We start from the raw sequence: 56,839 nt of genomic DNA, 5'->3' as shown, positions 1-56,839 counted from the left end.
GTCACCCTGTTCTGGCTGGGCTGGGTGGCCCAGGCCCAGCTGTCGGTGGTCAACGTGCTCACGTTCGCGAGCTCGTTGCGGGAGGGCTTCAACTGGTCGTCGTTCCTGGTCGACCCGCTGATCTTCATCCTGTGGTGCTCGGTGGCCGTGGCGCTGATCTTCTGGGGCCGCGGCGCGTTCTGCGGCTGGCTGTGCCCGTTCGGTGCGCTGCAGGAGCTGACCAACCGGGTCGCCAAGGCGCTGAAGGTACCGCAGCTGAAGATTCCGTGGGGCGTGCACGAGCGCCTGTGGCCGATCAAGTACATCATTTTCCTGGCCCTGTTCGCCGTCTCACTGGGCTCGCTCGCCTTCGCCGAGCAGCTGGCCGAGGTCGAGCCCTTCAAGACCGCCATCATCCTGCGCTTCATGCGCGAGTGGTGGTTCGTGCTGTTTGCGGTGGCCCTGATCGTGGCCGGCCTGTTCGTCGAACGCTTCTTCTGCCGCTACCTGTGCCCGCTCGGGGCCGCGCTTGCGATCCCGGGGCGCCTGCGGATGTTCGACTGGCTCAAGCGCTACCGCGAGTGCGGCAACCCGTGCATGCGCTGCTACAAGGAATGCCCGGTGGAGGCGATCCACCCCGAGGGCCACATCAACCCGAACGAGTGCATCTCGTGCCTGCATTGCCAGGTGCTGTACCACCACGACAAGAAGTGCCCGGTCAAGATCCAGCAGCGGCTCAAGCGTGAGCGGCGCGCGGCGGCCGGAAAGCAGATCCCGCTGGCGGTGTCCACCGCCAGCGGCCCCCCGGCCGCAGCCGATGCCAGCCAGTAACCCCAGCTGCATGGATTCATATCCCAATGAGAGGACGCAAGCATGAGTGACGACAAGAGCAAATCGATCGAGCAGGTGGCCGACACGTCGGCCATGCCGAACTCCGGCAGAAGGGCGGTACTGAGGGGCAGCATGGCGCTGGCCGCCGGCGCGGCAACGACCGGCCTGCTGGCCGGCTGCGGCAACGGCAGCGGCAACGGGGCGGCCCCGGCAGGCGGTTCTGCCGCGGGCGGCGCCACCGCGGCTTCGGACGCGGCGGCCAAGGTCCACATCGCACCGGGCGAACTGGACGAGTACTACGGCTTCCTGTCCGGCGGCCAGAGCGGCGAGCTGCGCATCCTGGGCATGCCATCGATGCGCGTGCTGATGCGCATCCCGGTCTTCAACCGCTGCAGCGCCACCGGCTGGGGCCAGACCAACGAGAGTCTCAAGGTCCTCACCGAAGGGCTCACCCCGGAGACGAGGAAGTTCCTGGAAAACCGCGGCGGCACGCACTTCAACGGCGACCTGCACCATCCGCACATGTCGTTCACGGAAGGCAACCATGACGGCCGCTACGTGTACGTGAACGACAAGGCCAACACCCGGGTGGCGCGCGTGCGCTGCGACGTCATGAAGTGCGACAAGATCCTGGAGCTGCCGAACCAGCACACGGTCCACGGCATGCGCCTGCAGAAGTACCCGAAGACCGGATACCTGTTCTGCAACGGCGAAGACAGCGTGCCGCTGCAGAACGACGGCACCAACGTGAACGACCTGGAGCAGTACCGCTACATCTTCACCGCGGTCGACGGCGAGACGATGCAGGTCGCCTGGCAGGTGATGGTCAGCGGCAACCTGGACAACGTCGACGCCGATTACGACGGCCTGTACGCCTTCGCGACGAGCTACAACTCCGAGGAAGGCATGACGCTGGCGGAGATGTCCGCCTCCGAACAGGACCACGTCGTCATCTTCGACATCAAGGCGATCGAGGCCGCGGTCGCCAACGGCGAGGCCCAGATGATCAACGGCGCGCCGGTCCTGGACGGCCGCAAGGAGGCGAACTCGGCGTTCACCCGCTACGTCCCGGTGTCCAACAGCCCGCACGGCATGAACATGGCGCCCGATCGCATCCACGCCGTTGCCAACGGCAAGCTGTCGCCGACCGTCACCGTGTTCGACGTGCGCAAGTTCCCCGAGCTGTTCGCCGGCACCATCCAGCCGCGTGACACGGTGGTGGCGGAGCCCGAGCTTGGCCTGGGCCCGCTGCACACGGCGTTCGACGGCCGTGGCAACGCCTACACCACGCTGTTCATCGACAGCCAGATCGCCAAGTGGAACATCGCCGACGCCGTGAGGGCGTTCAACGGCGAGGACGTCGACCCGATCATCCAGAAGCTCGACGTGCATTACCAGCCGGGCCACAACCACACCTCCATGGGCGAGAGCCTGGAGGCCGACGGCAAGTGGCTGATGTCGCTCAACAAGTTCTCCAAGGACCGGTTCCTCAACGTGGGACCGCTCAAGCCCGAAAACGACCAGCTGATCGACATCTCCGGCGACGAGATGGTCCTGGTGCACGACGGCCCCTCGTTCGCCGAGCCGCATGACATCGAGATCATCCATCGCTCGAAGGTCAACCCGGTCAACGTCTGGGACCGCAACGACCCCATGTGGGAGGACGCGCGCAGGCAGGCCGAAGCCGATGGCGTGACCCTGGAGGCCGCCGCCAACGTGATCCGCGACGGCAACAAGGTGCGCGTCTACATGACCTCGGTCGCGCCGGCGTTCAGCCTGAACGACTTCACCGTCAAGCAGGGCGACGAGGTGACGGTCTACGTGACCAACAACGACACCGTGGACGACCTGTCCCACGGCTTCACCATCGTCAACTACGGCATCGCGATGGAAGTCGCGCCGCAGGCGACGGCATCGGTCACCTTCACCGCCGACCGGCCTGGCGTGTACTGGTACTACTGCCAGTGGTTCTGCCACGCCATGCACATGGAAATGAAGGGACGGATGCTGGTTGAGGCTTAAGGAAATGCCGGGCAGGCCATTGGCCTGGCTCTGGAAGCATGCCGCCGCGTGGGCCGTCGTTTCGGCCTGCGCGGCGGTTCCGGTTCAGGGCTTTGCTGCCGAGCTGCGGGTGGCTCCGGGCACCCTGCTGCAGCCGGTGCTCGATGCCGCGGCGCCGGGCGACACCGTTCGCCTGGCCGCCGGACGCCACGCCGGCCCGGTCGTCATCGACAGGCCGCTCTCGCTCGCCGGCGAGCCCGGCGCCGTGCTCACCGGGCCCGGCAGCGGCAGCGTGGTCACCGTCGCGGCCCCGGATGTCCGCATCCACGGGCTGGAGATCACCGGCTCGGGCACCAACCTGCTGGAAATGGACTCGGCGATCCTGGTGCAGGAGTCCGCGCCGCGGGCGGACGTGCGCGACAACCACCTGGTCGACAACCTGTTCGGCGTCTACCTGCACGGCGCGGCCGGCTCGGTGGTGCAGGACAATGTCATCACCGGCTTCAAGGGCATGCGCCTGGCGGAGGCCGGCAACGGCGTCTCGATCTGGAACGCCCCCGGCGCCCAGGTGATCGGCAACACGATCAGCCACGGGCGCGACGGCATCTACGTCAGGGTCAGCAATCAGAACACCTTCCAGGACAACACCTTCTCCAACCTGCGTTTCGCGATCCACTACATGTATACCCACGACAGCCGGATCATCGGCAACGCGTCCCGCGGCAACCACGTCGGCTGGGCGATCATGTTTTCCAAGGGCCTGGAGATCCGCAACAACGTGTCCATCAACGACAGGGACCATGGCCTCATGCTCAACGCCACCAATGATTCGCAGGTGGTCGGCAATACCGTGCGCAACGGCGGAGAGAAGTGCGTGTTCATCTACAACGCCAACCAGAACCGGTTTTCCGACAACTGGTTCGAAGGCTGCCCGATCGGCGTCCACTTCACCGCCGGATCGGAAGGCAACGCCCTGAGCGGCAACGCGTTCGTGGCCAACCGGATGCAGATCAAGTACGTGGGCACCCGCGACATGGACTGGGCGTCGGAAGGCCGCGGCAACTACTGGAGCGACAACCCGGCCTACGACCTGGATGGCGACGGCATCGGCGACCGGCCGTACCGGCCCAACGACGTCATGGACGAGATCCTGTGGACGCTGCCGCAGGCCAAGGCGCTGGTGAGCAGCCCGGCGGTGCAGATGGTGCGCTGGGCACAGTCGCGCTTCCCCGCCCTGTCCACGGGCGGCGTGGTGGACAGCGCGCCGCTGATGCGCCCGCCGCAGATGCCGGAGGATCACGCGCAGTGAGCATCATTGCCCAGTGGAGCGGCGTGACCCGGCGCTATGGCGACGTGGTGGCCGTCAACGACGTCAGCCTCGCCCTGCGCGCCGGCGAAGCCACCGCCCTGGTCGGCCACAACGGCGCCGGCAAGACCACCCTGATCAAGCTCCTGCTCGGGCTCGTGCGCCCCAACGAGGGCACGGTGCGCGTGTCCGGCGTCGACCCCGCCGGCTCGCAGGGCGCCGAAGCCCGGCGCACGCTCGGCTTCCTGCCCGAAAACGTCGCCTTCCACGGCGCGATGACCGGCAACGAGCTGATGAAGTTCTACGCTGGGCTCAAGCGCCACTCCACGCGCCGCAACGACGAACTGCTGTCGCTGGTCGGCATCGCGCACGCCGCCAACCGCCGGGTGTCCACCTATTCCAAGGGCATGCGCCAGCGGCTGGGGATCGCCCAGGCGCTGATCGGCGAGCCGCGGCTGCTGCTGTTCGACGAGCCCACCAGCGGCCTGGATCCGGCCTCCAGGGTCGAGGTGTTCAACACCATCGACATGCTGCGTGGCAGCGGCGCCACGGTGCTGGTCTGCACCCACGCCCTGGCCGAGGTCGAGAACCGGGTCGACCGGGTGGCGGTGATGCACCGGGGCAGCCTGCTGGCGTCCGGCACCCTGGACGAACTGCGCGCAGGCGCGGTTCCCGAGGTGCGGCTGCGGCTGCGCATGCGCGACGGCCAGGCCGACCCGGCCCAGCTGCTTGCAGGGCTGCCTGCGGGCAGCCGGCACACGGCAAGCAGCGGTGACGCACTCACGCTCAGCGTGCCGGCCGCGGACAAGATGGCCGCGCTGCGAACCCTGGCGGCCATGGACGCCGTCGAGGACATCAACACCGCCACGCCGGGGCTGGAGGATCTTTACCGGCAGCTGGTCGAACAGGAGGCAAGCGCGGCATGAACGTATTGAAGCTTGCCATGCAGGAGATCCGGGCGGGACTGCGCAACCGCTGGGTGGTCGCGACCACGCTGCTGCTGGCCGCGCTGTCGCTGTCGCTGGTGCTGCTCGGCAGCGCTCCCACCGGCGAGGTCAGGGCCGATCCGCTGGCCGTCGTCGTGGTGAGCCTGGCCAGCCTCACCATCTTCCTGGTTCCGCTGATCGCCCTGCTGCTGTCGTTCGACGCGATCGTGGGCGAGCAGGAGCGCGGCACGCTGATGCTGCTGCTGTCCTACCCGGTATCGCGGTGGCAGGTGGTTGCCGGCAAGGCCCTGGGCCACGTGTGCATCCTGGCCATCGCCACCCTGCTCGGCTACGGCGTCGCGGCGGGCGCGCTGGCCATGGGCAATGAAGCCGGCACGCTCGCCTGGGGCGCCTTCGCGATGATGGTGCTCACCTCGATCATGCTGGGCGCGGCGTTCGTGTCGATGGGCGTGCTGGCCAGCAGCCTGGTGCGCGAGCGCGCAACCGCGGCCGGCCTGGCCGTCGGGGTCTGGCTGGTGTTCGTGCTGCTTTACGATACGGCCCTGCTCGGGATCCTGGTGGCCGACCAGGGCCGCTACGTGACCCAGAACGTGCTGGACGTGCTGCTGCTGCTCAATCCGGCGGACGTGTACCGGATCTTCAACATGACCGCCCACGACAGCGTGGCCGTCTACAGTGGCCTGGCCGGCCCCGGCAACGCGGCGCCGCTGCCCGCCGGCGTCCTGCTCGCGGTGCTCGCCGCCTGGGTGGTGGCCCCGCTGGTGCTGGCGGTATTCGCATTCAGGAGGAGACCGATATGAGGATTGGACGCAAGACATGGGCCGCGATCGGCCTGGCAATGCTGCTGGCCGCGGGCTGCGACAGGAGCGGCCCTGCTGCGCCACCGCCGGTCGCCACCGAAGCCCCGGACGACGCGACCGGCCACTACTGCGGCATGCTGCTCTCCACCCACGAGGGCCCCAAGGGCCAGATCCACCTGGAGAGCCGGGACGCCCCGATCTGGTTTACCTCGGTGCGCGACACCATTGCCTTCCTGCGCCTGCCCGAGGAAGCCAGGGACGTGTCGGCGGTCTACGTCAACGACATGGGCCTGGCCGGGAACTGGGCGCACCCGGAGGCAGGCACCTGGGTGGACGCGCGCAACGCCTGGTACGTGGTGGAAAGCGCGATGATCGGCGGCATGGGCGCGCCGGAGGCGGTACCCTTCTCCACGGAACCGGCGGCGGAGGCATTCCGCGCCGAGCACGGCGGCAGGATCGTCCGCCTGGACGACATTCCGGACGATTACGTGCTCGGCCCGGTGGATCTGCCATCCTCCATGCCCGGACACCACGACGACCACTGAGGAGGCGGCCATGCTCAATCGCCGACGCTTTCTTTCCATCGCCGCCACCGGCGCGGCCGTGGGCGCGATGCCGGCCGGGCTTGCCCTGGCCACGTCGGCGGCAGCGCCTGCCCCGACGGTCTGGAAGGGCATGGCGATGGGCGCGCTGGCGTCGATGACGCTGGTTCACCCCGACCGCCCGCATGCGCAGGCGATGATCGCCCGTTGCCTGGCCGAGGTCGAGCGGCTCGAATCCGTCTTCAGCCTGTACCGGCCGGACTCGGCCCTGTCCCGCCTCAACGCCGCGGGCGCGCTGGACGATCCGCCCACCGAGCTGGTCGAGCTGCTGTCGTTCAGCCTGTCGCTGGCGCAGCGCAGCGCAGGCGCGTTCGACCCCACCGTGCAGCCGCTGCTGCGCCTGTATTTCGACCATTTCTCCGCGCCGGGCGCATCGGCGCAGGGCCCGTCGGCCCGGGCCATTGCCCGGGCGCGGCAGCAGGTGGGCTTCGCCGACGTGGAAGTGGACGCAGGCCGGATTCGCCTGGGGCGCCCGGGCGCGGCGATCACCCTCAATGGCGTGGCCCAGGGCTTCATCACCGACCGGGTCTCCGAGCTGCTGCTGGCCAACGGATTCAGCGACGTGCTGGTCAACCTGGGCGAAGGGCGGGCTCTGGGCCACCGGCCCGATGGCGGCAGCTGGCGCGCGGCGGTCACCGATCCGGCCGAGCCAGGCCGCACGCTGTTCGAGCTGCCGCTCGGCAGCGGGCGCGGCCAGCGGCCAGCGCTGGCGACGTCCGGCGGCTACGGCACGCGTTTCGGGCCGGATCCGGACATCCATCACCTGCTTGATCCGCGAACCGGCCGCAGCGCGAACCACCACGCCTCGGTCTCGGTGGCCGCCCCGCGGGCCACCCTGGCCGACGGCCTGTCCACCACCCTGTCGGTACTGGCGCCGGAACAGCGCGCGCCGCTGCTCGCCGACTACCCGTCCGTGCGCGCCTGGTTCGTCGATGGCGCGGGCCGGGTGACCGGTCCCGACGGCAGGCCTGCAGGCCAGGCGTAACCGCCGGCCGCGCGCGGCTCCGGCTTTTCCACCAGGCACAAAAAAGGCGGGGGTCGATGACCCCCGCCTTCGTGTTGCACGCCGCTGATTATTCGACGGTGATGGTGCCGTTCATCAGGGCCGAGTGGCCGGGGAAGCTGCAGAAGAACTTGTAGTCCCCGCCCTGGATATCGCTGACGGCAAAGGTGACCGAAGTCGTCTCCCCGCCACCGATCATGTCGGTCGCGGCAACCACGCGGTCGTCGTCCGCCTTGAGGAAGCCCGACTCCAGGCCGGCGGCCATGCCGTCGGCCGCGACGCCGGCCATGTCGGCCGAGGACGTGATCACCACGTTGTGGCCCATGGCCGCGACCGGCATGCTGCCGACGTGGTTCATGGTGATCGTGAAGTCGGTGCAGGAAGCCGGAACGGTGATCGCCTTGGTATTGAACTGCATCGCATCGTTGCTTTCGATCGTGATCTCACAGCCGCTTGCGACCGGCTCGCTGCTGTCCGCGGGGGCGGCGCTGTCGGCGTCGGCCGGGGCGGCGTCGGGCGTTTCAGCCGGGGCCGGCGCAGCAGCCGGTTCCGTGGTGGCGGGCTCGACCGGGGCGGCAGGCGCGGCAGCCGGCTCGGCCGGCGAGGTGTCGGCCGGAGGCGTGGAGCTGTCGCCACAGGCGGACAGGGCCAGCGCGCATGCGGCGCTCAACAGGGCAATCTTGATGTTCATGTGGAACTCCTGAAAGGATCGGGAACATGTCGTGATGAATCCGGGCCGCACCAGCTGGTGGGCGCGTGCCGATGCATATGATACTCCGGAGGATGTCTGCGCCGTGTTCAGGAACCCTGATCCGGCTTCCCGTAGAGGGCCTTGCGCGGGGCCCCGGTGATTTCGGCCGCCAGCTTTGCCGCCGCTGAAGGCGGCAGGTGGGCGCTGAGCAGGGCGTGGACGCGCCGGCCTTCGGCCAGGACTGCATCGGCGTCGTCACCGGCGCCCTCCACCACCAGCACGAACTCGCCCTTGCGCTGATCCGCATCGTCGCGGACACGGTCGCGCAGCGCCGCCAGGGTGCCGTCGAGCACCGTTTCGAACAGCTTCGTCATTTCGCGCGCCAGCACCACCCGGCGCTGCCCGCCCAGGGCGGCGGCGGCGTCGGAAAGCGTGTCGGCGATCCGGTGCGATGACTCGTAGAACAGCAGGGTGCGCGTTTCGCCGGCCAGGCGCTGCAGGCGCTCGCGGCGGGCGGCGGGCTTGGCCGGCAGGAAGCCTTCAAAGGCGAAGCGGTCGCTGGGCAGGCCGGCGACGCTGAGCGCGGCGATCAGCGCGCTCGGGCCAGGTATCGGGCTGACCCGCAGCCCGGCCTCGCGCGCGGCGCACACCAGGCGGAAGCCGGGGTCGCTGACCAGCGGGGTGCCGGCATCGCTGACCAGGGCCAGCGATTCACCCGCCTGCAGGCGCTCCACCAGCCGCGCCGCCTGCGCCGCCTCGTTGTGCTCGTGCAGGGCGACCAGATGGGCCTCGATGCCGAAGTGCGCCAGCAGCCGGCGGGTGTGGCGGGTGTCCTCGGCACAGATCGCGGACACGCCCCTCAGCGTGTCCTGCGCGCGCGGCGACAGGTCGCCCAGGTTGCCGATCGGGGTGGCGACGACGTACAGGGTGCCGGGCTGGGGGGCGTGGTCGGGCGGGTCGGTCATGGCGCGGCCATGATAGTGCGCCCGGGCGGTCTTCATGGGCCGGCGGGCGCGGGATGGGTAGAATCGCCCGGACTCTCCTGTGGACGTGAAACGATGCGCTTGAAGGCGATAGGGATGGCATTCGCGCTGGGACTGCTGGTGCTGACGGGCTGCGGCCAGGTGCAGATCACCCGACCGGCCGCTCCGGCACAGCCGGCGAACCCCGAGCTGGCACAGGCCAGCGAATTGGCCCAGCGCCTGGGCGCGCTGACCGGCCAGGAGCGCGGCGACACCGTGCGCCGGATCGAACAGCTGCTGGCCGGGCTCGACGACCAGACCCTGGCCCAGGCCGCCGCAGCGATGCCGGAAGGCGACCCGCTGTACAGCTTCGCCGGTCGCGCCCTGATCGCCCGCGGGCTGCCGCTGCCGCGCCCGTTCGACCTGGGCATGCTGTGGAACGCGCATGCCGGCAGCCGCCCGCCCGCTGACCACGACGGCTACCGCCCGCCGCTGAAGCTGGCGGTGCTGCTGCCGCTGTCCGGCCGCCTGGCCACGGCCGCCTCGCCGGTGCGCGACGGCCTGCTGGCCGGCTATTACGGCGAGCGCCGCCAGCGCCCGGAGATGATCTTCCACGACACCGCCGGCACGCCAGGCGGCGCAATGGCCGCCTACGAGCGCGCGATCGCCGAAGGCGCCGACTACGTACTCGGCCCGCTCGGCCGCGACGAGGTGGCCGCGGTGCTGGCCGACCCGGCGCGGCTGCCGGTGCCCGTGCTCGCGCTCAACCGCGCGGACGAAGACACCCCTGCCGGCAGCCTCAGCTTCGCCATGGCGCCGGAGGACGACGGCATCGCCGCCGCCAACCACCTGCTCTCGCAGAACGTGCAGCGGGTGCTGGTGCTCACCGGCGGCGACGACACCACCCGCCGCAGCACCGACGCGTTCCGGCGCCAACTCGAGGCCGGCGGCGGCCAGGTCAGCGACCTGATGGTGGTGGTCGGCGGCGAGGCGCAGCCGGACATGACCGAGGCGCTGCGCAACGCGATGCTCAAGCCGGAGGGCGCGCAGGCGGTGTTCCTGTCGCTGCGCATGGCCGAGGCGCGCATGATCGCGCCGCAGCTGGTGGAAGCCGGCTACGCGACCCGCCCGCGGGTCGGCACCTCGCAGCTGTTCGCCAGCGGCAACCCGGAGAACGACGCGGTGCTGGACGGCATCGTCTTCCCCACCGAGCGCTGGAGCTCGGGCGGCGTGGCCGGGCTGCCGATGGCGTCCACGGTGGCCTCCACCCTGCCCACCGCGCGCGGCCCGGCGGCGCGGCTGTTCGCCTTCGGCTACGACGCCTGGCTGCTGACCGCCTTCATGGAGCGGCTGGTGACCCGCGCCGACGGCGAGCTGCGCGGCGCAACTGGCACCCTGCGCCTGGACGGGTTCGGCAACATCGAACGCACCCCGGCCTGGGCCACTTTCAGCGGCGGCCGCGTGGTGCCGCTGGGCGGCGGTTGAGCCACACCCGCGCACGCGGCGACGCGGTCGAGCAGGCCGCGCGCGAACACCTGCTGGGCGCGGGCCTGGAGGCGGTGGCGGCGAACGCCAGCTACCGCCTGGGCGAGCTCGACCTGGTGATGCTGGACCGCGAACGCGATGGCACCGGGGTGCTGGTGTTCGTGGAAGTGCGGTTCCGGCGCACCGACAGCCACGGCGGCGGCGCCGATTCGGTGGATTGGCGCAAGCAGCGCCGGATCATCCGCGCCGCGCAGCTGTTCCTGGTGAAGCATCCGCAGTACGCGGATACGCCGTGCAGGTTCGACGTGGTCGACGCCAGCGGCGACCCGCAGTCACCGCAGCTGGACTGGATCCGCGACGCCTTCCGCGTCGACGGCTGACCCACGACGGAAGTCATGGGCGGGCGGCGCACGGCTGTGCCTACAATGGGGCCGACACCGAATACAGGCCAACCCCATGACCCAGCGCAGCCCGGATCGCAACGCCGCATGAGCACCGCCCAGGGGGGAGGAGGCGCGCAGCCGGCCCTGCGCCGCGACGTTGGACGCTGGCAGATCCTCGGCCTGTCGATCAACGACGTCATCGGCAGCGGCATCTACCTGCTGCCGGCGGCGGCGTTCCTCATGCTCGGCTCCTTCAGCGTGTGGGCGGTGCTGCTGGCCGGCGCCACGGTGGGGCTGCTGGTGCTGTGCTACGCCAAGGCGTCCAGCTACTTCGACCAGCCCGGCGGCGCGTACCTGTACGCGCGCGAGGCGTTCGGGCCGTTCGTCGGCTTCCAGGTCGGCTGGACGATCTGGCTGACCCGGGTGGTGGTGGCCGCTTCGCTGAGCAACGGGCTTGCGGACGCGGTGGCGCGGTTCTGGGCACCGGCCGCGGTGGACGGCGGCGCGGGCCGTATCGCCGTGGTGGCCGGCTCGCTGCTGCTGTTGACCGCGGTCAACGTGATCGGCGTGAGCTGGGCGGCGCGTGCGGCGGTGGTGCTGGTGGTGTGCAAGCTGGTGCCGCTGCTGGTGTTCGTGTTCATCGGCCTGTTCCACATGGACTGGGGGCTGGCGTTCGGCGGCCCCGGGCCGCAGGACTACGGCCAGCTGGGCGAGGCGGCGCTGCTGCTGCTGTTCGCCTATGCCGGGTTCGAGAACCTGCCGGCGGCAGCGGGCGAATACCAGACTCCCAAGCGCAACGTGCCCTTCGCGCTGCTGGCGATGATCGTGGTGGTCACGCTGCTATACGCGGCGGTGCAGATGGTGGCCCAGGGCGTGCTGCCCGGGCTGGCCGAATCCAGCTCCCCGATCGCCGACGCGGCCGCGACCTTCGGCGGCGAGGGCATGGCCCTGCTGCTCACGGTGGGCGCGGCGCTGTCGATCCTGGGCACCAACAACAACACCATGCTGCTGGGTCCGCGCTTCCTGCACGCGCTGGCCGCCGACGGCTACGGCCCGCGCTACCTGGCCTCCATCCACGCAGGCTTCCGCACCCCGGCCGCGGCGATCGTCACCCAGTTCGTGATCGCGCTGGCGCTGGCGATGACCGGCTCGTTCGTGGCCCTGGCGGTGCTGTCGATGGTGACCCGGCTGATCGGCTACATCACCACCGCCGCCAGCGTGCTGGTGCTGCATCGCAGGTACGGCGAGCCGGAGGACAGCTTCCGCCTGCCCGGCGGGCCGGCGATCCCGGTGCTGGCGCTGCTGGTGTCGCTCGGGCTGCTGTCCAGCGCAAGCCTGTGGAACCTGCTGGCGGTGGCCGCGGCGATGGGCATTGGCAGCCTGTTCTACGTGTTCCGGCGGCCCGGCTTCCGATGACCGGGGCGGCGGATTTCGACGCGCTGACCGCCGAAGGCCTGCGGGCGAGCGGCGCGCTGAAGTGGAACGCGTTCCCCGACTGCATCGGCGCGTTCGTGGCGGAGATGGACTTCGGCACCGCGCCGGAGGTGATGGCCGCGGTGCACGGCGCGCTCGAACGCAACCTGTTCGGCTACCTCACCGACGCGCTGACCGCCGACCTGGCCGAGGCCTGCAGCCAGTGGCACGCCGAACGCTACGGCTGGAGGCCCGACCCGGCCCGGATCCAGCCGCTGCCGGACGTGCTGACCGGGCTTGAGCTGGCGCTGCGCCACCTGTTGCCGGCGGGCACGAAGGTGGTGCTGCCCACGCCCAACTACATGCCCTTCCTGCCGCTGCTGCGCATGCTCGGCCACGAGGCGGTGCAGGTGCCGATGCTGGAGACCGGCGGCGGCTGGGAGTTCGACTTCGACGCCCTGGACGCCGCCTTCGCCGACGGCGCCGGGCTGGCGATCCTGTGCAATCCGCACAACCCGCTCGGGCGCGTGTTCACCCGTGACGAACTGACGCGTTTCAGCGAGCTGGCCGGGCGCCACGGGGTGCGGGTGTTCAGCGACGAGATCCACGCGCCGCTGGTCTTCGCCCCGCACCGACACGTGCCGTATGCGTCGGTGAGCGAAGCCGCGGCGCGGCAGGCGATCACCGCGACCTCGGCGTCCAAGGGCTGGAACCTGGCCGGCTTCAAGTGCGCGCAGCTGCTGCTGAGCAACGACGACGACCTGGCCGCGTGGCGGCGCATGCATCCGCTGGCCGGGCACGCCACCTCGACCCTGGGCGTGATCGCCAACACCGCCGCCTACCGGCAGGGCGGGCCGTGGCTGGATTCGGTGATGGGCTACCTGGAAGGCAACCGCGACCTGCTCGCCGCAACCCTGGCCAGGCGCATGCCGCAGGTGGGCTTCCGGGTACCGGAAGGCACCTACCTGGCGTGGCTGGATCTGCGCGCGCTGGAGCTGCCGGTGCCGGCCAAGCAGCTGTTCCGCCAGGCCGGCGTGGCCCTGACCGACGGCGGCGAATGCGGCGACGCCGGTGCCGGCTTCGTGCGCTTCAACTTCGCCCTGCCCCGCCCGCTCCTGGTCGAGGCGCTGGAGCGCATGACCAAAGCCCTCCCCCGACCCGCGTAGGAGCGCGCCATGCGCGCTCCTACATTCGTGGTCAGGGGGCGAAGTGCTGGTAGCCCGTGCGGGCCGGCTGCCAGCTGCGCCCTGATGAATCCAGCAGCCGGATCCCCGGCCCGCCATTCCGCGCTTCGATGATCGCGCCGATCCGGGTGACCGGCACGCCGGCGCCAGCCGCGGCGGCATCGATGGCCTCGCGGGCGGCCGCAGGGGCGGTGAAGCAGAGCTCGTAGTCGTCACCGCCGGCAACCTGCCATGTCCAGCGCGTGGCATCGTCGGCAGTTGCGGCGCGCAGCGCGGGCGAGGCCGGAAGCGCGTCCAGGCGGACGTCCGCAGCCACGCCGCTGGCGGTGCAGACGTGGCCCAGGTCGGACACCAGGCCGTCGGAAAGATCGATGCAGGCGTGCGCCAGGCCGCCCAGGGCCGCTCCCAGGACAATCCGCGGCGTGGGCCGCCGCAGGCGGCCGCGCAGGAACGCATCCACGTCACCGGCGCCCTGCCCCTGCGCCAGCGCGGCCGCCGCGTCGCCGAGCGTGCCGCTGGCCCAGACGTCGTCGCCCGGCCTGGCCGCGCCCCGCCGCAGCGCCCGGCCCGCGGCGACCTGGCCCATGGCGGTGACGCCAAGTGCCAGCGGCCCGCGGGTGGTGTCACCACCCACCAGGGCCACGCCGTGGGCGTCGGCCAGCTCGAAGAAGCCGTCCAGCATCGCCTCGCACCAGGCCGCATCCGCATCCGGCAGGGTCAGCGAGAGGGTGCACCAGGCCGGCGCGGCGCCCATCGCCGCCAAGTCCGACAGGTTCACCGCCAGGGCCTTCCAGCCAATGTCCGCCGGCGCGTCGGAGGCCAGGAAGTGCACGCCTGCGTTGAGCACGTCGGTGGTCACGACCAGCTCGTGCCCGGCGGCCGGCTGCAGCATCGCGGCGTCGTCGCCAATGCCGGCCACGACATCGTCGCGCGGCCTGGCGCGGCTGCGGATACGTGCGATCAGGTCGAATTCCATCGCCTGCCCTCCGTCTTCAGCGGGCCGCGCCCGCCGGGAACACCTCAGCCGCGGCCGGCCTGCACTTCGACCGCCCGCCACTGGGCGGCGGCGCGATCGAGCACGCCGTTGACGTAGGTGTGGCCGTGCTCGGAGCCGAAGCGCTTGACCGTGCGCAGCGCCTCGTCGATCACCACCCGCCAGGGTACGTCGATGCGGTGCTGCAGCTCGTAGGCGGCGATGCGCAGCATGGCGCGCTCGATCTGGTCGACCTCGTCGATGCCGCGATCCAGGAACGGTTCCAGCGACGCATCCAGCGCGTCGCGGTGGGCCAGCACGCCGCGCACCAGGTCTTCGAAGTACTCCAGGTCGGCGATCTCGTGCGCCTGCTCGTGGGCGAACTGGGCGATCACTTCCTGCGGCTGGCCGCCGGCCACCTGCCAGGTGTAGATCGCCTGCAGCGCGCGCCTGCGCGAGCGGGTGCGGTGAACCGGATCGACACCGTCGGTGCGCCTGGGCCTGCTCACGGCAGCCGGCCCATCAGCTCGGCCATCTCGATGGCCACCAGCGCGGCCTCCTCGCCCTTGTTGCCGTGGCTGCCGCCGGCGCGGCGCTCGGCGTCTTCCACGTCCTCAACCGCAAGCACGCCGTTCATCACCGGCACGCCGGTATCCAGCGCGGCGCGCATCAGGCCCTCGCTGCAGCCGTCGGCCACCTGCTCGTAGTGGCGGGTGTCGCCGCGGATCACGCAGCCCAGTGCGATCACTGCGGCGTACTGGCCGGTTCGCCCCAGGCGGGCGGCCACCACCGGGATTTCCCACGCACCGGGCACCCGCACCACGTCGATCGCGTGCTCTTCCACGCCGTTGGCCTCGAACGCCTTGCGCGCGCCGGCCACCAGCGCATCGGTGATGCGCGGGTTCCAGCGGCTGGCGATGATGACGAAACGCGCCTTGGCGGGGACGCGCAGATCGCCTTCGTAGTGGGTCATGCGGAGAAGATCCTGGAGGGAATGGAGAGTTTAGAACATGCCGGCGGGCCGGGCCCGGCGTTACGGGGCGACGTACTCGACGACTTCCAGGCCGAAGCCCGGCAGCCCCACCTGCTTGCGCGGGGTGCCGAGCACGCGCAGGCGGCCGAAGCCGAGGTCGGACAGGATCTGGCTGCCGGCGCCGTTGCGGCGCCACTCGCTGAGCGCGTTGCCGCGCCCTGCGGCCGGCGCCTCGGGCACCTCGCGGATGCGATCGAGCAAAGCATCGGGGCCGGTACGGTCTTCCAGCATCACCAGCGCCCCGGACGGCTCGCCGGCCAGCCGCTCCAGCACGCCGCCCACCGCCGGCCCGAAGTCCGCGCGCTGCCAGTGCAGCGCGTCGGCCAGCAGGTTCAGCGGCTGCACCCGCACCAGCGCCGGCTGCGCCGCATCCGGCTCGCCGCGCACCAGGGCGAAGTGCAGGCCGTGGCTGAGGCGGTCGCGGTAGGTGACCAGGCGGAACGGGCCGTGGCCGGTTTCGACCTCGCGCTCGTCGACCCGTTCGACCGTGTGCTCGGTTTCCAGGCGGTAGCGGATCAGATCCTCGATCGAGCCGATCTTGAGCCCGTGCTCGCGCGCGAACGCCTCCAGCTCCGGGCGCCGGGCCATGGTGCCGTCGGGGTTGAGGATTTCCACCAGCACGCCTGCAGGCTCCAGCCCCGCCATCAGCGCCAGGTCGGCCGCCGCCTCGGTGTGGCCGGCGCGGCTGAGCACCCCGCCCGGCTGCGCCTGCAGCGGAAAGATGTGGCCGGGCTGGGCGAGGTCGGACGCCGCCGCGTTCGGCTTGACCGCGGTGCGCACGGTGTGGGCGCGGTCATAGGCCGAGATGCCGGTGGTGACGCCCTCGGCGGCCTCGATGCTGACGGTGAAGTTGGTGTGGTGCGAGGACGTGTTGTCGCGCACCATCGGCGGCAGCCCGAGCTGCACGCAGCGCTCGCGGGTCAGCGACAGGCAGACCAGGCCGCGGGCGTGGGTGACCATGAAGTTGATGTCGGCCGGGCGCACCAGCTCGGCGGCCATGATCAGGTCGCCTTCGTTCTCGCGATCCTCGTCGTCGACGATGACGACCATGCGGCCGGCGCGGATTTCCTCAAGCAGTTCGGGGATGGGGGCAAAGGACATTTCAATCTCGGTGGTTCATCGCGCCTGCAGCAGGCGTTCGACGTAGCGGGCGATCAGGTCGACCTCCAGGTTGACCGGGTCGCCAACGCCGTTGTGGGCGAAGCGGGTGTGGTCGACGGTGTGCGGGATCAGGGCCACTTCGAAGCCGGCATCGTCGACCTCGTTCACGGTCAGGCTGACCCCGTCGACGCAGATCGAGCCCTTTTTGGCCACGTAGCGCAGCACCTCGGGCGGGGCCTGGAAGCGCCAGCGCTGGGCGCGCGCGTCCGGTTCGATCCCGGCGACGCTGCCCACGCCGTCGACGTGGCCGCTGACCAGGTGGCCGCCGAGGCGGTCGTCCGGGCGCATCGCCCGCTCCAGGTTCAGCGCGTCGCCTTCGGCGAGCGAACCCAGGGTGGTCAGGGACAGGGTTTCGTTGGACGCGTCGGCGCTGAAGCCGGACGCATCGAACGCCACCACGGTCAGGCACACGCCGTTGACCGCGATGCTTTCGCCCAGCTCGACCTGGTCGAACGGCAGGCTGCCGACGGCGACCCGCAGCCGCACGTCGCCGCCGCGCGGCTCGAGCGCGGCCAGCCGGCCCACGCCCTGGATGATGCCGGTGAACATCAGCCTGCGTCCCGGTGCGGGCGCAGGCGGATGCGCAGGTCGTCGCCGACCCTGCAGGTTTCCGCCACCTGCAGCCGGTAGCGGTGGGCCATATCCTCCACCCGCAGGCCGGCGAACAGCGGCCGCGCGTTATCGCCCAGCAGCACCGGCGCCACGTACAGCAGCAGCTCGTCGACCAGGCCCGCCGTCATGAGCGCGCCGGCCAGGGTCGCGCCGGTCTCCACGTGCAGCTCGTTGACGCCAAGCTGCACCAGCACGTGCATGACCGCGCCCAGATCCAGATGCCCGTTCTTTTCCGGCAGCGGCACCCGCGGCACGTTCAGGCCGCGCGGCGGCTTGGCGTCGCTGGCATGCAGGTACACGGTGGGCGCATCGCCCTCGCGCACCCGGCCGCGGGCGATGGTCGCCAGGCCCGGATCCAGCACCACCCGCAGCGGCGGCACGAACGGCGTGTCGTCGCCCAGGCGCACGGTCAGCTGCGGGTCGTCGGCCATGATGGTGCCGGCGCCGGTGAGGATGGCCCCGGCGCGCGCGCGCCAGCGGTGGCCGTCCAGGCGCGCGGCATCGCCGGTGATCCACTTCGAATCGCCGCTGGCCAGCGCGGTGCGCCCGTCCAGGCTCATCGCCAGCTTCACCCGCACCCACGGCCGGCCGCGCTCGACGCGGGAAATGAAGCCCACGTTGAGCTCGCGGGCCTGCGCCTCCATCAGCCCGGAGGCGACCTCGATCCCAGCCGCCTGCAGGCGCTCGAAGCCCTTGCCGTCCACCTGCGGGAACGGATCGCGCATCGCCGCCACCACCCGCGCCACGCCCGCGGCCACCAGCGCATCCGCGCAGGGCCCGGTGTCGCCGGTGTGGGCGCACGGCTCCAGGGTCACGTAGGCGGTCGCGCCGCGGGCACGCTCGCCCGCGGCCTGCAGCGCCAGCACCTCGGCATGCGCGCCACCCTTGTGGACGTGGAAGCCCTCGCCCACCACCTCCTCGCCGTGCGCGATCACGCAGCCGACCATCGGATTGGGCTTGGTGGTGTACAGGCCGCGCTCGGCCAGGCGCAGCGCGCGGGCCATCATCGCGTGGTCGGTGGCGCTGAACCCGCTCAACGCCTGCGGCCCTTGCCCGAACCCTTCTCGAAGGGCACCACGTCGCCGCCCACGCCCGGCAGCGGCAGCTGGCCCTCGCCGGGCAGCTCGCGCTCCAGACGATCCAGCTCCTCGCGGAAATCGGCCACGTCCTCGAACGCGCGGTACACCGAGGCGAAACGGACGAAGCCGACGTGGTCGAGCTTGCGCAGCTCGGCGATCACGAACTCGCCGATCCGGCGCGAGCTGACCTCGCGCTCGGTGGTCATGCGCAGCTGGTGCACCACCGCCCGCACCGCGGCCTCGATCTGCTCCTCCGACACCGGCCGCTTGTGCAGCGCGCGGTCGAAGCCGTGGCGCAGCTTGCGCGCATCGAAGGTCTCGCGGCGGCCGTCGGACTTGATGATCGCCGGCAGCTTGAGCTCGATCGTCTCCAGGGTGGAGAAGCGGTCGCCGCAGGCCTCGCATTCGCGCCTGCGGCGGATGGTGGCCCCGTCCTCGGACGCGCGCGAGTCGATCACCCGCGTTTCCGTGTGTTGGCAGAAGGGGCAGTACATGGGTCAGCCGTAGACCGGGAACTTCCGGCACTGGGCGGTGACCGCCTCGCGCACGCGCTCGATCACCGCCTCGTCCTCGGGCGCGTCGAGCACGTCGCACATCCAGCCGGCCAGCTCGATGCAGTCCTGCTCCATGTAACCGCGCGTGGTCACCGCCGGGGTGCCGATGCGCAGGCCCGAGGTCACGAAGGGCTTTTGCGGATCGTTGGGCACCGCGTTCTTGTTGACGGTGATGTGGGCCCGGCCCAGCGCCTCCTCGGCGGCCTTGCCGGTCACGCCCTTGCCGATCATGTCGACCAGCATCAGGTGGTTTTCGGTGCCGCCGGAGACGATCCGGTAGCCGCGCTCGATGACCACCTTCGCCATCGCCTGCGCGTTCTTCACCACCTGCTGCTGGTAGGCCTTGAACTCCGGCTCCAGCGCTTCCTTGAACGCCACCGCCTTGGCCGCGATCACGTGCATCAGCGGCCCGCCCTGCAGGCCCGGGAACACGATCGACTGCAGCTTCTTGGTCATCTCGTCGTACATCTCGCCGGCACCCTCGCGGCTGGCGACGATGATGCCGCCGCGCGGCCCGCGCAGGGTCTTGTGGGTGGTGGAGGTCACCACGTGCGCATGCGGCACCGGGTTGGGATACACGCCCGCGGCCACCAGGCCGGCCACATGGGCCATGTCCACGAACAGGATCGCGCCCACCTTGTCGGCGATGGCGCGGAAGCGCGCCCAGTCCACCACCTGCGAGTAGGCGCTGAAGCCGCCCACCAGCATCTTCGGCCTGTGCTCCACCGCCAGCCGCTCGACCTCGTCGTAGTCGATCAGGCCGTCGTCGTTCACGCCGTACTGCACCGCGTTGAACAGCTTGCCGCTGATGTTGGGCTTGGCGCCGTGGGTGAGATGGCCGCCGTGGGCCAGCGACATGCCCAGGATGGTGTCGCCGGCCGAGAGCATCGACAGGTACACCGCCTGGTTGGCCTGCGAGCCCGAGTGCGGCTGCACGTTGGCGTAGTCGGCGCCGAACAGCTCCTTCAGCCGGTCGATCGCCAGCCGCTCGGCCACGTCCACGAATTCGCAGCCGCCGTAGTAGCGCTTGCCCGGGTAGCCCTCGGCGTACTTGTTGGTCAGCTTGGAGCCCTGGGCCTCCATCACCCGCGGGCTGGCGTAGTTCTCCGAGGCGATCAGCTCGACGTGGTCTTCCTGGCGGCGCCCCTCGTCGGCGATGGCCGCGGCCAGTTCCGGGTCGTAACCTTCGATGCGGGCGTCTTTGGGAAACATCCGGAATACTCCTGGCGGGTGCGGGGACAGGCGCCGATTGTAGCTTTTTTGCCCACTCTCCGGCCCCGCCAGGCCCCGTCCACGGGCTGTTCCGGTACAGGGACTGGCAATCCGCGGGCCCCGCCCCCAGCTATAATCCTCCGATACCCGTCCAACCCCGCGGCCCGCCACCGGCGGGCCGGCTTTTGCCTGCGGAGCCCCCATGTCGCAATACATCTACACCATGAACCGGGTGTCCAAGACCGTGCCGCCCAAGCGGCAGATCATCAAGGACATCTCGCTCAGCTTCTTCCCCGGCGCCAAGATCGGCCTGCTGGGCCTGAACGGCGCCGGCAAGTCGACGGTGCTGCGGATCATGGCCGGCGTGGACACCGACTTCGAGGGCGAGGCGCGGGCCCAGCCCGGGATCAAGGTCGGCTACCTGGCCCAGGAGCCGCAGCTCGATCCCGAGCACACCGTGCGCGAGGCGGTGGAGGAAGGCGTGGGCGAGGTGCTCCAGGCCCAGGCCGCGCTGGAAGCCGTGTATGCCGCCTACGCCGAGGAAGGCGCCGACTTCGACGCCCTGGCCAAGGAGCAGGAGCGGCTGGAGGCGATCCTCGCCAGCGGCGACGCCAACACCCTGGAGCAGCAGCTGGAAGTGGCCGCCGACGCGCTGCGCCTGCCGCCCTGGGACGCGAAGATCGGCAAGCTGTCCGGCGGCGAGAAGCGCCGCGTGGCCCTGTGCCAGCTGCTGCTGCAAAAGCCCGACATGCTGCTGCTCGACGAACCCACCAACCACCTGGACGCCGAATCCGTGGAGTGGCTGGAGCAGTTCCTGGCCCGCTACCCCGGCACCGTGGTGGCGGTCACCCATGACCGCTACTTCCTGGACAACGCCGCCGAGTGGATCCTGGAGCTCGACCGCGGCCGCGGCATCCCGTGGAAGGGCAACTACACCGAGTGGCTGGAGCAGAAGGAAGACCGGCTCAAGCGCGAGGAGTCGCAGGAAAAGGCCCGCCAGAAGGCGATCCAGAAGGAGCTGGAGTGGGCCCGTTCCAACGCCAAGGGCGGCCGCTCCAAGGGCAAGGCGCGCCTGGCCCGGATCGAGGAGCTGCAGTCGGTCGACTACCAGAAGCGCCAGGAGACCAACGAGATCTTCATCCCGCCCGGCGAGCGCCTGGGCAGCAAGGTGATGGAGTTCAGGAACGTCTCCAAGAGCTTCGGCGACCGCGTGCTGATCGACGACCTGAGCTTCATCGTGCCGGGCGGCGCGATCGTGGGCATCATCGGCCCCAACGGCGCCGGCAAGTCCACCCTGTTCAAGATGATCACCGGGCAGGAGAAGCCGGACTCGGGCACGATCGAGATGGGCCCGACGGTCAACCTGGCCTACGTCGACCAGAGCCGCGACGCGCTGGAAGGCGACAAGACCGTGTTCGAGGAGGTTTCGGGCGGGCGCGACATCCTCGACATCAACGGCATCGAGATCCAGTCGCGCGCCTACATCGGCCGCTTCAACTTCAAGGGCCAGGATCAGCAGAAGCGGGTCGGCTCGCTGTCCGGCGGTGAGCGTGGCCGCCTGCACATGGCCAAGACCCTGCTCCAGGGCGGCAACGTGCTGCTGCTGGACGAACCGTCCAACGACCTGGACATCGAGACCCTGCGCGCGCTGGAAGACGCGCTGCTGGAGTTCCCGGGCAACGCGTTCGTGATCAGCCATGACCGCTGGTTCCTGGATCGCATCGCCACCCACATCCTGGCCTTCGAGGGCGACTCGCACGTGGAGTTCTTCCAGGGCAACTACCGCGAGTACGAGGAAGACAAGAAGCGCCGCCTGGGCGACGACGCCGGCCCGAAGCGGCTGCGGTTCAAGGCGCTGAAGTAATCCACTGGCGCCCCCGCATCCCGCGCGGGGCGCTCCGGCCGGTGCGGCACCGGCGACCAGGGCACCGGGAGTCCGGCCATGAGCTTCATCGACACGCTGCGCAACCGCTGGAACACCGCCGGCACGCTGGTCTGCGTCGGGCTGGATCCGGAGCCGGCGAAGTTTCCGGCCAGCTTCGCCGATGACCCGGACGCGGTGTTCAACTTCTGCCGCGACATCGCCGATGCCACCGCGCGGTACGCCTGCGCCTTCAAGCCGCAGATCGCGCACTTCGCCGCGCTCGGCGCCGAGGGCGCGCTGGAACGGCTGATCGCGCACCTGCACGCCGCCCACCCCGGCGTGCCGGTGATCCTGGACGCCAAGCGCGGCGACATCGGCTCCACCGCGCAGCACTACGCGGCCGAGGCCTTCGACCGCTACCGCGCCGACGCGGTCACCGCCAACCCTTATCTCGGCCGCGACTCGGTGCAGCCGTTCCTGGATCGCGCCGACCGCGGCGTGGTGATCCTGTGCCGCACCTCCAACCCCGGCGCGGGCGACCTGCAGGATCTTCCGGTGCGCACCGCATCCGGCGAGCGCCCGCTGTACCAGCACGTGGCCGAAACCATCGCCCGCGACTGGAACGGCAGCGGCAACTGCGCCCTCGTGGTGGGCGCGACCTGGCCGGAGCAGCTGCGCGAGGTGCGCGCCATCGTCGGCGACATGCCGCTGCTGGTGCCGGGCGTGGGCGCCCAGGGCGGCGACGTGGAAGCGGTGGTGCGCAACGCCCGCAGCGCCGACGGCACCGGGCTGATGGTCAGCTCCTCGCGGGCGATCCTGTACGCGTCATCCGGCGAGGACTACGCCCAAGCCGCCGCCGGCGCCGCCCGCAAACTGCGCGACACCATCAACCGCTACCGCTGATCCTCTTCCCCTGCCGGCTGGGCGACCTCGAAGACCTGGCGCAGGTAGGCGAGGTAGCCCGGATCGTCGCACATGGTCTTGCCGGGCGAGTCGCTGAGCTTGGCGACGGGCTGGCCGTTGCAGCGGATCATCTTCATCACCACGCTCAGCGGCGCCACGCCGACGTCGTTGGTCAGGTTGGTGCCGATGCCGAACGACATCCGCGCGCGGCCGCGGAAGCGGGCGTACAGCTGCATCACCAGGTCGATGTCCAGGCCGTCGCTGAACACCAGCACCTTGCTGCGCGGATCGATCCGGTAGCCCTCCAGGTGCGCGATCATCCGCTCGCCCCACTCGAACGGATCGCCCGAGTCATGGCGCATGCCGTCGAACAGCTTGCAGAAATACAGGTCGAAATCGCGCAGGAAGGCCTCCAGCCCGATCACGTCGGTCAGCGCGATGCCCAGGTCGCCGCGGTACTCGCGTGCCCAGGTGTCGAACGCCGCCGCCTGCGAGTCGCGCAGCCGCGGCCCCAGCGCCTGGAACGCCTGCAGCCACTCGTGGGCCATCGTGCCCTGCGGGTTCAGCCCCAGCCGGCGCGCCAGGTCGACGTTGCTGGTGCCGGCGAACTTCGGCCCCAGCTCGGCCGCAAGCATTTCCACCACCTGCGCATGCCAGGCGCGCGAGTAGCGCCGGCGGGTGCCGAAATCGGTGATGCGGCAGTCCTCGAAGCCCACCGCGTCGCGCAGCCGGGCGGCCTTGTCGCGCAGCCGGCGCACGCCCTGCCCCTGCGCGTCGGCACCGGCCTCCTGCCGCAGGTGCACCTCGCTGACGATCGCCAGCAGCGGCACTTCGAACAGGATGGTGTGCAGCCACGGCCCCTCGACCTCCAGTTCGATCCCGCCGGGCCCGGTCTGCGAGGCGCGCAGCGTCAGGTACTTGCGATCCAGCCGGAACAGGCCGAGGAAGTCCACGAAGTCCGCCTTCATGAAGCGCAGCCCGCGCAGGTATTCCAGCTCCTCGCTGGTGAAGCGCAGCCCGCACAGCGCATCGATCTCGCGGGAAATCGCATCGATGTGCCGCGCAAGATCGACGCCGGGCGTGCGGCAGCGGAACCGGTAGGCGGCATGTGCGGCGGGGTGCTGGTGCAGCACCGCCTGCATCATGGTGAGCTTGTACAGGTCGGTGTCGAGCAGGGATTCGATGACCGGCATGGGGATCCAGCGCCTGCGCTACAGGGCGCGCAGCGCAGCGAAGGGGAAGCGGGCCCAGATCATCGCATACACCAGCAGGCGCACCGGCAGGCTGCGGCGCGGCGCTTCGAACCTGCGGAAGTAGCGCGCCAGCCCGCGATGCTTGTGCCATTCCACGAACACCGGCCGCGCCCGGCTGGACACCCCGCGCACGTGCAACACCCGCACCTGGTTGGCCACCGCGACCAGCGCGCCGGAGTCGTGCGCACGGCGGCATAGATCCAGGTCTTCGGCATGCAGGCGGTAGCCTTCATCGAAGCCGCCCAGCCGGTCGAACAGCGCGCGCGGCATCAGCATCAGCGCCCCGGACACCGCTTCCACCGGCTGCAGCGCGAGGCCGTCGTCGGGCGGAATCGCCATGGAGGCCGAGGTGCTTCCGCCGCCGGAGGCCAGCGCGCGCAGCATCGCGGCGAAGTCCGGCGCCCGCCGCCGCGCGGCGGGGTCGCGCACGCCGTCCCCGCCAACGAGGTCTGCGCCCAGCAGCACGCAGGGCGCGCCGACGCCACCCTGATTGCCGGCGCCGGCCTCCCGCGCCAGGGCCGTCATCCGCGCCAGCGTGTCCGGTTCCACCATCAGGTCGGGATTGATGAGCGCGACCCACTGCGCATCCGCCGCATCCACCGCCGCCACGCCCTGGTTGCAGGCGCTGCCGAACCCCGGGTTGTCCGGATTGGCGATGAAGCGCACCCGCGGATCGGCGGTGGCGTGGCGCTGGATGATCGCCACCGTGTCGTCGCTGGACGCGTTGTCCACCACCCGCACCTGCACGACCCCTTCGGCGGCGCGCAGGCGATCCAGGCACTCGCCGATGGTCGAGGCGCTTTCGAAAGTCACCACCACCGCCGCAATCCCGCTCACGGCCCGGCCTCCCCGTCTTCCGGCAGCGGAGCGGACTCGGGAAACAGCTCGTGCTGCGGCGGCTCGCCTTCCAGCGCGGCGACCTCGGCATGCAGCCGGGCGCGCGCCTCGCGCAGCGGGTCGCGCATGATGAAATCCGCCAGACGCGGATGCCAGCCCGGCCAGCGCGACGCCAGCGCCGGCATGTCGCCATCGGCCGGGCCGCCCTCTCCGCCGCGGGCCACGAACGCGGTCTCGCACAGGGCGTTGCGCCAGCCCAGTCCCGACAGCCGCAGCGACAGGTCGATCAGCGCCGCGTACCAGGAGCGGTAGCTGGACGCATCCAGCCCGCCCACCCGCTGGCGCGCACTGCCACGCAGCAGCACCGCGTGGCCCACCGCGGCCGGCAGCTCGGGATGCAGCGGCGGCAGCTTCGCGCAGGCCCGGCCGATGCGATCCAGCTCGGCGGGAATGGGCTCCACTTCGCCAATGCGCGGCCACGCCGCCGCCTCGCCGGCGTTGCACCACGGCGTGGCGGTGGCCACCGACGCATCGCGCGAGAAGCACGCCACCAACGCCAGCAGCCAGCCCGGCGCCGGGATCGCATCGGGCGCGAGCACCGCCACGTCGGCGTCGCCGCAGGCCTTGAGCGCCTCGTCCAGGTGCGCGACCTGGCCGATGCTGCGCTGGCGGCGGCTGTAGTCGGCCTGCAGGCGGGTGCCCGCCAGCCATTTCTCGACGATCGCCAGTCCCCGCGGGCCGGCGCAGGCGTCATCGGCCAGCCACACGCGGGTACCGGCGGGAGTGCCGGCGTCCAGCGCGGCCAGGCAGGCGTCGAGCGCGTCGTCGTCGGTTCCCAGCGGCAGCAGGACAACCGGCAGGTCAGGCATCGGCGGCCGGCCCGTTCAGTCCACGCCTTCGACGGCCCGCTGCTCCGCCGCGCGGGCTGCATCCTCGCGCTGGTGTAGCGGCTCCATCGCCCGGAAGCGGCGGCTGTACTCGTCGGTCAGGCGGCGCGCCTCCAGCGGATTGCGCACGATGTTGGGGGTCAGCAGGATGATCACCTCGCTGCGCTCGTTGCGCACCCGCTGCTGGCCGAACAGGCCGCCGATCACCGGCAGCCGGCTCAGGCCCGGGAGCCCGGTCGAGCCGCTCGTGGCGCCCTCGCTGATCAGTCCCGCCAGCATCACCGTGTCGCCCGACTGCACAGCCGCCTCGGTCTTCAGGTAGCGGGTGTCGATGCGCACGTTGCCGAATTCGTCGACCTCGCCCAGCGGCGAGCTGACCTCCTGGGCGATGTCCAGGAACACCATCCCGTCCTGGGTCACCCGCGGGCGTACCTTGAGGATGATGCCGGTGTCCAGGTACTGCACCTGGGTGTAGGCGGCATCGCTGCCCACCACCGGGTTGATCGACACCGAGTTGACCGGGATCCGGCTGCCCACGTTGAGCTCGGCCTCGGCGTTGTTGCGCACGAACACCGACGGCGTCTGCAGCAGGCGCAGGTCGCTGACTTCGTCCAGCGCCGAGATGATCGCCGCCGCGTTGCGGCCCAGGAACGTCCAGCTCAGCCCGGGCGCGGTTCCGCCCAGCGGGGTTCCGCTGACGTTGCCCGCCAGCGAGCTCCAGGTGCTGCGGCCGACCGCGCTGGGCAGGCCGGCATCGGTGACGGCGCGCTCGAAGTACCAGTTGACGCCGTATTCCAGCGCGCCCTCCAGCGCCACTTCCACCACCTGGGCCTCGATGTGCACCTGCATCGGCATCACGTCCAGGCGCTCGACCACTTCGCGGATCGATTTCCAGGCCTGCGAGGTGGCGCGCACCAGCAGGGTGTTGGTCTCCTCCACCGCCGACACGCCGACCTGGTCGCCATCGACCTCCAGGGTGACGCTGCCCGAACCGGGGCCCGCTTCGCCCAGATCCAGCTGCCCGCCGCCCCCGGCAAAGCCCCCGCCAGCGCCGCCCACGCCGCCGCGCGCCCCGCCGCTGCGCCGGTTCTGCGCGCCCTGGCGGCCGCGCCGGCCCGCGGCGTCGTCCACATCCCCGCCCACCGGCAGGCTGCTGCCGCGACCGCCCACGCCACTGCTGCGCATGCTGGTGGACTGCACGCCGGGCATCAGCGAGGCGCTGCCGCCCTCGTCGCGGCGGCCGCCGCCGGCGCCGAACACCTCGGCCAGCCGGTCGGCCAGGTCCATCGCCTTGATGTACTTGAGCTCGTAGGAATACAGCCGCGCATCGCGGCCAGCGCTGTCGATGCGCTCCAGCCAGCGCTGCACCTCGCCCAGGTAGGCCGGTTGCGGGGTGATGACCATGATCGCGTTGGCGCCGTCCAGCGGCATGAAGCGGAACATGCCCGCCACCGGCGAACCGCTGTCCTCGCCGAACACCGCCTCCAGGTCGCCCACCACCTGCGAGGCGCGGCCGGTTTCCAGCGGGAACACGCCCACCGACATCCCCGCCAGCCAGTCGACGTCGAAGATCTCGATCGTGCGCAGGTAGTTGTCCAGCTCGGTGCGGGTGCCGGCCACGGTGATCACGTTGCGGGCGTTGTCGGCGCTGACGATCGCGTCCGGGCGCGCGTAGGGCTCGAGCACCTTCCCCATCTCGGTGGCCGAGATGTAGCGCAGCGGCACCGCGCGCACCTCGAAGCCGCGCGCGCCCTCGGTGCCGCCGGCCCGCGGCGACACCGTGCCGGTGGCCACCGCGCCCTCGGCCGGGACGATGTTGTAGCGCCCGCCGCTGTAGATCATGCGCGCGTTGTTCCAGCCCAGCACCATCTCCAGCAGGTTCAGCGCGCCGGCCGCGCCCACCGGCCGCGGCGTGGCCAGGGTCACCGTGCCCTGCACCTCCGGCGCGATCACGTAGTTCTGGCCGAGCATGTCGCCCAGCACCGCCTTGACCACCGCGTGCAGCGGCGCGCCCTCGAAGTTGAAGGTGGATTCGCCGCTGCTCGCCGCCAGGCCCGGGCGCGGCGCGCTGGCGGCGGCCTGGTTGATGGTCTGGCCGCTGCCGTGGCGCACCTGGGCGCGGGGCTGCTGGTCGGTGTCTTCGAGCGATTCGGCCTGGATGACCGGCATCGGCGGTGCGTCGGTGGTTCCCGCGCGCTGGATGCCGGGCATCGGCGTGGCGCATCCGGCCAGCAGCATCGCCAGGGTGGCGACCAGGGCCGCCTTGATCCGGTTGGAAAACATCATGGGCTGCACTCTAAGGGTTCTCCCTCGCCGCTGCCGGCGGCTGCGGCTGTGATTGCTGCTCGCGCAGGCGTGCGCGGCGCTCCTCGATCCTGCGCCGGATCGCCTCGGCCTGCGAGGCCGGGGTGGGGTCGGCGTCCGCTTCGGCTTCCACCGGCGCCTCTGCCTGCAGGACCGATTCGGCCGATTCGGACGCGACCCGCGTGGGCGGCTGGCCGCCGACGCCGTCGAACACCCGCATCTCCAGCCTGCGCTCCCCCTCCGGGCCGGTGAAGGTGGCGCTGCGCGGGGCCACCGCCACCAGCGTCCAGCCGGGCGCCTGCGGCGCGGACTCGCCGAGGCGGAACGAAATCGGCACGCCGTCCTCCTCGCGCTGCACGATCGCCATCTCCAGGTCGGGCGTGATCAGCACGCTGGTCAACACCACGTCGAACCCGGCCGGCGCGTCGCCATCGTCCTGGCCGTCCGCCTCCAGGAAGAACGGCCGGTGCTTGCGGTCTGGCGCGAACAGCGCGCGATCCACGATGGCGGCGTACTGTCCCGGCGGGCCCAGCCGTTCCACGGCATCGCCACCGCCCTGCTGCAGCGGCTGCAGCAGCGACGGATCCTCGGGTAGCGGCTCCACCTTTCCGCCCAGGCCGGCGGCAGCCAGCACCCACGTGCACGCCGCCCACAGCGCCACCGCCGCAAGCAGCCAGGTGCGGGGGCCGGCATCGTCAATCCGCATCGGCACTCCCCGCCTGCGACGACGGCCGCACGTAGCCGACCAGGTCGAAGCTCACGTCCAGGCCCAGCCCCTGCCCCGGCGCGCCCGCATCGGAGAACGACTGCTGTGCCAGCAGGTTGAGGTTGTCAACGAACAGCCGCGGCGCGCCGCTTTCCAGCGCGTGCAGCACGCTGGCCAGCTCGGCCCCGCCGCAGCGCAGGCGCACCCCCACCACCGCGCGCGGGAACCGCTGGTCGCGCGCATCGGTCATCGGCGAGCGGTTGATGATCGCGCAGCTGCGGTTGCCGGGGCTGGCCTGGGCGACGGTGGTTTCCAGATGCTGCACCAGGGCCGCGGTGGCACGCTCGAGGCTGGATTCGGCCATGAAGCCCGGTTCGCGCGCGGCCTGTTCCTGCAGCGCCTGCAGCTGCTCGAGCACCTGCGGCTGCTGGGACAGCGCCATGCGTGCGCGCAGGTCGCGCTGCTGCAGGGCCTCGATGCGCGCGTCCAGCTCCAGCATCGGCCGCGTCCACCACGGGTGCACCAGCACCAGGTAGGCCACGGCCAGCGCCAGCAACAGCAGGCCCAGCGCCAGCCAGCGCTCGCGGTCAGGGATCGGCCTGCGCACCGGCGCCTCCGTTGTCCACCGCCAGATCCGCGGTCACGGTGAAGCGGTCGCGGCGGCTGCGCGGATCCTGCTGCAGCGCGCCTGCCAGCGCCGGGGCGCGCCACAGCTGCGACCCGCCCAGCTCGCGCACCAGCGCGGACGCCTCGGTGCTCTGGCCGATCAGCAGCAGGCGGTCGTTCTCCACCGACATCCGTTCCAGAAACGAGTTGTCCGGCAGGCGCCGGCTCAGCTCGTCGAGGATCTCCACCATCGTCGGCCGCTCGGCCCGCAGCCCGGCCAGGTACTGCATCCCTTCGATATGGTCGACCACCTGGCGGCGCTGGTCGGAGGCCTCGCGGGCCTGGACGATGCGCGCCAGCGACGCCTGCTCGAACGCATCGGCGGCCTCGCGGCGGTTGTCCAGCACCATCCACATCGCGCTGGCAATGGCCAGCACCGCCAGTGCGGCCAGGGCCAGGTTCCAGCGCTGCCAGGGATCGCTGCGGCGATGGCGGCCGGCCTCGGGCAGCAGGTTCACCTCCAGCGGCTCGCCGTTCGCATCGTCCAGGTCGATCCCGGCCAGGCCCGCGCCGGCGCCGCCGACCCCGGCGACCGCGGCATCGCACACCGGCCGCGGCACCACCACCAGCTCCACCTCCAGCTGGCCATCGTCACGGCGGCCGGTCACCCGCGCGTCATGGCGCACTTCTTCTGCGGTGAACGGCGTCTGCCGGTCGATCTCGAATCCCAATACTTCCCGCAGCCTGTCCGCGGCCGCCGCCGGCACCTGCATCGGCCGCCGCAGCGCGGCACCGGCGGGCAGCACCAGCCAGCGCGGAAGCGCCGCGAGCGCCGGCGGCAGCAGGCCCTGCAGCGGGTCTTCACCGGTGCCATCGGCCTGCCAGGGCAGGCGCACCAGTTCGCGGGCCTGGCCGCTGCGCTCCAGCGCGACCCGCAGCTCGCCGCCAGCGTGGCGCAGCAGCAGGCGGCGGCCGTCCAGCTGCAGCAGGTCGCGCATGCGCACCGGCAGCCAGCTTGCCAGCGCCAGCCCCCACCAGCGCCAGAAGCCGCCGATGCCCGGCGCCAGGCGGCCCCCGGCCGCGCGCCCCAGTCGCTTGCGCAGCGGCGCAGGCCCAGCAATGTCGGCGTCAGTCGTCATCCGGGTGCCGCAGCGCCCTCCCTTCCCGCAAGGTTGGATCCTGTCCACGCCGGGCGCCCCCCCGGCCCGCCCGCCTTCCATCGCGCGCCATCCGGCCGCGCGGCTGTCGATATTACACGCCCCATCACGGTGTCCGGCTCAGTCACCATCCGGCGCGACCGCTCCCTGTTTCCAGCGCAGCGGCGTGTAGGCCGCGCCCGGCAATCCGCCGCCGGCACGCACCACCGCCTGCAGGCGCGACTGGCGGCCATCGGGCAGGCGGGCACGGCTGTCGATGCTCCAGGTGCCGCTGCCGGTACCGGCGAACGCGCCCGCCCCGAGGCTTTCATCCTCCATCTGCCGGCCCGCCAGCACCGGTTCGGGGTCGATCCCCATCGCCTGCAGCACCACCGCGCCGGCGTAATTGGGATCCGGGCGCGGCCGGCCGGCGTGCACGGTGACGTGCCCGGCCATGCCCGCGGCCAGCTCCGGCGGCATGCCGAGCACCAGCTCAAGCTCAGATACCGCCTCGAACGGGGCGTCCTTGGCGCCGTAGGGCAGCCCCGCCGCGGCGTACTGCGGATCCTCGGCCGCGCCCACCAGCTGGCCCAGGTCGTCCGGGTCGCGCCAGTCGATGATCGCCCCGGCCAGCCGCTCGGCATCCGCGGGCTCGGCACCCAGCGCGGCCATCAGCCCGGCCAGCAGGGCCTGGTCGGCGCCGTTGAGGTCGACCTTGCCGGTTTCATCCACGATGCGCAGCTCCAGCGGCACGCCGTTGAAGTCCCACTCGTAGGGACGGCCGTCGGGGATCCAGCGCGCCTGCGGATCGGTGTCGCGCAGGCGCAGCAGCGCGTACTCCAGGCCGGCGCGCGCGACCTGGTCGCCGACCACCGCGTGCGCCAGCACCCGGCCCTGCATCTGCTCGACCCGCGCGGTCAGCGCGAACGCCCCCACCAGCGCGGTCAGCAGCACGATCAGCCACAGCACCAGCAGCAGCGCCGCGCCGCGCTCGCCCGCTCCGCCTCGGCGACCGGTCACAGCCCAAGCTCCTGCGCAGCCCCGTCCAGCCGACCCTGCCCCTGCACCAGCGACACCACGAGGGTCGGCCACGGGCCTTCGCGCTCGTCTTCGATTTCAATCCTCACCTGCACCGGCAGCTGGGACGGATCGGGCCACTGGCTGAGCCAGCCGGTCAATGCGCCCTCGCGATCCAGGCCGCGGTAGCTCAAGCGCACGCTGCGCAGGTCTTCGGCAAGCGGCTCGGGCGCGCGCGGCGGGTCGTCGGGCCAGGTCTGGCCGGCAAGCACGGTGGCAAACGACACCTCCAGGCGGACGCCGTCACGGCCGCGCACCACGGCCACATCGTGCAGCGCCGGCCCGCCATGGCCGAGGTACGGCGGCAGGTCGCTGACGAAGCGGATGCGGTCTGCTTCGCCGATGAAGCGCGCCGCCTGCCCGGTGCGTTCGTCGACTTCGAACACCGCCGAATGCGCCGACGCCAGCCGCCGGCGCAGGAAACCGTCCACGGCCCGCACGCGCTCGCTGTAGCGCGCCATCTGCTCGCCGCGCTCGACCGTGGCGGTGGCCGCGCGCAGGGTGGCGAACGCCAGCGCCAGCCCGGCGGCCAGCAGCGCGGTGGCCACCAGTACTTCAATAAGCGTGAATCCGCGCCCGCGCAACCCACCCGCCGGAACACGAACAGTGCCGTTGCAACGGCTTGCGAAAACGAATCGCCGCGCCCCCGCGAACCCGCCGCCGGGACACGAACAATGCCGTCGCAACGGCTTGCGCAAATGAACAGCCTGCTGCTTCACAGCGCCACCCCCTCCGCCGCCACCAGCCGCAGCGACTCCACCACCAGCCGCTCGCGCGGCCCGCCCTCGCCCCACTCGACCGTCAGCCGGATGGCCATCATCTGCGACCCGAACGGATCGGCCAGCGGCGCCACCGGCAGCTGCGGATCAACCCACGGCTCGACCTCCAGCTGCCAGCGGTAGCGCCCCGCGTCCAGCTCGCCCCCGCGCTGTCCGGGCACCAGCACCTCGCCCACGCCCACCTGCGCCACCAGCGACTGCGCGTGCAGTGCGGCGCGGCCGGCATCGGCCGACCAGCGCACCTGGCGGGTGGCGCCCGAGAGCGTTCCCAGCAGCACGGTCAGCGCCAGCGCCAGCACCGCGAAGGCGACCAGCACCTCGATCAGGGTGTAGCCGCGCGTACGCTGGCTCACCGCCGCCCCCGATGCACCCGCACTTCCCCCGTCAGCCAGGCCACGTCCACGTCCCAGCGCGCATCACCGGCCTCCAGCCGCACCCGCCCGCCCGACGATGCGCCGTCGTCGAAGAACACGATCACGCCCTCCCCGTCGCGCTCCTGCATCTCGCGCGCGCCGGTGAACTCCACCTCCAGCCGCTCCGGGATCGTGCCGCTGCGCTCGCGCGGCGCCTGCCAGCTGCGTTGAACCGGATCGATCGAGAACCGCTGCGGCGTCCCGGTGGCCAGCGCGTGGGCGCGGGTGAAGCGCAGGTTGGCGGCAATGTCCCCGGCCGCCGAACGCAGCTGCATCCGCTCCAGCCCACCGCCGAGGATCCCCACCGAGAGCACGCCGGCGATGGCGATCAGGCCCACCACCACCAGCACCTCGATCAGCGTGAATCCGCGCCCGCGCCCCCGCGAACCCACCACCCGGGCACGAACAGTGCCGTCGCAACGGCTGACGAAAGTGAATGACCGGCCGACACCGCTTTTCCCCCAGCCGCTTTCCCCCCGGCCACCTTCCCCCCGGCCAGTCCCGCCACCCGCCACGCGACGAACCGCCCTACTGCTGGATCCGGATATCCGCATTCACGCTCTCACCGCCCGGCTGCCGATCCGCGCCGTAGCTGACGATGTCGTAGCGCCTGCCATCGCCGGGCACGCGGAACTCGAAGGGCGTATTCCACGGATCGTTGAGCTCGGACTCGGTCGCATACGGGCCCAGCCAGCCGCTCACGCCCGAGGGCTGCACCACCAGGTCGGACAGCCGGTCGGGCAACGTGCCGGTATCCATCTCGTAGTTGTCGACCTTGCCGGCCAGGGTCTGCACCTGGGCCTGGGCCAGGTTGACCCGGGCGCGGTCGCCGCCGCCCAGGATGCGGCTGGCGGCGAAGGCGACGATGCCGCCGATCAGCACCACCACCACGATGATTTCAATCAGGCTGAAGCCGCGCTGCGCGGCCTTGCCGATGCGGGGCTGGTGACGTCGACTGTTGCGGAAGTTGTTCATGCATCAACCTATGACATTGGTGAGATCGTAGATGGGAACCAGCACCGCCAGGATCACCACCATCACGATGGCGGCCAGCAGCAGGGTTACCGCGGGAACCAGCGCCGCCAGCATGCGATCCAGCGCCTGGGCGGTCTGTTGTTCGAAGGTGTCGGCGGTCTTGAGCAGCATCGCATCCAGCGCGCCTGACTCCTCGCCGACCTGGATCATCTGCAGCGCCAGCCGCGGAAAGCGCTCCCCGCGCCCCAGCGCCGAGGACAGCCCGGCGCCGCCCTTGACCTGCTCGGCGGCGGCGTCCACGTCGGCGGCCAGGGCCCGGTTGCCCAGCACGTTGCGGCTGATCCCCAGCGCCGCCAGCAGCGGCACGCCGTTGCGCAGCAGGGTGCCCAGGGTGCGCGCCAGGCGCGCGGTTTCCAGTCGCGCGACCAGCGTGCCGGCCACCTTCGCACCCAGGATCCACTCGTCGAAGCGGGCCCGGAATTCCGGGTTGCGCAGCCTGCGGTCGAACCACAGCAGCGCCAGCAGCGGGATCGCCAGCAGCAGCAGCCACCAGTCGCGCACCAGCTCGCCCACGCCCAGCACCAACCGGGTGAACACCGGCAGCTCCGCGTCCAGGCTCTCGTACATGCCGGCGAACTGCGGCACCACGTAGCCCAGCAGGAACAACAGCGACAGCCCCACCATCACCACCAGGATCGCCGGGTAGATCAGCGCGTTGACCACCCTCCCGCGCAGCTCGCGGCTGCGCTCCATGTATTCGGCCAGCCGCTGCAGGGTCTCCTGCAGGGTGCCGCCGGCCTCGCCTGCACGCACCATGTTCACGTACAGCCGCGAGAACGTGCCGTGCTGGCGCTCCAGCGCCTGCGACAGCGGGCTGCCGCCGCGCACCGCCTCGCGGATGTCGGCGATGGTGCGCCTGGCCGCCTCGTCCTCGGGCAGGTCAAGCAGGATCGTCAGCGCCCGGTCGAGCGGCTGGCCGGCGTTGAGCAGGGTCGCCAGCTGCTGGGTGAACTGCACCAGCCGCTGGCCGGAGAAGGGCTTGGGCCTGAACAGCGTCCGCCAGCTGCGAGCGCCGCCGCCCTCGCCCGCCGGCCGCGCCTCCACCGGCAAATGCCCCTGCTCCTGCAGCCGCAGCACCACCTCGGCCTCGCTCGCAGCCTCCATCTGGCCATCGAGCGTCTCGCCGCGCGCGTTCAGTGCCTTGTAGCGGTACAGGGTCATGGCGCCTCCAGCAGCGGCGCCGGGGCCCGGATGCGGTCGTCCGCGGCAACCATGGCGCCACACCGCATGGCGCCCGCGTCTTTGCTGCCGGCCAGCATGCGCCCGTCATCATCAATGCAGAACAGCGCGGTCAGCCGCCCGCCCCCTCCACGATGCAGGTCGCGCACGCGCAACATCACTTCGTACGTCCCCGGGGGCAGCGGAAGCCCGCGCTCACCGATCACCGTCTGCACCCCACGGGGACGGGCGCCCAGCGCGATGCACTGCCCGCGGTCCAGCGCCCAGCCCGCGGTTCGCTCCGGGGCATCGATGGCCCACATCAGCGCATGCGGCGGCTGGCGCGAGCTGACACTGGCCGAGTACACGGTGAACCGACCATCCACGGGGCGGAACTTGCGCGTCCAGAACAGCGAGATCGGCCCCAGGTAACGCTCGACTGCAAAGCACGGGACGCCATCGACCGTTGACAGCGCCACATCGCCATCGTCATACCGGGACAGCGCATGCGCCGGTGCGGCGGCGGCCACGACCGCCACCGCGACCGCGCAGGGGACGGGAAGCCAGCGGGCCCTCACGCGTCCTCCGTCACCCGCAGCACCTCTTCGATGGTGGTCACGCCAGCCAGGGCCTTGGCGATGCCGTCCTCGTACATGGTGCGCATCCCGTGCTGGCGGGCGATCTGCTCGATCTCGCCCATGCCGGCGTGGCGCATCACCGCCCGGCGCAGCTCGTCGTTCATGACCAGGAACTCCATGATCGTGGTCCGGCCGAGATAACCGGTGGACGACATCTCCGACGGCCGCGGGCGATACAGGAAGATCTCGCCCTGCGGCTGGAACCTGCGCAGGCCGAACTTCTCGATCTCCTCCGGCGAGGCCGGGTAGCGCTCGGCGTGGCTGGGCTCGAGCCGGCGCACCAGGCGCTGGGCGAGGATGCCGTTGATGGTGGAGGTGAGCAGGTAGTCCTCCACGCCCATGTCCAGCATGCGGGTGATGCCGCCGGCGGCGTTGTTGGTGTGCAGGGTGCTGAGCACCAGGTGGCCGGTGAGCGCGGACTGGATCGCGATGCGCGCGGTCTCCAGGTCGCGCATCTCGCCGATCATGATGATGTCCGGATCCTGGCGCACGATCGAGCGCAGCGCGTTGGCAAAGTCCAGGCCGATCTGCGGCTTGGCCTGGATCTGGTTGATGCCCTCGATCTGGTACTCCACCGGATCCTCGACGGTGATGATCTTCACGTCGGGCGTATTGAGCTTGGACAGGGCCGTATACAGCGTCGTGGTCTTGCCCGAGCCGGTCGGCCCGGTCACCAGCAGGATCCCGTGCGGCTGCTCCAGCACCTTCTGGAACTGCGGCAGGAATTCATTCGTGAACCCCAGCCGCTCGAAATCAAACACCACCGTCTCGCGGTCAAGCAGGCGCATCACCACGCTCTCGCCGTGCGCGGTGGGCACCGTGCTCACGCGCAGATCCAGCTCCTTGCCCTGCACCCGCAGCATGATCCGCCCGTCCTGCGGCAGCCGGCGCTCGGCGATGTTGAGCTTGGCCATGATCTTGACCCGGCTGATCACCGCCGCGGTCAGGTTGGCCGGCGGGCTCTCGCCCTCGGTCAGCACGCCATCGACGCGATAGCGCACCTTGAGCCGGTTCTCGAACGGCTCGATATGGATGTCGGACGCGCGCAGCTCCACCGCGCGCTGGATCACCAGGTTCACCAGCCGGATCACCGGCGCCTCGCTGGCCAGGTCGCGCAGGTGCTCCACGTCGTCCAGGTCGCCGGCCTCGCCGTCGGCCGACTCCACGATCGCGCCCATCGCGCTGCGGCCCTGGCCATGCCAGCGCTCGACCAGGTCGTCGATCTCCGAGCGCAGGCCCACCAGCGGCAGCACCGGCACCCCGGTGGCCAGCTGCACGGCTTCACACGCGTACTCCTCGAACGGATCGGCCATCCACACCATCAGCCGCCCGCCCGACTCGCCCAGCGGGCACAGGTGGAACTGGCGCAGGAAGCGCGCCGACAGCGGCTGCGCACCCTCCACCAGCTCCGGCGGATCATCCGGCACCTGCTTGCCCGACAGCAGGCGCAGGCCCAGCACCCCGGCGCAGGTTTCGGCGTGATCGCGCTCGGACACCAGCCCCAGCCGCCCGAGCAGGCCCAGCAGGCTGCCGCCGGCCTCGGCGTGCAGGCGCCGGGCGCGAAGCAGGTCGGGTTCCTTCAGTTTGCCCTTGTCCACCAGGGCGGCAATCACGCGCTCCTCGGCGGTGACGGGTGCTGTCCCGGGGGCGTCGGGTGAAACCTGCGCGGTTTCAGGGGCCGGATTCACGTTCTCGGGTTCCGCTGGCTCATTGGGGCACTTTACAACGATGTGCTGCGCCGGGATCCGGCGCGGCACACAAAAAAGAATGAGCCCCGGACGGACCGGGGCTCGAATGGATCCACGCCGCTCCCGGCCGAAGCCGGGAACGGCTGCCGGCACTCAGTAGCTGCCGGTCAGGCTCACGCCGGAGAAGGCCGAGAAGCCCCGGATCATGACGTGCCAGGTCCCCGCCGCCGGTCCGGGGATCGTGCAGGTCTCGTTGTTGCCCACCTGGTACGGACGGCAGTCGTACTCGCCAGTGGTCGGCTGGGCGCCGTGGCGCACGTACAGATCCGCGTCACCGGTGCCACCGGCCATCGCCACGCTCAGCGAAGCAGTGCCGGCCGGCACTTCGATGGTCCAGTACTGCTGGCTCTGGGCATCACCGGAAATGCCGGTCACCGGCACTCCGTTCTCCAGCTCATTGCCGCCGGGCTCACCGCCGTTCTCCGGCGCTTCGAAACGCGCCTGCAGCGTCACGTTGCTGTAGGCACGCTCGCCGGCCAGCTTGATGTAGTAGATGCCCGCGCCCGGGTTGTTGATCCGGACCACCTCGTTGTTGCCGGGACGGGTCGAGCGCCAGTCGGACGCATCCTCGCTGGGCTCTTCATCCAGGCTCACGAACATCGACACGTTGCCGCTGCCGCCGCTGGTGGTGATGCTCAGCGGACCGCTCACGCCGGCCGGAACCTCGATGGCATACAGCACCTCGCTGCCGGCGGTGCCGGACAGGCCGCGCACCGGCACCTTGTTCACCAGCATCGTGGCGTCCGGCTCGCAGATTTCCTCGTCCGGGTTGCACGGTTCAACCAGGGCGTCGGCGAGTGCCTGGGCCGGATCGACAATGCCCGCGCCCATCGGCGTGTTGCTGGGGATCGACACCGGGAACGCCCGCGCCGAGCTCTTGAGCAGGGCTTCCATGTCGGCCGGCGACAGCGGATCGCGCTCGGCCTCCACCAGCGCGCTCTGCACCAGGGCCACGACCGCCGCCACGTGCGGGGCAGCCATCGAGGTCCCGATGTAGCCGGTGTACAGATAGTCGCCCGAATCCGGCGTGGTTGCCGCATCCGAGCCCGCCTGGATGATGTAGCCGTCCCAGCCGCCATTGCCCGGGTCGGCGCTGCCGCCGCCGCCGGGGGCGGACAGGTCGATCACGCTGCCCCAGTTGGAGTAGGAGGCCTTGCCGCCGGTGATGCGGGTCGCGCCCACGGCGATCACGTTGTTGCAGCTGGCCGGGCGCGCGTTCGCGGCGTTGGCGTTGCTGTTGCCCGCCGCCACCACCACGGTGCTGCCGTTGGCCACGGCGATGTCGATCGCGTCCTGGTAGACCGCATTACAGGCCGAACCGCCACCCAGGCTGAGGTTGATCACCTCCGCCGGGTTCTCGTTCGCCGGCACGCCCGGGACGTCGCCGCCCGACGCCCAGACGATCGCATCGGCAATGTCGCCCAACATGCCGCCGCAGCGACCGAGCACGCGCACCGGCAGCACCTTTGCACCGTGGGCAAGGCCGGCGGCACCGAGCGCGTTGTTGGTGGTTTCCGCCACCGTGCCGGCCACGTGGGTACCGTGCCAGGAACTTTCCTGTGCCGGTGAGCCGGCGTAGCATTCATCCGCCACCGGGTTCCAGTCGCCCATGTCCAGCGCGCCCGGGATGCGGTCGGCGGTGTCACGCCGCGACATCCACGGATCGGTGATGAAGTCATAGCCTTCAAGAAGCTGGCCGGCATTCATGTCGGGGTGGTCGGGCAGGATGCCGGTGTCGAGCACCGCCACCACCACGCCTTCACCGGTGGACACATCCCACGCGCTTTCCGCGTCGATGCCGCCCGGATTGTCGGTGCGGAAGTTCCACTGGTACACGGAGAAGAAGGTGTCATCGGGGGTAAAGCTCGCCTGCGCCTGCAGCCGCTCCGTGGGGCGCAGCGCGAAGTCGCGGTCGTTGACCACTGCATATTCCACCGCCGGGTCGGCCTCCAGCTCGCGGACCAGCCGGTCGAGCGAAGCGCGATCGAGCTTCTGGTTCAGGCGCATCACATCCGCACCGATGCCCATCCGGCGATCGATCGTCGCCGAGACGCGCGTACCACGCGGGGCCATCCGGGCCGCGCCCGAGCGCGTCGCGGCGGACTCGAACACCCTGGCCTTGGCCGCGCTGCTGGACGCTGCCAGCGTGCCGCTGCGGTACTTGACGATCACCCGGTCTCCAGCGGGGGCGGCGGCGGGCTGGTCGATGCGGGATTGCCCGATCTTCAGCTCCGGGCCCGCCGCGTGCGCGGCAGACATTCCGATCGCCGCGGCAACGGCGAGGCACAACAGGGACTTGTGTTTCATTTCTCTCTCCTTGGGAAACAACCTGGGTTCTTACTGCGTTCCAAACCTCGCCTGCCGGAACCGCTGCCCCCCCGCAGCGGCCCGGCCTGCGCATTCACTCACCAGCCAAAGCCCGCGCCCACGCCAACCGAGGACTCGTCTCCGCTGAAGGCACCGCCGAAGGTGACCGTTGCGCGCTCGCTGATCGCGCGCTGGTAACCGATCGAGAGCGCGCTTTCGCCACCCTGGAACCCGACGCCCACGCCCACCCGGTTCTGGGTGCGCAGGCCGGCGGCGCTGGTGGCCATGTTCAGCATTGCCGCGCTCATGGCGCCCTGGCGGTCCATGCGGCGATCCACGTCGTGGAACCGGCGCTCGACATCACCGCGGAAGGAATCGAAGTTGTCGTTCCAGACCGCGAACTTCTGGTCGGTGTAGGCGTTGGCGGACGACAGCGTCTGCGCCGATGCGGTGTTGACCTGGCCGACGTTGGCTGCATCGGTGTCCGCGGTACCCGCGGCCACGTTGGCAATCTGCCGTTCGCTGCCCGCGCTGCCCACCGATACGGTGTTGGCACGGTCGGCAACCGACCCCTGGCCCAGCGCAACCGCGCCTTCCGCGGTGACCGAGGCACCCTGGCCCACCGCCGTGCCGGAGGCCGCGCTCACGTTCGTGCCCTCGCCCACCGCCACCGCATTGGTGGCATCAGCCGTGATCGTGGCATTGGCACCCACCGCGGTGCTGCCGTCGGCGCCGACATGGGCATTGCTGCCGATCGCGATGTCGTTGTCGCCGTGCGCGTAGGCACCATCACCGACCGCCAGCGCATTGCGGCCGCCCGCCTGGGCTCCCGAACCAACCGCGATCGCATCGCTGTCGGCATTGATCAGCGCCGCATCGTTGTCGCCGCCCACCACAACGCGCCGGTTGTTGGCCTGTCCTTCGGCAACCAGGACCTCCACCCCGGCCAGCCTGTCATCCAGCAGTCCGATGTGGGTATCGAGCGCGCCGAGCGCCTCGCCGACGTTGCCGTAGTAGCTGCCCTGCACCGAATACACGGTGCCGATCAGGCGGCCGTTGGCATCGACCACGGTGCCGCCACCAAACGCGGTGGCAACCGAGTTCATCGAGCCGTACAGCTGCGCGCCGGTGACCGCATCGCTGCTGGTCGCGTTGACGCGGCCGGCGGCCAGGTTGGTCAGCACCGTTCCATCGGCACCGGCCAGCGTCGCGACACCCCTCGAGGCGTCGTCATAGACGATCGCGTTGGCAGCCACGCCCTCGACGTCGCCGATGCGGCCATCCAGGTCATCCACCCGGCCCTCGACCACCTCAACCCGCTCGTTGGTCTCGAACAGCTGGCCGCCGGTGATGGCGTCGGTGCTGCCTGCGCTCACCTCGCCGGCCTGCAGGTTGGTGAGCAACGTGCCATCGGCACCGGCAAAGGTCACCGTTCCGCGGCTGCCGTCGTCGTAGAACACCGCGGTGTCGTTGATGACGGCGACGTCGTCGGCCACCACGTTGAGCTGGGCCAGGTTCACCGCATCGGTGTCCGCGGTGCCCGCGGCCACGTTGGTGACCTGGCGCTCGGCACCCACCGAGCCCACGGACACGCTGTGGTCACGATCGGCCACCGAGCCGGCACCCAGCGCGACGCTGTAGTCGGCGGTCGCCTGCGCGGAGCTGCCCAGGGCGGTGGAGTAATCCCCCGCCGCGGAAGCCAGCTCGCCCCCGGCCGTGGCATGGATGCCACTGGCCGACGCACCCACGCCAGCCTCGCCGTCGCCGGCCGTGGCGGCGAAGAAGCGGTTGCCCTCGGCATCCACCGCGGCGATGGCGGCGCCCAGCTGGTCCAGGTTCACCGCATCGGTGCCCTCGGTACCAGCGGCCACGTTGGTGATCTGGCGTTCACCGCCCGCCTCGCCCACCGACACCGTGTCCTCGCGATCAGCCACCGAGCCCGAGCCCAGCGCCACGCTGTTGTTCGCCGACGCATAGGACCCGTAACCGAGCGTCACGGAATCGTCGGCCTCCGCCCACGACGCCGCGCCCACCGCGGTGGAATACGCGCCGTCGGCGCTGCTCAACCAGCCCAGCGCGGTCGACTCGTCACCCGTGGCCCAGGCACCGGCGCCAAACGCGGCGGCACCGTCACCCGAGGCCCGCGCCGGAACGAACCCGAACGCGGTACCACCCACGGCCACGCTCTCGATGCCCAGCGCCTCGCTGTACTCACCCACCGCGACGCTGGAAACCCCCTCGGCCAGCGCAGCCATGCCCACCGCGGTCGCGTACCCGTTGGTCGCCTCCGCGCCGTAGCCCAGCGCCGTTGCGCCAAACTCCGACGCGACGCTGTACCCGCCGTAGGCCGCAGCGGCATCGGCCGAAGCGATGCTGCGGAAGCCGCCGGCCGTCGACTGGATGCCCGAGGCGATGGACTCGGCACCCAGTGCGGTCGCCACGTCGCCCGAAGCCTCGGCCCAGAAGCCCAGGGCAGTCGCTTCCTCGCCCTGGGCCATGCTCATCGCGCCCACCGCCAGGCTGCCATCGCCCGTCGCGGCCGCAAGCGCGCCGGTCGCCGTGGCAAGCAGGCCCTCGGCCATGCTCTCTGCACCCAGCGCCACCGAGTATTCGCCCATTCCCTGGGCCATCGTGCCCAGGGCCACGGCGCCCGCGCCATCGGCATTGGTGTTGAAACCGATCGCCGTGGCGCCCTCGCCAAAGGCGAATGCACCGCTGCCGAACGCCGAAGCCCCGGCATCGATCGCCGTGCTCCCCGCGCCGGTCGCCGTGCTGTAGTCGCCTTCGGCGTAGGCATCCGAACCCGATGCAGTGGCGTCCTCACCCAGCGCATACGCCTCGCCCTCGCCGGTGGCGCGGAAGTACTGGTTGTACGCCGTCGCCTCCTCCAGCTGGCCCAAGTTCACCGCATCCGTCGCCTCGGTGCCGTCTGCCACGTTGGTGATCTGGCGTTCGGAACCCGCCGAGCCCACCGACACGCTGTCGGCACGGTCGGCCACCGAACCCTGGCCCAGTGCCACCGAGTTGTCCGCCGAGGCGGTCGAATCCGCGCCCAGTGCCGTGCTGTTGGCGCCGACGCTCATCGACCCGTTGCCCACCGCCGTGCTGTTGAAGCCCGGAGCCCACGCCTCACCGCCCACCGCGGTCGAGAAATCCCCGCTCGCCTCCGTACCCAACGTGGTCGCCCCACCAACCGCCACGCTGTTGAAGCCGCTGGCAATGCTGCCAGCACCCACTGCCGTACCTACCTCCCCGCTGGCAGCGGCACCGTAGCCCAGGGCGGTCGCGCCCAACGCCGCTGCATTTGCCTCGCCGCCGATGGCGGTCGTGTAGTCCGCGTTCGTGTACGCGTACTGGCCTACCGCCGTGGCCAAGGCCCCCTGGGCGGTACTGGCATCACCAACCGCCGTAGCACCCTCGCCGGCTGCCGTGGCCCAATAGCCCAACGCCGTCGTTCCAAATCCATCCGCCTGCGACCTGGTGCCCACGGCAACGCTGCCCTGGCCGAGCGCCCCGGCCTCCAGCCCCATGGCAACCGAATAGTCACCAGCCGCATTCGTGCCGGCACCAACCGCAACCGCATCAGCCCCGGTTGCGCTGGCGCTGCCCGCAACCGCGCATTCCTCGGCGATCTCCGAAGCACCGGTATCGATGGTGCAGGGCTGGTTGCCGCCCACTTCCACCGACTGCGCCATGGCCAGCGGTGCAGCCATGCCGAACAGCAGCACGCTCATCGCCACCGCCAGCAGGCGCGGCTGCATCACGCCTGCGCCGCCCTCGCCGCGGGCGCCGGGGCTGTCACTGCTTGCCAGTTCCGAGGCCACGACGAGCTGGCCGAGCGACTTGTTCCAAACCTTCCGGTAGATGCGATTCATGGCAGTGGGTCCCTTTGCGTTCCGTATCCGGGTGAAGAAAAAAACGGGGCCGCCGCACGTGCCCGAGGCAGTGCAGTCCGGCTTCGAATGGGTTCAGGGGGCTTGCAGGAGGCGGGGAGGAAGGAGCGCGCAGCGAGCGGCGCGATCCGTAGCGGCCAGCACATTCAGGCGTGTCACTCAACTCCCCTCGGTGAATCTTCCCTGACCGGAGAATTACGGGAGGTCGCGAGGAACGTCAAGCATTGCCGCAGTGCGTCAAAATTCTACGCGCTGATGTTTCACAGGACGATGAGCGTCACACTTTGCGAAACAACCTGCTTTTCAGCGTCCGCGTGATCCACGACGGATGCGGCCGCCACGAATTTTGAACAATTTGTTCCACGAAAAAGCATGACCGTCACGTGACAGTCGACGTCCGGTTTGCGCGAAACGCAATCCGGCACCGGGATCCGACACCCGGCACAACGGACGCCGGGCACGATCCCAGGCGGCGGTGAACGCATGGCTTTGACGCGGCAGGGCGTGTTGGAACCTGATCCGACACGCCGCCAGCGGGATCACCCCACCCAGCGGCGGGCGTTATGGAAGATCCGCATCCAGGGCGACTGGTCGGGCCAGTCGGCGGGATGCCAGCTGAAGTTGAGCGAGCGCAGGGTGCGCTCGGGGTGCGGCATCAGGATGGTGGCGCGGCCGTCTTCGCTGCACAGGCCGGCGATGGCATCGGTCGAGCCGTTGGGATCGTCCGGATACGACAGCGCCGGGCCGCCATCGCCGGCCACGTAGCGCAGCGCCACGCCGGCCGCGGCGCGGTCGGCTTCCGATGCGAACTCCGCCCGGCCCTCGCCGTGCGAGATCACCACCGGGATCCGCGAGCCGGCCATGCCCTCCAGGAACACCGAAGGCGAACCCACCACCTCCAGCATCGCCAGCCGCGCCTCGAACTGCTCGCTGCGGTTGCGCTGGAAGCTGGGCCAATGCCCCGCACCGGGAATGATGTCGCGCAGCTGCGCCATCATCTGGCAGCCGTTGCACACGCCCAGCGAGAACGTGTCTCCGCGGCGGAAGAACGCTTCAAACGCCGCACGCAGCTCCGCATGCTCCAGGATCGAGGTCGCCCAGCCGCGGCCCGCGCCCAGCACGTCGCCGTAGCTGAAGCCGCCGCAGGCCACCACGCCCTTGAACCCGTCCAGCGCCACCCGGCCGCTGAGCAAATCACTCATGTGCACGTCCACGGCGGCGAAGCCGGCCTGGTCGAACCCGACCGCCATCTCCACCTGCCCGTTCACCCCCTGCTCGCGCAGGATCGCCACCCGCGGCCGCGCCGCGCCGGTGACCGCGGGCGCCTGGCCTTCGGCCGGATCGAACGTCAGCTTCGGCTTCAGCCCCGGCGCATCGAACCGCCCGCGCGCCTGGCGCTCTGCGTCGGCCGATTCCGGGTTGTCACGCAGCCGCTGGATCGCATGGCTCACCGACCACCAGGCGTCGAACAGCTCCTCCCAGCTCCACTCCACCAGCACTTCATCGTCGTCGAGCACGCGGATCGACGAAGCCACCGTCGGCCGCGCGATGCGCTGCGCGCACTCGATCAATCCGTGCCGCGCCAGCAGGTCGGCGAAGTCCACGCGGTGCTCGTCGGCGATCTGCACCACCGCCCCCAGCTCCTCGTTGAACAGGGTGCGGAACACATCCTCGCTGCGATCCTCGCCCCAGCCGTCCAGGTCGATGTCCAGGCCGCGGCGCGAGCAGAACGCCATCTCGCACAGCGCGGCGAAGGCGCCGCCGTCGGAGCGGTCGTGGTAGGCCAGCAGCAGGCCCGCCTCGCGCGCCTCGCAGACCAGTTCGAACAGCGCGCGCAGGCGCTGCGGCTCGTCCAGATCCGGGCAGGCGCCGCCGAACGCGCCGTGGCACTGCGACAGCACCGAGCCGCCCAGGCGCTGGCGCCCGCCGCCCAGGCCGATCAGCCAGATTTCCGAATCCATCCGCTGCGACAGCAGCGGGGTCAGCTGCGCGGTCGCATCGCGCACCGGCGCGAACGCGGTCACCACCGGCGACACCGGCGAGACCGACTTGTGCTGCGCGCCTTCGTGCTGCCACTGCGCCTGCATCGACAGCGAGTCCTTGCCCACCGGGATGCTCAGCTCCAGCTCCGGGCACAGCTCCATGCCCACCGCCTTCACCGCGTCGTACAGGCGCGCGTCCTCGCCCTCGTGGCCCGCCGCCGCCATCCAGTTGGCCGAGAGCTTGATCCGCTCCAGGCGCTCCACCGGCGCGGCCAGCAGGTTGGTGATCGCCTCACCCACCGCCATGCGCGACGCCGCGGCCGCGTCGATCAGCGCCAGCGGCGTGCGCTCGCCCAGCGCCATCGCCTCGCCCGCGGTGCCGTCGAAGCCGGCCATGGTGATCGCGCAGTCGGCCACCGGCAGCTGCCACGGGCCCACCATCTGGTCGCGCGCGGTCAGCCCGCCCACGGTGCGGTCGCCGATGGTGATCAGGAAGCTCTTGGAGGCCACGGTCGGATGCGCCAGCACCCGCAGCCCGGCCTCGTGCAGGTCGATGACCTTGGTATTGAGCGCGCTGAACCGCTCGCGCGCCGGGCGTGCGGTATCGCGGTGCATCTTCGGCGGCTTGCCGAACAGCACATCCATGGGCAGATTTATCGGGTGCTCCGCGTCGGGATCGGCGCCAGGCACGCCGGCCTTCACCCCGTAGCCCACCAGCAGGTGCTCCTCCCGCGTCGCCGTGCCCACCACCGCGAACGGACAGCGCTCGCGTTCGCACAGCGCGGTGAACTCATCCAGCCGCCCGGGCGCGATGCCCAGCACGTAGCGCTCCTGCGACTCGTTGCACCACAGCTGCATCGGCGACAGCGACGGATCATCGCTGGGCACCTTGTCCAGGTCGATCACCCCGCCCACGCCGCAGTCGTGCAGCAGCTCGGGGATCGCGTTGGAAAGCCCGCCCGCGCCCACGTCGTGGATCGACAGGATGGGATTGTCATCGGCCAGTGCCACGCAGCGGTCGATGACCTCCTGGCAGCGCCGCTCCATCTCCGGGTTGTCGCGCTGCACGCTGGCGAAATCCAGCGCCTCGTCGCTGCTGCCGCCGGCCACGGAGCTGGCCGCGCCGCCGCCCAGGCCGATCAGCATCGCCGGCCCGCCCAGCACGATCACCAGGTCGCCCGGCCGCAGCTTCTTCTTTTCCACCTGGCCTCGGTCCACCGCGCCCAGCCCGCCGGCCAGCATGATCGGCTTGTCGTAGGCCCAGGCGAAGCCGTCTTGCACCGGCAGCTCGAAGCTGCGGAAATAGCCGGTGAGGTTCGGCCGGCCGAACTCGTTGTTGAACGCCGCCGCGCCGATCGGCCCGTCCAGCATGATCTCCAGCGCCGGCGCCATGCGCGGGTTCAGCGCGCGCGGCTGCTCCCACGGCTGCTCCAGCCCGGGGATGCGCAGGTGCGAGACCGAGAACCCGGCCAGCCCCGCCTTCGGCCGCCCGCCGCGCCCGGTCGCGCCCTCGTCGCGGATCTCGCCGCCCACGCCGGTGGCCGCGCCCGGATACGGGGAAATCGCGGTCGGATGGTTGTGGGTTTCCACCTTGATGCAGAACGCGGTCTCGGCCACAGGCTCGGCGCGGTACTCGGCCGTGGCCGGATCCGGGCGGAAGCGCCGGCCCTCGAAGCCCGCCACCACCGCCGCGTTGTCGCTGTACGCCGACAGCGTGTGCGCGGGGGTGGCCGCATGGGTGTTGCGGATCATGCCGAACAGCGAGCGCGGCTTGTCCTCGCCGTCCACCGTCCAGCTGGCGTTGAAGATCTTGTGCCGGCAGTGCTCGGAGTTCGCCTGGGCGAACATCATCAGCTCGACGTCGGACGGGTCGCGGCCGAGCGCACCGAAGCGCTCGCGCAGGTAGTCGATCTCGTCCCCGGCCAGGGCCAGGCCCAGGCGCGCGTTGGCTTCGTCCAGCCCGGCCAGCGGCACCCGCTCCAGGGCGCTGCGGCCCGGGGTGCGGAACAGCTCGCCCGCATCCTCGCGCGCCGACAGCAGCGACTGGGTCATCGGATCGTGCAGCAGGCGCCCCAGCGCCGCGGCCTCGGCCGCATCTTCCGGCCAGCCTTCGATATCCAGCCGGGTACCGCGCTCCACCCGCTTCAGCGCCAGGCCGGCACCGCGCAGCAGCTCGCCGGCCTTGCTCGCCCACGGGGAAATGGTGCCCAGCCGCGGTGCCACGTAGCGCGAGGCCGCGCCTTCCGCACGCGGCGCGGCGCCGGTGCCGGCCTGCAGGATCCGCCTCAGCGCATCCGCATCGGGCCGGACGCCCGGCTCGGGCTCGATCCAGTAAACATGCCAGGCCCCGAGCACCCGGGGCGACGAGGAAAACTGCTGCAGGCGGGCCTGGAGGCGCTCAAGCCTGAAAGGCGACAGGGCCGGCTGGCCCTCGAGGACGATCATGTCCGGCAGACACTGTAAAAAAGGGCCCGCAATTGTACCGGAACCCCGCCCCGCGCCGGTTACTGGCCGCCCGCGCCGGCCATCTCGTCCAGCGCCTTGCGCAGCTCGGCGGGCGGGACGTAGCCGGGCATCTGGTTGCCCTGCTCGGTCACGATCAGCGGCGTGCCCTGCAGGCCCACGCGCATGGCCAGCTCGTACTGCTCGGCAATCGGGTTGTCGCAGGTCCTGTCAGGCACCCGCTTGCCGCTCTTGGCATCGGTCATCGCCTGCCGGGGATCCTCCGCGCACCACACCGACACCATCTTGCGGTAGTCCTCGCCCTGCAGCCCCGCCCGCGGGAACGCCAGGTACTGCACCGCGATGCCCAGCCGGTTGTACTCGTCGATTTCCTGGTGCAGGCGCTGGCAGAACGTGCACTCCACGTCGGTGAACACCGCCACCGTATGGCGCGGGTTCTCCGGCGCGAACACGATCCGGTCCTCCACCGGCGCCAGCTTCATCAATTCCCTGCGCACCCCGGCCAGCGCGTCCTGGCTCAGGTCGCGGCGCTGCTCCACGTCGAACAGGCTGCCCTGCAGCAGATAGCGGCCGTCGTTGCTCACGTACACCACCTGGCCCGCCACCACCAACTCCTGGTAGCCGGCGATCGGCGCTGCCTGCACCGCATCCACCTGGATGTTCGGGTTGATCGAATGGATCGCCTCGATCGCGCGCGCCTCCGGGCTGCCCGGCTCGGCCACGATCTCCGGCCGCTCCAGCGCCGACGCCACCGGCACCGCATCCGCCCCCTCCGTCTCCGGATCCGGCGCCTGCGCGCAGGCTGACAGGCTGGAGGCGCCGAGCAGGACAAAAAGAAGGTGCTTCATGCGGTGAAAACCTCGAAGGCGGGCCAATCCATGGATTATCCCACGCCCCGCCCCAACCAAACCCAACCATGCCGCCGCCCCATGCAGGTCGGCCCTACGCCGCCTTGCTCCACGGCCGGATCTGCTCCAGCTCCGCAGCCAGCGCATCCCTGGCCTTCGCCGCGTCGTAATCCAGCTGCAAACCGGTCCAGAAGCCCTCGGACATGCCGAAGAAACGGGACAGGCGCAACCCGGTGTCCACCGTCACCGCCCTCTTCCCCGCCACGATCTCCCCGATCCGCCTTTGCGGCACGCCGATCTCCTTGGCAAGCCGGTACTGGGTAATGCCCATCGGCTCCAGGAACTCGTGCATCAGGATCTCACCCGGATGCGGCCAGGGAATCTTTCGCATGGTGATCTCTCCTCAGTGGTAGTCGACGATCTCGACGTTCGCGGGACCGGCGGATAGCCAGACGAAACACACCCGCCATTGCCGGTTCACCCGGATACTGTGCTGCCCCGCCCGATCACCCTGCAGCGCCTCCAGGCGATTGTTGGGCGGCACCCGCAGGTCGTCGAGGGCGGCTGCGCGATGAAGCATCGCCAATTTCCGCATCGCCACGGTTTCGATGTTCACGAAACGGCGAGTCCGTCGCCCCTCGAACATCGCCTGTGTGTCCTTACACCGGAACGACTGGATGGCCATGGCCAAACACTAACGCGGCACGTTAGTATCGTCAAGCATCCCTATGCAGGAGCGCGCCATGCGCGCTCCTGACGCCAAGCCGGGGTCAGGCGCGGGGGTGGTGGTGGGCGTGGAGCTGCTTGAGTTTCTCGCGGGCGACCAGCGTGTAGATCTGGGTGGTGGAGAGGGAGCTGTGGCCCAGCAGCATCTGCAGCGCGCGCAGGTCGGCGCCGTGGTTGAGCAGGTGGGTGGCGAAGCTGTGGCGCAGGCCGTGCGGGCTCACCCGCGCCGGGTCGATCCCGGCCACCGCCGCGTATCGCTTCACCCAGGCCCAGAACGCCTGCCGGGTCGGCGCCGCCTGGCCGGCGCCGAGGAACAACGGCGCGGCCGTACCCGACAGCGCCGGATCTGCAGCGCGCGTACCACCTGCCCCCCGTCCGCGCTTGCCCCCCCGGCTGCCCCGCCCGGCCGGTTCCCCACCCGCCAGCACCGGACGCGCCTCGTCCAGATACCGCTCCAGCCAGTGCCGGGCCTCCTCGCCCAGCGGCACCAGCCGCTCCTTGCCGCCCTTGCCGGTCACCCGCAGCACGCCCTGGCGCAGGTTCACGCCGTTGGCCGGCAGGTTCACCAGCTCGCTCACGCGCAGGCCGCAGGCGTACATCAGCTCCAGCATCGCCCGGTCGCGCAGGCCTTCGGGCGTGGCGTCGTCCGGGGCCGCCAGCAGCGCTTCCACCTGGCTCTCCGTGAGCGCCTTGGGCAGCAGCCTGCCCAGCCTGGGCGCCTCGATCAGCGCCGTCGGATCGTCCTTGCGCGCCCCGCGCTGCACCAGGTGCGCATAGAACGCCCGCAGCGCCGACAGCAGCCGCGCATTGCTGCGCGCCGAATACCCGCCACGCGTGCGCCAGGCCAGGTAATCATGCAGCCCCTGCCGGTCCGCCCCCGCCAGCCCGCCGCCGCGGCCCTCGCGCCAGCGCGCCAGCATCGACAGGTCACGCCGGTAGCTGTCCAGCGTCTGCCGCGCCAGTCCGCGCTCGGCCCAGATGGCGTCCAGGAAACCGTCGATCGCCCGCGCATCCTCGTCGCGCAGGGGTGGCAATTGCATGGCGGCCTGGCGGCGGTCGGCGGGCGTCGTGCTGGACATGGCGGAAACGATACCCCGCGGCCTATATCCTTGCGCGATGGAATCCGACGCACCCGCCAAGCCCCGCGCCCACCTCGCCTGGCGCTTCCTCTCGATCTTCTACGACATGTGGCCGGTGCTGGCGCTGTGGTTCCTGCTGTCGTTCCTGTTCAACCTGGCCTACACCCTGGCCGGCCACGACGCCCGCGAATACATCCAGCCGTTCACCCTGCTCGGCTGGCTGCTGTGGATCGCCTGCTGGGTGGCAGGCGGGCTGTACATGACCGTCAGCTGGCGGCGCGGCGGGCAGAGCCTGGGCATGCGGCCGTGGCGGCTGCGCCTGGTGAATGCCGAAGACCCCGGCAGCGCGCCCTCCTGGCACTCGGTGTGGATCCGCTACGCAGTGGGCACCGCCTCGCTGCTGCTGGCCGGCCTGGGTTTCTTCTGGGCCTGGCTCGACCGCGACCGCCTCACCTGGCACGACCGCGCCAGCGGCACCCGCCTGGTCCGGGTGCCCAAACGCTGACTTCCCCGTGACGGTTGAGAAGCAGGCGCCAATTGTCTGCAAGCATCGTTTCGGTCTCCACGGTAGTGCCGATCACCTCCTCGCCCTTGCGTACCGGCAAGTGGTCCTCCCGGCCGAAAACATGATCTTGACACCATATGCCTTGCAGAGCATTATCACGGCATGACATGGATCGTCGAATTTGCTGAGGAGTTCGAACCGGAGTTCGATCTACTCCCGGAAGTCGTTCAGGACGAAATCCTGGCGCAGGCACGCGTGATCGAGCGCTTCGGTCCAACTGCCAAGCGCCCGCGCGTGGACACGCTGAAAGGATCGCGACATCACAACATGAAGGAACTGCGCTTCAACGCCGACAACGGCGTCTGGCGTATCGCGTTCGCGTTCGACCCGCTTCGCCGCGGAATTTTGCTCGTTGCGGGCGACAAGTCCGGGGGTAGCGAGAAGCTGTTTTACAGAAAGCTCATCAGCACCGCTGATCAACGATTCGACAACCACCTGGCGCAACTGGCTTCACGTAAAAGGAAATAGCAACCATGGGCACCTCACTCGAGCAGAAAATCGCACGGCTTCCGAAAGAGCGGCGGGCACGTATTGATTCGCGGGCGGAGGAGCTCATTGCTGAAGAGCTTTCCCTGCGGGACCTGCGCAAGGCCATGAACCGCACGCAGGTCCAGGTTGCAAAGATGCTCAAGGTGGGTCAGGACACCGTCTCCCGGTACGAGAGCCGGACCGACATGCTGCTGTCAACGCTGCAGGAATATGTCCGCGCGATGGGCGGCGAGCTTGACCTGGTCGCCCGCTTCCCCAACCGGCAGCCGGTAAAAATCAAGACGCTGCGGGATCTTGCCGATCCCGGTCCATGAAGCCCGAGTACAACTTCCCCAATCAATCACCCATCCCGAACGGCACGTCATCGTGGGCCTGGTTCTGGGAGTCCACCTGCTGCAGGAGGACCTGCTGGACCTCGGGCGTGCTGATCCATTCCACGTAGGCGCCGCGCTGGGCGGCGGACATGTCTTCCAGGGGCATGATCTGCAGGCCACCGTTGCCGTCGGGCACGGTGAAGTCGGCGTCCACGGTGAAGCCCCAGTTGCCCATTTCCGCATACTCGGCCATCAGCCGCTGTTCGTAGGCCTGGATCGTGGCCGCCGGGCTGATGTCCACCGTCACCGGCGGGTTCTGGCCCAGGGTGTAGGCCTCCAGGTTGGAGGGGTTCACCAGCAGGTAGTTGGCCGCATCGCGGAAGGCGTCGCGGCGGTGGGCCACCACCTCGTCCACGTAGTCCGCCCGCGCCTGCGCCTGCTCGTCGGACTTGGGAATCAGCGCATCGGTGATCAGCTCCTTCACCGCGCTCTTGGCCGCCCCCGTCAGCGAGGAGCCCTTGGTCTCGATGGCGTTGAGCAGGATGCCCAGGCCCTCGCGCGCCGCCGCGTTGTCCGCGTCGGCCGCCTTGCCGTCATCGATCAGCCGGCTGGCGATGGACCCGCTCAGCATCGCCTCCATCGCGCCCAGCTCACGCCCGTACGCCGACGACAGGTTGGGATCGCCGCCATATTCAGCCAGCAGCCCGTCCTGCCACTCGCCCATCGCCACCATCAGTTCGCCCAGCGCATCCGGGCTGGCGCCGCCGGCCGCATACAGCAGGTGGTGGGCGGCCGAGAACGGCATCTCGATGCCGTCGCGCACGGTATCCTGCTGGTCCAGCGGGATATCCACCGGGCTGTTGGCCGCGTAGGCGATATCGTCGAAATATTCGGTGGCGATCGCCGCCATGGCGTCGTCGTAGCCGGGCGGCAGCTTGCCCTCGCGCGCATCCACCTCCCCGATCACCTGGCGGGCCGCGTACTCGGCCATGCCCGGGTCGGTGGTGCGATAGTCCACCGTCCCCACCTCGAACACCCGCGCCACATCCGCGTCGCTGACGTTGGGGTTGTCCATCAGCTCGCCGGCAAAGGCTGCCGTGGTCAGCGCCGCGGCCTCCGGATTGCGCGCCACCGCGTCCATGATCCAGCCCAGCCCGTTGTCTGCGTAGGACGAACCGCCCAGCGACCAGGTCACCGGCCCGTACGCATCGCCGTTGACCACCACCTCGCGCATCGCCTGGGTGAGGAACCCGGTGGAGAAATCGCCGCTGCGCATCAGCTGGCCCACCGCCCAGCGCGTTTGCGTGTGCTCCGCGGCGCCGCTGAACAGGCCGTCCACCCACTCGGCGGAAAGCTGGTCGCTGTGGGAAGCCGCGCCCAGCGCGTCCGACAGGTGCTCGACAAAGGCCACCTGCTGCTCCGCGCTGGCATGCGGGAACTGGCCGACGATCGTCTGCAGCCAGTCGGGCTCGAATGACTGGATGAAACCGGCCGCCACATCCGGATCCTGCAGCTGCTCCGCGTTCTCCTCGAAAAACGCCTCCACCGCCGCCGGATCGTTGATGACCTCGGGATCCTGCAGCTGCTCCGCCAGCGCCTGGCCCTCTTCGAGCTTCGTCTGCGGGGCAGCCTCCACCGGCGACCCGCCGGCCTCCATGGGCGCCCTGAACTCCATGGGCAGGACGGAAGGGTTCAGAACGTCGATTCCGGTCATGGCGTGGCGCCTCGCGTGGGGGTACGGGCACCGTACCCGCGTGGGCAGGCCGCCGGTAACTGGGGTCTTCCCTACCTGCGCGTTCAAACGGCGGGACGGCTGGCTGGACAGCCCTACGGACCAACGTCACACTCCGGCCGACCTCGGGTAAACCCCAGATCCAAAACTTGTCACTTTTGGCAATGAAGTGACACTTCGCGTCAGTCCGCAACCCTTTCATGGCGACTTATCTGTGACCCGCCCCAAGGGCCCCGCATGACGCACCCCACAATGCCCGCTTTGGCACGCCTCCTGCGTATATGATCCTGCACGTGCAACGTCGCACGGCTGCCCAGGGACCCGGCACCAGCCGGCCTCGCGGCACGTGATGTTCCAATCACTCCTAGGGGATACACCATGAAGAAGATGCAACAGGGCTTTACCCTGATCGAGCTGATGATCGTTGTGGCGATCATTGCCATTCTGGCGGCGATTGCGCTGCCGGCGTATCAGGATTACACCACCCGTGCACGGGTTTCCGAAGTGATTCTGGCGGCATCGCAATGCCGCACAGCCGTCACTGAAACGGCTCAGTCGGCCGCTAGCCTTCCGGGTGCTAACGGTTACGGCTGTGAAGTCACCACTGGCAATGCTTCGCAGTATGTCGGCACCGTCCAGACGAGCGCCACCGGGGTAATCTCGGTCCAGTCAACTGTTCCGAATGCTACTGGCGAGGTCACTCTGACTCCGTATGCAGGCGCGACCGGAACCACTGCTATCAGCGCGGGTAGTGGCGTAGGCCGCTGGGTTTGCGACAGCGCAAACATCGACGACAAGTTCCTTCCGAGCACTTGTCGTGGCTGATTGCTGTCAACAACAGTAGCTAATCATCCGCCGGGGGCTTCTTTGGAAGCCCCCGGCACGCTTTCGAAGGCGATGAATTCATGAAGGGGTCGCGTGGATTTACGTTAATCGAACTGATGCTCGTAGTCGCAATCATTGCCTTACTTGCAACGGTCGCCCTCCCAGCTTATCGGGACTATGCGATCAGGGCACGAATCTCCGAAGTAATTCTCGCGGGCTCCGTATGCAGAGACCGGGTCAGCGAAGTAGCGCAGAGCGAGGCAACTCTCCCGTCTTCCAACGCGTGGGGCTGCGAAGTCACGTCCGGCCAAGTGTCGAACTATGTGGGAACCATTACGACCAACGATAGCGGTGTAATTGCAATTCAGTCGCTGGTGCCTGGCGCAACCGGAATCGTCCGGCTATCGCCTTATGCAGACACCCATCAGACTACGTCCTTGAGCGTCTTGTCCAACGTGCGCAGCTGGTCGTGCGACAGCCCAGACATCCGCGGCAAACATCTACCAGCCACGTGCCGCAATTAAAGACTATGCTGAGGCCAATGGAGCCGCTGGGAAACTATGACCACCGCATGGTCACGGAGAGTAAGGATGCCTGCGGGGCAACTGGACAAAACACCGTATCGATCACAGGCGAAGCTGCGCCGCTACCGTCCATGGGCTTGGCTCACTCTTCTGGTGCTGACTATTATTTGGACCTGGATTGCAGGGAAAGAGTTGTCATGGGATGTCCTCAACCACCATCTCTATATCCCGCACGCATGGCTTAATAACCGTATATCAGCAGACCTGTTCGGTGCGGGCCCCCAAATTTATCAAAACCCGCTCGGCTATATTCCATTCTACACCATGGTTTCAGCTGATTGGCCCTCATGGTCAATCGGCCTCACTTTCGCGCTTCTTCATGCCATTAACGGAATCTTCATCTGGCTAATTTGCGAACGCGTCTGGGTAGCTGCTGGTAATGCCTCGCTCAAATGGATTGCACTTGCCACAATGCTGGCATTGACTGCGCCTCCCTTCCTTCAAGCGGTAGGCACCTCGTCAATTGATCCAACGGCGTCCTCCTTCGTGGTAGCCGGCCTCTGGATGGCACTGGAAGCTCCACATCGCACACGCGCGCACCTTTGGTGCATCTCGTCCGCCGCAGCTATCGGCGTTGCCTTTTCAATTAAACAGAACAATGCGGTATTCGTTATCGCGCTCGCCTGCATGGCTATATGGCAATGTGCAAGTGGGCAGCTACGCTGGCTCTCTATATTTTCCTATGCCGCGGGCGGCCTAGCAGCAATTGTTGTCGGCATGGGCTGGTACAGCCTCATACTATGGAATGAGTTTGGAAGTCCACTGTTTCCACTCTTCAACCACATATTTCATTCGCCTTATGCACCATATGAGCCCTTAGCAGCTACGCGATTTATTCCAGAAAATCTAAGCGAGTGGCTGTCGCGACCATACGACATGGCCTGGCCTCGCGCATATATTTATACGGAACTGTTCTCTCCTGACATCAGAGTGTTGTTTATAGCCACACTCGGACTCGGCGCAGCCGCAGCCTACGGTATTCGCAATATACGACGAAATAAACCCCGACCTTGGGGCGAAGCCGACTTTACCCCAATAGACGCAAATCTATTGGTTTTTTGCACGGCCAGCTATTTCCTATGGCTGGCAACCAGCGGCAACGGTCGCTACGCGATCCCGCTCCTGCTGGTCTTCGGCATCCTAGCTGCTCGCTGGGCTCACCTAGTCTTGGGTGCGTCGGCCGGGCGGATTGCCGTGCTGTGCGCCCTCATCGTGCAGAGCACTATCTTCATCATCTCTGCTGATTGGCACTCTAATTCGGAGCGCTGGGACTCACAACCTTACTATCCAGTTAAGATCGCCCCGGAGCTTCAGCAACAGCCCTATATGCACATCACAATCGGCGCCCAAACGATGGCGTCGCTTCTGACCACCTTGGATAACAGGGGAGTGCTATCCAATCCTGTTGGCCAAATGTCGATTCCCAAAAGCGGACCATTGGGCGCCCGGTTCCAGTCCTTAAGAAGCAGATGGACAG

General features: G+C 69.9%; 51 protein-coding genes and 2 pseudogenes (1 of these 53 cut by a window edge). 19 read left to right on the top strand and 34 right to left on the bottom strand.

The window, feature by feature from the left end; genetic code table 11:
- The 7 genes in view from ACOZ90_RS09890 to ACOZ90_RS09860 are tightly spaced (at most 42 nt apart) and all read left to right on the top strand, a layout consistent with a single transcriptional unit that may run on beyond the window.
- Positions 1-810, top strand: the final stretch of a protein-coding gene (locus tag ACOZ90_RS09890) for a 4Fe-4S binding protein (RefSeq protein ID WP_422893489.1). It extends 1,380 nt beyond the left edge of the window; only the last 810 of its 2,190 coding nucleotides appear in the window; its start codon lies off the left edge, out of view; its stop codon occupies positions 808-810.
- Between the two features lie 42 nt (positions 811-852).
- Positions 853-2,832: a TAT-dependent nitrous-oxide reductase gene (gene nosZ, locus ACOZ90_RS09885; protein WP_422893488.1), complete on the top strand. Its 1,980-nt coding sequence runs from the start codon at positions 853-855 to the stop codon at positions 2,830-2,832.
- A gap of 19 nt (positions 2,833-2,851) precedes the next feature.
- Complete coding sequence (locus tag ACOZ90_RS09880; RefSeq protein ID WP_422893487.1) at positions 2,852-4,120, top strand: nitrous oxide reductase family maturation protein NosD; 1,269 nt, start codon at positions 2,852-2,854, stop codon at positions 4,118-4,120.
- Positions 4,117-5,043 carry an ABC transporter ATP-binding protein gene (locus ACOZ90_RS09875; protein ID WP_422893486.1) on the top strand — a complete coding sequence of 309 codons (927 nt, stop codon included), beginning with the start codon at positions 4,117-4,119 and terminating at the stop codon, positions 5,041-5,043. Before ACOZ90_RS09880 ends, ACOZ90_RS09875 begins: the two co-directional genes overlap by 4 nt.
- Positions 5,040-5,864, top strand: coding sequence for an ABC transporter permease (locus ACOZ90_RS09870; protein WP_422893485.1), 825 nt, complete (start codon positions 5,040-5,042; stop codon positions 5,862-5,864). Before ACOZ90_RS09875 ends, ACOZ90_RS09870 begins: the two co-directional genes overlap by 4 nt.
- Positions 5,861-6,409 carry a nitrous oxide reductase accessory protein NosL gene (locus ACOZ90_RS09865; protein ID WP_422893484.1) on the top strand — a complete coding sequence of 183 codons (549 nt, stop codon included), beginning with the start codon at positions 5,861-5,863 and terminating at the stop codon, positions 6,407-6,409. The genes ACOZ90_RS09870 and ACOZ90_RS09865 overlap by 4 nt, the downstream gene beginning before the upstream one ends.
- Before the next feature lie 10 nt (positions 6,410-6,419).
- Entirely contained in the window at positions 6,420-7,451 is a 1,032-nt protein-coding gene (locus ACOZ90_RS09860; RefSeq protein ID WP_422893483.1) for an FAD:protein FMN transferase, read from the top strand.
- An 88-nt stretch (positions 7,452-7,539) separates the two neighbouring features.
- Here ACOZ90_RS09860 and azu read toward each other — a convergent pair whose 3' ends face one another.
- Both azu and rsmI read right to left on the bottom strand, forming a co-directional pair.
- Positions 7,540-8,160 (bottom strand): azurin, encoded by a 621-nt coding sequence (gene azu, locus ACOZ90_RS09855; RefSeq protein ID WP_422893482.1) that lies wholly within the window; start codon positions 8,158-8,160, stop codon positions 7,540-7,542.
- 107 nt (positions 8,161-8,267) lie between these two features.
- Positions 8,268-9,125, bottom strand: a complete 858-nt coding sequence (gene rsmI / locus ACOZ90_RS09850) for a 16S rRNA (cytidine(1402)-2'-O)-methyltransferase (RefSeq protein WP_422893481.1) — start codon at positions 9,123-9,125, stop codon at positions 8,268-8,270.
- 114 nt (positions 9,126-9,239) lie between these two features.
- On the opposite strand from rsmI, the gene ACOZ90_RS09845 reads away from it, so the two are divergent.
- The 4 genes from ACOZ90_RS09845 to ACOZ90_RS09830 all read left to right on the top strand — a co-directional run bounded on the left by ACOZ90_RS09845 (position 9,240) and on the right by ACOZ90_RS09830 (position 13,569).
- Entirely contained in the window at positions 9,240-10,607 is a 1,368-nt protein-coding gene (locus ACOZ90_RS09845; RefSeq protein WP_422893480.1) for a penicillin-binding protein activator, read from the top strand.
- Positions 10,604-10,987 carry a YraN family protein gene (locus tag ACOZ90_RS09840; protein ID WP_422893479.1) on the top strand — a complete coding sequence of 128 codons (384 nt, stop codon included), beginning with the start codon at positions 10,604-10,606 and terminating at the stop codon, positions 10,985-10,987. Before ACOZ90_RS09845 ends, ACOZ90_RS09840 begins: the two co-directional genes overlap by 4 nt.
- A 108-nt stretch (positions 10,988-11,095) precedes the next feature.
- Entirely contained in the window at positions 11,096-12,406 is a 1,311-nt protein-coding gene (locus ACOZ90_RS09835; protein ID WP_422893478.1) for an APC family permease, read from the top strand.
- On the top strand, positions 12,403-13,569 hold the full coding sequence (locus ACOZ90_RS09830) for a MalY/PatB family protein (RefSeq protein ID WP_422893477.1): 1,167 nt from the start codon (positions 12,403-12,405) through the stop codon (positions 13,567-13,569). Before ACOZ90_RS09835 ends, ACOZ90_RS09830 begins: the two co-directional genes overlap by 4 nt.
- Before the next feature lie 31 nt (positions 13,570-13,600).
- Here the strand turns inward: ACOZ90_RS09830 and thiL are convergent, their stop codons facing one another.
- The 8 genes from thiL to glyA form a co-directional block, all read right to left on the bottom strand.
- Positions 13,601-14,563: a thiamine-phosphate kinase gene (gene thiL / locus ACOZ90_RS09825; protein ID WP_422893476.1), complete on the bottom strand. Its 963-nt coding sequence runs from the start codon at positions 14,561-14,563 to the stop codon at positions 13,601-13,603.
- 44 nt (positions 14,564-14,607) lie between these two features.
- The gene (gene nusB, locus ACOZ90_RS09820; RefSeq protein ID WP_422893475.1) at positions 14,608-15,069 is read right to left on the bottom strand and encodes a transcription antitermination factor NusB; all 462 of its coding nucleotides are present in this window, start codon (positions 15,067-15,069) and stop codon (positions 14,608-14,610) included.
- Positions 15,066-15,533, bottom strand: a complete 468-nt coding sequence (gene ribH / locus ACOZ90_RS09815; protein ID WP_422893474.1) for a 6,7-dimethyl-8-ribityllumazine synthase — start codon at positions 15,531-15,533, stop codon at positions 15,066-15,068. The genes nusB and ribH overlap by 4 nt, the downstream gene beginning before the upstream one ends.
- A 60-nt stretch (positions 15,534-15,593) precedes the next feature.
- Entirely contained in the window at positions 15,594-16,643 is a 1,050-nt protein-coding gene (ribB, locus tag ACOZ90_RS09810; RefSeq protein ID WP_422893668.1) for a 3,4-dihydroxy-2-butanone-4-phosphate synthase, read from the bottom strand.
- A 66-nt stretch (positions 16,644-16,709) separates the two neighbouring features.
- The gene (locus tag ACOZ90_RS09805; protein WP_422893473.1) at positions 16,710-17,303 is read right to left on the bottom strand and encodes a riboflavin synthase; all 594 of its coding nucleotides are present in this window, start codon (positions 17,301-17,303) and stop codon (positions 16,710-16,712) included.
- Positions 17,303-18,373: a bifunctional diaminohydroxyphosphoribosylaminopyrimidine deaminase/5-amino-6-(5-phosphoribosylamino)uracil reductase RibD gene (gene ribD, locus ACOZ90_RS09800; RefSeq protein ID WP_422893667.1), complete on the bottom strand. Its 1,071-nt coding sequence runs from the start codon at positions 18,371-18,373 to the stop codon at positions 17,303-17,305. The genes ACOZ90_RS09805 and ribD overlap by 1 nt, the downstream gene beginning before the upstream one ends.
- Before the next feature lie 26 nt (positions 18,374-18,399).
- Entirely contained in the window at positions 18,400-18,939 is a 540-nt protein-coding gene (gene nrdR, locus ACOZ90_RS09795; protein WP_422893472.1) for a transcriptional regulator NrdR, read from the bottom strand.
- Positions 18,940-18,942: 3 nt separating this feature from the next.
- Positions 18,943-20,211 (bottom strand): serine hydroxymethyltransferase, encoded by a 1,269-nt coding sequence (glyA, locus tag ACOZ90_RS09790; protein ID WP_422893471.1) that lies wholly within the window; start codon positions 20,209-20,211, stop codon positions 18,943-18,945.
- Between the two features lie 202 nt (positions 20,212-20,413).
- Between glyA and ettA the strand changes: the two genes are divergently transcribed.
- Together ettA and pyrF are read left to right on the top strand one after the other, a co-directional pair.
- On the top strand, positions 20,414-22,075 hold the full coding sequence (gene ettA / locus ACOZ90_RS09785; RefSeq protein ID WP_422893470.1) for an energy-dependent translational throttle protein EttA: 1,662 nt from the start codon (positions 20,414-20,416) through the stop codon (positions 22,073-22,075).
- A gap of 78 nt (positions 22,076-22,153) precedes the next feature.
- Positions 22,154-22,978, top strand: a complete 825-nt coding sequence (gene pyrF, locus ACOZ90_RS09780) for an orotidine-5'-phosphate decarboxylase (protein WP_422893469.1) — start codon at positions 22,154-22,156, stop codon at positions 22,976-22,978.
- Here the strand turns inward: pyrF and pncB are convergent.
- The 23 genes and pseudogenes from pncB to ACOZ90_RS09660 all read right to left on the bottom strand — a co-directional run bounded on the left by pncB (position 22,969) and on the right by ACOZ90_RS09660 (position 50,853).
- Entirely contained in the window at positions 22,969-24,171 is a 1,203-nt protein-coding gene (pncB, locus tag ACOZ90_RS09775) for a nicotinate phosphoribosyltransferase (protein WP_422893468.1), read from the bottom strand. The two genes, pyrF and pncB, sit on opposite strands and share 10 nt — an antisense overlap.
- 18 nt (positions 24,172-24,189) lie before the next feature.
- Positions 24,190-25,068: a glycosyltransferase family 2 protein gene (locus ACOZ90_RS09770; protein ID WP_422893467.1), complete on the bottom strand. Its 879-nt coding sequence runs from the start codon at positions 25,066-25,068 to the stop codon at positions 24,190-24,192.
- Complete coding sequence (locus tag ACOZ90_RS09765; protein ID WP_422893466.1) at positions 25,065-25,937, bottom strand: glycosyltransferase family 2 protein; 873 nt, start codon at positions 25,935-25,937, stop codon at positions 25,065-25,067. Before ACOZ90_RS09765 ends, ACOZ90_RS09770 begins: the two co-directional genes overlap by 4 nt.
- A 15-nt stretch (positions 25,938-25,952) precedes the next feature.
- Positions 25,953-28,238 carry a type II secretion system secretin GspD gene (gene gspD, locus ACOZ90_RS09760; RefSeq protein ID WP_422893666.1) on the bottom strand — a complete coding sequence of 762 codons (2,286 nt, stop codon included), beginning with the start codon at positions 28,236-28,238 and terminating at the stop codon, positions 25,953-25,955.
- A 13-nt stretch (positions 28,239-28,251) separates the two neighbouring features.
- A complete protein-coding gene (locus tag ACOZ90_RS09755) occupies positions 28,252-28,965 on the bottom strand; it encodes a hypothetical protein (protein ID WP_422893465.1) in 714 nt (237 codons plus the stop codon).
- Positions 28,955-29,572 (bottom strand): type II secretion system protein GspM, encoded by a 618-nt coding sequence (gspM, locus tag ACOZ90_RS09750; RefSeq protein ID WP_422893464.1) that lies wholly within the window; start codon positions 29,570-29,572, stop codon positions 28,955-28,957. The genes ACOZ90_RS09755 and gspM overlap by 11 nt, the downstream gene beginning before the upstream one ends.
- On the bottom strand, positions 29,553-30,710 hold the full coding sequence (locus tag ACOZ90_RS09745; protein WP_422893463.1) for a PilN domain-containing protein: 1,158 nt from the start codon (positions 30,708-30,710) through the stop codon (positions 29,553-29,555). The genes gspM and ACOZ90_RS09745 overlap by 20 nt, the downstream gene beginning before the upstream one ends.
- 138 nt (positions 30,711-30,848) lie before the next feature.
- On the bottom strand, positions 30,849-31,727 hold the full coding sequence (locus ACOZ90_RS09740) for a type II secretion system minor pseudopilin (protein ID WP_422893462.1): 879 nt from the start codon (positions 31,725-31,727) through the stop codon (positions 30,849-30,851).
- A complete protein-coding gene (locus ACOZ90_RS09735) occupies positions 31,724-32,368 on the bottom strand; it encodes a prepilin-type N-terminal cleavage/methylation domain-containing protein (protein ID WP_422893461.1) in 645 nt (214 codons plus the stop codon). The genes ACOZ90_RS09740 and ACOZ90_RS09735 overlap by 4 nt, the downstream gene beginning before the upstream one ends.
- Positions 32,369-32,499: 131 nt before the next feature.
- A complete protein-coding gene (gene xpsI, locus ACOZ90_RS09730) occupies positions 32,500-32,916 on the bottom strand; it encodes a type II secretion system protein XpsI (protein WP_422893460.1) in 417 nt (138 codons plus the stop codon).
- Positions 32,913-33,371 (bottom strand): type II secretion system protein XpsH, encoded by a 459-nt coding sequence (xpsH, locus tag ACOZ90_RS09725; RefSeq protein WP_422893459.1) that lies wholly within the window; start codon positions 33,369-33,371, stop codon positions 32,913-32,915. The genes xpsI and xpsH overlap by 4 nt, the downstream gene beginning before the upstream one ends.
- Positions 33,372-33,504: 133 nt before the next feature.
- The gene (gene gspG / locus ACOZ90_RS09720; RefSeq protein WP_422893458.1) at positions 33,505-33,951 is read right to left on the bottom strand and encodes a type II secretion system major pseudopilin GspG; all 447 of its coding nucleotides are present in this window, start codon (positions 33,949-33,951) and stop codon (positions 33,505-33,507) included.
- Positions 33,952-33,954: 3 nt separating this feature from the next.
- Complete coding sequence (gene xpsF / locus ACOZ90_RS09715) at positions 33,955-35,172, bottom strand: type II secretion system protein XpsF (RefSeq protein ID WP_422893457.1); 1,218 nt, start codon at positions 35,170-35,172, stop codon at positions 33,955-33,957.
- Complete coding sequence (locus tag ACOZ90_RS09710; RefSeq protein WP_422893456.1) at positions 35,169-35,699, bottom strand: hypothetical protein; 531 nt, start codon at positions 35,697-35,699, stop codon at positions 35,169-35,171. Before ACOZ90_RS09710 ends, xpsF begins: the two co-directional genes overlap by 4 nt.
- 44 nt (positions 35,700-35,743) lie before the next feature.
- A complete protein-coding gene (gene gspE, locus ACOZ90_RS09705; RefSeq protein WP_422893665.1) occupies positions 35,744-37,420 on the bottom strand; it encodes a type II secretion system ATPase GspE in 1,677 nt (558 codons plus the stop codon).
- Between the two features lie 228 nt (positions 37,421-37,648).
- Positions 37,649-37,885: pseudogene (locus tag ACOZ90_RS09700) on the bottom strand (PPC domain-containing protein); the annotation flags it as partial.
- A gap of 108 nt (positions 37,886-37,993) precedes the next feature.
- A pseudogene (locus tag ACOZ90_RS09695) lies at positions 37,994-39,862 on the bottom strand (S8 family serine peptidase); the annotation flags it as partial.
- 98 nt (positions 39,863-39,960) lie between these two features.
- The gene (locus tag ACOZ90_RS09685; protein WP_479724354.1) at positions 39,961-43,737 is read right to left on the bottom strand and encodes an ESPR-type extended signal peptide-containing protein; all 3,777 of its coding nucleotides are present in this window, start codon (positions 43,735-43,737) and stop codon (positions 39,961-39,963) included.
- A gap of 557 nt (positions 43,738-44,294) precedes the next feature.
- Entirely contained in the window at positions 44,295-48,182 is a 3,888-nt protein-coding gene (purL, locus tag ACOZ90_RS09680; RefSeq protein WP_422893455.1) for a phosphoribosylformylglycinamidine synthase, read from the bottom strand.
- A 59-nt stretch (positions 48,183-48,241) separates the two neighbouring features.
- Entirely contained in the window at positions 48,242-49,048 is an 807-nt protein-coding gene (locus ACOZ90_RS09675) for a DsbC family protein (protein WP_422893454.1), read from the bottom strand.
- Between the two features lie 94 nt (positions 49,049-49,142).
- Positions 49,143-49,439, bottom strand: coding sequence for a HigA family addiction module antitoxin (locus tag ACOZ90_RS09670; protein WP_422893453.1), 297 nt, complete (start codon positions 49,437-49,439; stop codon positions 49,143-49,145).
- Between the two features lie 12 nt (positions 49,440-49,451).
- Entirely contained in the window at positions 49,452-49,733 is a 282-nt protein-coding gene (locus ACOZ90_RS09665; protein WP_422893452.1) for a type II toxin-antitoxin system RelE/ParE family toxin, read from the bottom strand.
- 85 nt (positions 49,734-49,818) lie between these two features.
- Entirely contained in the window at positions 49,819-50,853 is a 1,035-nt protein-coding gene (locus ACOZ90_RS09660) for a site-specific tyrosine recombinase XerD (protein WP_422893451.1), read from the bottom strand.
- Between the two features lie 37 nt (positions 50,854-50,890).
- Here ACOZ90_RS09660 and ACOZ90_RS09655 point away from each other — a divergent pair, with 37 nt between their 5' ends.
- The 3 genes from ACOZ90_RS09655 (at position 50,891) to ACOZ90_RS09645 (ending at position 52,221) form a co-directional block, all read left to right on the top strand.
- A complete protein-coding gene (locus ACOZ90_RS09655) occupies positions 50,891-51,358 on the top strand; it encodes an RDD family protein (RefSeq protein ID WP_422893450.1) in 468 nt (155 codons plus the stop codon).
- Positions 51,359-51,520: 162 nt separating this feature from the next.
- Positions 51,521-51,886 carry a type II toxin-antitoxin system RelE/ParE family toxin gene (locus tag ACOZ90_RS09650; protein WP_422893449.1) on the top strand — a complete coding sequence of 122 codons (366 nt, stop codon included), beginning with the start codon at positions 51,521-51,523 and terminating at the stop codon, positions 51,884-51,886.
- 5 nt (positions 51,887-51,891) lie between these two features.
- On the top strand, positions 51,892-52,221 hold the full coding sequence (locus ACOZ90_RS09645; protein WP_422893448.1) for a helix-turn-helix domain-containing protein: 330 nt from the start codon (positions 51,892-51,894) through the stop codon (positions 52,219-52,221).
- A gap of 22 nt (positions 52,222-52,243) precedes the next feature.
- On the opposite strand, the gene ACOZ90_RS09640 is transcribed toward ACOZ90_RS09645, so the two are convergent.
- Entirely contained in the window at positions 52,244-53,935 is a 1,692-nt protein-coding gene (locus tag ACOZ90_RS09640) for a hypothetical protein (protein ID WP_422893447.1), read from the bottom strand.
- Between the two features lie 396 nt (positions 53,936-54,331).
- On the opposite strand from ACOZ90_RS09640, the gene ACOZ90_RS09635 reads away from it, so the two are divergent.
- The 3 genes from ACOZ90_RS09635 to ACOZ90_RS09625 all read left to right on the top strand — a co-directional run.
- Positions 54,332-54,778 (top strand): pilin, encoded by a 447-nt coding sequence (locus tag ACOZ90_RS09635; RefSeq protein ID WP_422893446.1) that lies wholly within the window; start codon positions 54,332-54,334, stop codon positions 54,776-54,778.
- Between the two features lie 80 nt (positions 54,779-54,858).
- Positions 54,859-55,302 (top strand): pilin, encoded by a 444-nt coding sequence (locus ACOZ90_RS09630; RefSeq protein ID WP_422893445.1) that lies wholly within the window; start codon positions 54,859-54,861, stop codon positions 55,300-55,302.
- A gap of 66 nt (positions 55,303-55,368) precedes the next feature.
- Positions 55,369-56,839 (top strand): ArnT family glycosyltransferase (locus ACOZ90_RS09625; protein ID WP_422893444.1); only part of this gene is annotated, 1,471 nt, incomplete at its 3' end.

It is taken from the genome of Luteimonas dalianensis (genome assembly GCF_049339425.1).
GTDB lineage: Bacteria > Pseudomonadota > Gammaproteobacteria > Xanthomonadales > Xanthomonadaceae > Luteimonas > Luteimonas dalianensis.
The sequence above is the reverse complement of the archived record's forward strand: the minus strand, read 5'-3'. Positions and strand labels throughout refer to the sequence as shown.

What these genes read in the sequence shown, in the direction of transcription:
- nosZ (WP_422893488.1), top strand. Translation starts at nt 853, where the DNA reads ATGAGTGACGACAAGAGCAAATCGATCGAGCAGGTGGCCGACACGTCG.
- ACOZ90_RS09870 (WP_422893485.1), top strand. Translation starts at nt 5,040, where the DNA reads ATGAACGTATTGAAGCTTGCCATGCAGGAGATCCGGGCGGGACTGCGC.
- ACOZ90_RS09865 (WP_422893484.1), top strand. Translation starts at nt 5,861, where the DNA reads ATGAGGATTGGACGCAAGACATGGGCCGCGATCGGCCTGGCAATGCTG.
- ACOZ90_RS09860 (WP_422893483.1), top strand. Translation starts at nt 6,420, where the DNA reads ATGCTCAATCGCCGACGCTTTCTTTCCATCGCCGCCACCGGCGCGGCC.
- azu (WP_422893482.1), bottom strand. Translation starts at nt 8,160, where the DNA reads ATGAACATCAAGATTGCCCTGTTGAGCGCCGCATGCGCGCTGGCCCTG.
- rsmI (WP_422893481.1), bottom strand. Translation starts at nt 9,125, where the DNA reads ATGACCGACCCGCCCGACCACGCCCCCCAGCCCGGCACCCTGTACGTC.
- ACOZ90_RS09845 (WP_422893480.1), top strand. Translation starts at nt 9,240, where the DNA reads ATGGCATTCGCGCTGGGACTGCTGGTGCTGACGGGCTGCGGCCAGGTG.
- ACOZ90_RS09835 (WP_422893478.1), top strand. Translation starts at nt 11,096, where the DNA reads ATGAGCACCGCCCAGGGGGGAGGAGGCGCGCAGCCGGCCCTGCGCCGC.
- ACOZ90_RS09830 (WP_422893477.1), top strand. Translation starts at nt 12,403, where the DNA reads ATGACCGGGGCGGCGGATTTCGACGCGCTGACCGCCGAAGGCCTGCGG.
- thiL (WP_422893476.1), bottom strand. Translation starts at nt 14,563, where the DNA reads ATGGAATTCGACCTGATCGCACGTATCCGCAGCCGCGCCAGGCCGCGC.
- ribH (WP_422893474.1), bottom strand. Translation starts at nt 15,533, where the DNA reads ATGACCCACTACGAAGGCGATCTGCGCGTCCCCGCCAAGGCGCGTTTC.
- ribB (WP_422893668.1), bottom strand. Translation starts at nt 16,643, where the DNA reads ATGGTCGTCATCGTCGACGACGAGGATCGCGAGAACGAAGGCGACCTG.
- ACOZ90_RS09805 (WP_422893473.1), bottom strand. Translation starts at nt 17,303, where the DNA reads ATGTTCACCGGCATCATCCAGGGCGTGGGCCGGCTGGCCGCGCTCGAG.
- ribD (WP_422893667.1), bottom strand. Translation starts at nt 18,373, where the DNA reads ATGATGGCCCGCGCGCTGCGCCTGGCCGAGCGCGGCCTGTACACCACC.
- nrdR (WP_422893472.1), bottom strand. Translation starts at nt 18,939, where the DNA reads ATGTACTGCCCCTTCTGCCAACACACGGAAACGCGGGTGATCGACTCG.
- glyA (WP_422893471.1), bottom strand. Translation starts at nt 20,211, where the DNA reads ATGTTTCCCAAAGACGCCCGCATCGAAGGTTACGACCCGGAACTGGCC.
- ettA (WP_422893470.1), top strand. Translation starts at nt 20,414, where the DNA reads ATGTCGCAATACATCTACACCATGAACCGGGTGTCCAAGACCGTGCCG.
- pyrF (WP_422893469.1), top strand. Translation starts at nt 22,154, where the DNA reads ATGAGCTTCATCGACACGCTGCGCAACCGCTGGAACACCGCCGGCACG.
- pncB (WP_422893468.1), bottom strand. Translation starts at nt 24,171, where the DNA reads ATGCCGGTCATCGAATCCCTGCTCGACACCGACCTGTACAAGCTCACC.
- ACOZ90_RS09765 (WP_422893466.1), bottom strand. Translation starts at nt 25,937, where the DNA reads ATGCCTGACCTGCCGGTTGTCCTGCTGCCGCTGGGAACCGACGACGAC.
- gspD (WP_422893666.1), bottom strand. Translation starts at nt 28,238, where the DNA reads ATGTTTTCCAACCGGATCAAGGCGGCCCTGGTCGCCACCCTGGCGATG.
- ACOZ90_RS09755 (WP_422893465.1), bottom strand. Translation starts at nt 28,965, where the DNA reads ATGCGGATTGACGATGCCGGCCCCCGCACCTGGCTGCTTGCGGCGGTG.
- ACOZ90_RS09745 (WP_422893463.1), bottom strand. Translation starts at nt 30,710, where the DNA reads ATGACGACTGACGCCGACATTGCTGGGCCTGCGCCGCTGCGCAAGCGA.
- gspG (WP_422893458.1), bottom strand. Translation starts at nt 33,951, where the DNA reads ATGAACAACTTCCGCAACAGTCGACGTCACCAGCCCCGCATCGGCAAG.
- xpsF (WP_422893457.1), bottom strand. Translation starts at nt 35,172, where the DNA reads ATGACCCTGTACCGCTACAAGGCACTGAACGCGCGCGGCGAGACGCTC.
- ACOZ90_RS09685 (WP_479724354.1), bottom strand. Translation starts at nt 43,737, where the DNA reads ATGAATCGCATCTACCGGAAGGTTTGGAACAAGTCGCTCGGCCAGCTC.
- purL (WP_422893455.1), bottom strand. Translation starts at nt 48,182, where the DNA reads ATGATCGTCCTCGAGGGCCAGCCGGCCCTGTCGCCTTTCAGGCTTGAG.
- ACOZ90_RS09675 (WP_422893454.1), bottom strand. Translation starts at nt 49,048, where the DNA reads ATGAAGCACCTTCTTTTTGTCCTGCTCGGCGCCTCCAGCCTGTCAGCC.
- ACOZ90_RS09670 (WP_422893453.1), bottom strand. Translation starts at nt 49,439, where the DNA reads ATGCGAAAGATTCCCTGGCCGCATCCGGGTGAGATCCTGATGCACGAG.
- ACOZ90_RS09665 (WP_422893452.1), bottom strand. Translation starts at nt 49,733, where the DNA reads ATGGCCATCCAGTCGTTCCGGTGTAAGGACACACAGGCGATGTTCGAG.
- ACOZ90_RS09660 (WP_422893451.1), bottom strand. Translation starts at nt 50,853, where the DNA reads ATGTCCAGCACGACGCCCGCCGACCGCCGCCAGGCCGCCATGCAATTG.
- ACOZ90_RS09655 (WP_422893450.1), top strand. Translation starts at nt 50,891, where the DNA reads ATGGAATCCGACGCACCCGCCAAGCCCCGCGCCCACCTCGCCTGGCGC.
- ACOZ90_RS09650 (WP_422893449.1), top strand. Translation starts at nt 51,521, where the DNA reads ATGACATGGATCGTCGAATTTGCTGAGGAGTTCGAACCGGAGTTCGAT.
- ACOZ90_RS09645 (WP_422893448.1), top strand. Translation starts at nt 51,892, where the DNA reads ATGGGCACCTCACTCGAGCAGAAAATCGCACGGCTTCCGAAAGAGCGG.
- ACOZ90_RS09640 (WP_422893447.1), bottom strand. Translation starts at nt 53,935, where the DNA reads ATGACCGGAATCGACGTTCTGAACCCTTCCGTCCTGCCCATGGAGTTC.
- ACOZ90_RS09635 (WP_422893446.1), top strand. Translation starts at nt 54,332, where the DNA reads ATGAAGAAGATGCAACAGGGCTTTACCCTGATCGAGCTGATGATCGTT.
- ACOZ90_RS09630 (WP_422893445.1), top strand. Translation starts at nt 54,859, where the DNA reads ATGAAGGGGTCGCGTGGATTTACGTTAATCGAACTGATGCTCGTAGTC.